This is a genomic window from Acinetobacter johnsonii, assembly GCF_048551975.1.
Taxonomy (GTDB): Bacteria; Pseudomonadota; Gammaproteobacteria; order Pseudomonadales; family Moraxellaceae; genus Acinetobacter; species Acinetobacter johnsonii_A.
The window spans coordinates 1-57,671 of sequence record NZ_JBIMCF010000010.1 but is presented as its reverse complement, the minus strand read 5'-3'; the positions used below and the strand labels follow the sequence as shown (position 1 = coordinate 57,671).

General features: G+C 40.9%; 49 protein-coding genes and 3 pseudogenes (1 of these 52 running past the window's edge). 22 read left to right on the top strand and 30 right to left on the bottom strand.

Annotated features, from left to right (window positions below; translation table 11 throughout):
* Together ACG9ZB_RS09815 and ACG9ZB_RS09810 are read right to left on the bottom strand one after the other, a co-directional pair.
* Nucleotides 1–97, bottom strand: the beginning of a protein-coding gene (locus ACG9ZB_RS09815) for a MarC family protein (RefSeq protein WP_419325550.1). 518 nt of this gene lie to the left of the window's left edge; the window shows 97 of its 615 coding nt (coding positions 1–97); it begins with the start codon at nt 95–97; its stop codon lies off the left edge, out of view.
* Nucleotides 98–109: 12 nt separating this feature from the next.
* Nucleotides 110–2,170 carry a choline transporter gene (locus tag ACG9ZB_RS09810; RefSeq protein WP_419325549.1) on the bottom strand — a complete coding sequence of 687 codons (2,061 nt, stop codon included), beginning with the start codon at nt 2,168–2,170 and terminating at the stop codon, nt 110–112.
* 547 nt (nt 2,171–2,717) lie between these two features.
* Here ACG9ZB_RS09810 and betI point away from each other — a divergent pair.
* The 6 genes from betI (at nt 2,718) to ACG9ZB_RS09780 (ending at nt 10,610) form a co-directional block, all read left to right on the top strand.
* Complete coding sequence (betI, locus tag ACG9ZB_RS09805; protein ID WP_117008160.1) at nt 2,718–3,344, top strand: transcriptional regulator BetI; 627 nt, start codon at nt 2,718–2,720, stop codon at nt 3,342–3,344.
* A complete protein-coding gene (betB, locus tag ACG9ZB_RS09800) occupies nt 3,337–4,809 on the top strand; it encodes a betaine-aldehyde dehydrogenase (protein WP_419325548.1) in 1,473 nt (490 codons plus the stop codon). Before betI ends, betB begins: the two co-directional genes overlap by 8 nt.
* A gap of 120 nt (nt 4,810–4,929) precedes the next feature.
* The gene (gene betA, locus ACG9ZB_RS09795; RefSeq protein ID WP_419325546.1) at nt 4,930–6,594 is read left to right on the top strand and encodes a choline dehydrogenase; all 1,665 of its coding nucleotides are present in this window, start codon (nt 4,930–4,932) and stop codon (nt 6,592–6,594) included.
* A 492-nt stretch (nt 6,595–7,086) separates the two neighbouring features.
* Nucleotides 7,087–8,721, top strand: a complete 1,635-nt coding sequence (mqo, locus tag ACG9ZB_RS09790) for a malate dehydrogenase (quinone) (protein ID WP_419325544.1) — start codon at nt 7,087–7,089, stop codon at nt 8,719–8,721.
* A gap of 72 nt (nt 8,722–8,793) precedes the next feature.
* A complete protein-coding gene (locus ACG9ZB_RS09785; protein WP_419325543.1) occupies nt 8,794–10,068 on the top strand; it encodes an MFS transporter in 1,275 nt (424 codons plus the stop codon).
* Nucleotides 10,069–10,124: 56 nt separating this feature from the next.
* Nucleotides 10,125–10,610, top strand: coding sequence for a hypothetical protein (locus ACG9ZB_RS09780; protein ID WP_419325542.1), 486 nt, complete (start codon nt 10,125–10,127; stop codon nt 10,608–10,610).
* Between the two features lie 82 nt (nt 10,611–10,692).
* Here the strand turns inward: ACG9ZB_RS09780 and rodA are convergent, their stop codons facing one another.
* From rodA to ACG9ZB_RS09750, 6 genes are all read right to left on the bottom strand, one after another.
* Complete coding sequence (gene rodA, locus ACG9ZB_RS09775) at nt 10,693–11,829, bottom strand: rod shape-determining protein RodA (protein ID WP_005401056.1); 1,137 nt, start codon at nt 11,827–11,829, stop codon at nt 10,693–10,695.
* Nucleotides 11,830–11,942: 113 nt separating this feature from the next.
* The gene (gene ispD / locus ACG9ZB_RS09770) at nt 11,943–12,662 is read right to left on the bottom strand and encodes a 2-C-methyl-D-erythritol 4-phosphate cytidylyltransferase (protein WP_419325540.1); all 720 of its coding nucleotides are present in this window, start codon (nt 12,660–12,662) and stop codon (nt 11,943–11,945) included.
* Nucleotides 12,622–13,023: a septum formation initiator family protein gene (locus tag ACG9ZB_RS09765; protein WP_010326966.1), complete on the bottom strand. Its 402-nt coding sequence runs from the start codon at nt 13,021–13,023 to the stop codon at nt 12,622–12,624. Before ACG9ZB_RS09765 ends, ispD begins: the two co-directional genes overlap by 41 nt.
* Nucleotides 13,024–13,030: 7 nt before the next feature.
* Entirely contained in the window at nt 13,031–14,320 is a 1,290-nt protein-coding gene (gene eno, locus ACG9ZB_RS09760; RefSeq protein ID WP_419325538.1) for a phosphopyruvate hydratase, read from the bottom strand.
* 60 nt (nt 14,321–14,380) lie between these two features.
* Complete coding sequence (gene kdsA, locus ACG9ZB_RS09755) at nt 14,381–15,238, bottom strand: 3-deoxy-8-phosphooctulonate synthase (RefSeq protein ID WP_005401052.1); 858 nt, start codon at nt 15,236–15,238, stop codon at nt 14,381–14,383.
* A gap of 31 nt (nt 15,239–15,269) precedes the next feature.
* Complete coding sequence (locus ACG9ZB_RS09750) at nt 15,270–16,910, bottom strand: CTP synthase (RefSeq protein WP_004696627.1); 1,641 nt, start codon at nt 16,908–16,910, stop codon at nt 15,270–15,272.
* A 226-nt stretch (nt 16,911–17,136) separates the two neighbouring features.
* Here ACG9ZB_RS09750 and ACG9ZB_RS09745 point away from each other — a divergent pair, with 226 nt between their 5' ends.
* On the top strand, nt 17,137–17,538 hold the full coding sequence (locus ACG9ZB_RS09745) for a hypothetical protein (RefSeq protein ID WP_004696625.1): 402 nt from the start codon (nt 17,137–17,139) through the stop codon (nt 17,536–17,538).
* 59 nt (nt 17,539–17,597) lie between these two features.
* Here the strand turns inward: ACG9ZB_RS09745 and ACG9ZB_RS09740 are convergent, their stop codons facing one another.
* Entirely contained in the window at nt 17,598–18,488 is an 891-nt protein-coding gene (locus tag ACG9ZB_RS09740; protein WP_205667942.1) for a LysR family transcriptional regulator, read from the bottom strand.
* 110 nt (nt 18,489–18,598) lie between these two features.
* Between ACG9ZB_RS09740 and dkgB the strand changes: the two genes are divergently transcribed.
* Both dkgB and ACG9ZB_RS09730 read left to right on the top strand, forming a co-directional pair.
* Nucleotides 18,599–19,405: a 2,5-didehydrogluconate reductase DkgB gene (dkgB, locus tag ACG9ZB_RS09735; RefSeq protein WP_419325536.1), complete on the top strand. Its 807-nt coding sequence runs from the start codon at nt 18,599–18,601 to the stop codon at nt 19,403–19,405.
* 8 nt (nt 19,406–19,413) lie between these two features.
* The gene (locus tag ACG9ZB_RS09730; protein WP_419325535.1) at nt 19,414–20,583 is read left to right on the top strand and encodes an MFS transporter; all 1,170 of its coding nucleotides are present in this window, start codon (nt 19,414–19,416) and stop codon (nt 20,581–20,583) included.
* Nucleotides 20,584–20,587: 4 nt separating this feature from the next.
* Here ACG9ZB_RS09730 and ACG9ZB_RS09725 read toward each other — a convergent pair whose 3' ends face one another.
* The 3 genes from ACG9ZB_RS09725 to ACG9ZB_RS09715 form a co-directional block, all read right to left on the bottom strand.
* Nucleotides 20,588–21,736, bottom strand: a complete 1,149-nt coding sequence (locus ACG9ZB_RS09725; protein WP_419325533.1) for a YheT family hydrolase — start codon at nt 21,734–21,736, stop codon at nt 20,588–20,590.
* Between the two features lie 80 nt (nt 21,737–21,816).
* Complete coding sequence (locus tag ACG9ZB_RS09720; RefSeq protein ID WP_058869811.1) at nt 21,817–22,230, bottom strand: nuclear transport factor 2 family protein; 414 nt, start codon at nt 22,228–22,230, stop codon at nt 21,817–21,819.
* Between the two features lie 195 nt (nt 22,231–22,425).
* Nucleotides 22,426–24,450, bottom strand: a complete 2,025-nt coding sequence (locus ACG9ZB_RS09715) for an FAD-dependent oxidoreductase (protein ID WP_419325531.1) — start codon at nt 24,448–24,450, stop codon at nt 22,426–22,428.
* 169 nt (nt 24,451–24,619) lie between these two features.
* On the opposite strand from ACG9ZB_RS09715, the gene ACG9ZB_RS09710 reads away from it, so the two are divergent.
* A complete protein-coding gene (locus tag ACG9ZB_RS09710; RefSeq protein ID WP_010326972.1) occupies nt 24,620–25,159 on the top strand; it encodes a PadR family transcriptional regulator in 540 nt (179 codons plus the stop codon).
* 22 nt (nt 25,160–25,181) lie between these two features.
* Nucleotides 25,182–26,093 (top strand): alpha/beta fold hydrolase, encoded by a 912-nt coding sequence (locus ACG9ZB_RS09705; RefSeq protein WP_419325529.1) that lies wholly within the window; start codon nt 25,182–25,184, stop codon nt 26,091–26,093.
* 156 nt (nt 26,094–26,249) lie between these two features.
* Here the strand turns inward: ACG9ZB_RS09705 and ACG9ZB_RS09700 are convergent, their stop codons facing one another.
* Genes ACG9ZB_RS09700 through ACG9ZB_RS09690 form a run of 3 tightly spaced genes read right to left on the bottom strand, consistent with a single transcriptional unit; the run spans nt 26,250 to nt 28,265 of the window.
* Nucleotides 26,250–27,029, bottom strand: a complete 780-nt coding sequence (locus ACG9ZB_RS09700; RefSeq protein ID WP_419325527.1) for a glutathione S-transferase N-terminal domain-containing protein — start codon at nt 27,027–27,029, stop codon at nt 26,250–26,252.
* Nucleotides 27,030–27,078: 49 nt separating this feature from the next.
* Nucleotides 27,079–27,591 carry a ribonuclease E activity regulator RraA gene (gene rraA, locus ACG9ZB_RS09695; RefSeq protein WP_419325526.1) on the bottom strand — a complete coding sequence of 171 codons (513 nt, stop codon included), beginning with the start codon at nt 27,589–27,591 and terminating at the stop codon, nt 27,079–27,081.
* A gap of 8 nt (nt 27,592–27,599) precedes the next feature.
* Nucleotides 27,600–28,265 (bottom strand): nucleoside-diphosphate sugar epimerase, encoded by a 666-nt coding sequence (locus ACG9ZB_RS09690; RefSeq protein ID WP_419325525.1) that lies wholly within the window; start codon nt 28,263–28,265, stop codon nt 27,600–27,602.
* A 213-nt stretch (nt 28,266–28,478) separates the two neighbouring features.
* Between ACG9ZB_RS09690 and rpsT the strand changes: the two genes are divergently transcribed.
* The gene (gene rpsT, locus ACG9ZB_RS09685) at nt 28,479–28,745 is read left to right on the top strand and encodes a 30S ribosomal protein S20 (protein WP_004696602.1); all 267 of its coding nucleotides are present in this window, start codon (nt 28,479–28,481) and stop codon (nt 28,743–28,745) included.
* Nucleotides 28,746–28,980: 235 nt separating this feature from the next.
* Here rpsT and ACG9ZB_RS09680 read toward each other — a convergent pair whose 3' ends face one another.
* The gene (locus ACG9ZB_RS09680; RefSeq protein ID WP_419325590.1) at nt 28,981–31,605 is read right to left on the bottom strand and encodes a M66 family metalloprotease; all 2,625 of its coding nucleotides are present in this window, start codon (nt 31,603–31,605) and stop codon (nt 28,981–28,983) included.
* Nucleotides 31,606–32,064: 459 nt separating this feature from the next.
* Between ACG9ZB_RS09680 and ACG9ZB_RS09675 the strand changes: the two genes are divergently transcribed.
* On the top strand, nt 32,065–32,430 hold the full coding sequence (locus ACG9ZB_RS09675) for a hypothetical protein (protein WP_419325524.1): 366 nt from the start codon (nt 32,065–32,067) through the stop codon (nt 32,428–32,430).
* A gap of 210 nt (nt 32,431–32,640) precedes the next feature.
* On the opposite strand, the gene ACG9ZB_RS09670 is transcribed toward ACG9ZB_RS09675, so the two are convergent.
* Nucleotides 32,641–33,372 (bottom strand): histidine phosphatase family protein, encoded by a 732-nt coding sequence (locus tag ACG9ZB_RS09670; RefSeq protein ID WP_078388778.1) that lies wholly within the window; start codon nt 33,370–33,372, stop codon nt 32,641–32,643.
* Between the two features lie 54 nt (nt 33,373–33,426).
* Nucleotides 33,427–34,281, bottom strand: a complete 855-nt coding sequence (locus tag ACG9ZB_RS09665; protein ID WP_419325523.1) for a 3'(2'),5'-bisphosphate nucleotidase CysQ family protein — start codon at nt 34,279–34,281, stop codon at nt 33,427–33,429.
* Nucleotides 34,282–34,787: 506 nt separating this feature from the next.
* Between ACG9ZB_RS09665 and ACG9ZB_RS09660 the strand changes: the two are divergent.
* Nucleotides 34,788–35,435, top strand: a pseudogene (locus ACG9ZB_RS09660) (IS1595 family transposase).
* Nucleotides 35,436–35,452: 17 nt separating this feature from the next.
* Here ACG9ZB_RS09660 and ACG9ZB_RS09655 read toward each other — a convergent pair.
* The 3 genes from ACG9ZB_RS09655 to thiE form a co-directional block, all read right to left on the bottom strand.
* Nucleotides 35,453–35,857 carry a hypothetical protein gene (locus ACG9ZB_RS09655; protein ID WP_419325521.1) on the bottom strand — a complete coding sequence of 135 codons (405 nt, stop codon included), beginning with the start codon at nt 35,855–35,857 and terminating at the stop codon, nt 35,453–35,455.
* 294 nt (nt 35,858–36,151) lie between these two features.
* Nucleotides 36,152–37,450 carry a glutamate-1-semialdehyde 2,1-aminomutase gene (gene hemL / locus ACG9ZB_RS09650; RefSeq protein WP_419325520.1) on the bottom strand — a complete coding sequence of 433 codons (1,299 nt, stop codon included), beginning with the start codon at nt 37,448–37,450 and terminating at the stop codon, nt 36,152–36,154.
* A 42-nt stretch (nt 37,451–37,492) separates the two neighbouring features.
* Nucleotides 37,493–38,113 (bottom strand): thiamine phosphate synthase, encoded by a 621-nt coding sequence (gene thiE / locus ACG9ZB_RS09645; RefSeq protein ID WP_419325519.1) that lies wholly within the window; start codon nt 38,111–38,113, stop codon nt 37,493–37,495.
* A gap of 373 nt (nt 38,114–38,486) precedes the next feature.
* Between thiE and ACG9ZB_RS09640 the strand changes: the two genes are divergently transcribed.
* Nucleotides 38,487–39,515 carry an IS701-like element ISAba11 family transposase gene (locus tag ACG9ZB_RS09640; protein ID WP_200223593.1) on the top strand — a complete coding sequence of 343 codons (1,029 nt, stop codon included), beginning with the start codon at nt 38,487–38,489 and terminating at the stop codon, nt 39,513–39,515.
* 222 nt (nt 39,516–39,737) lie between these two features.
* On the opposite strand, the gene ACG9ZB_RS09635 is transcribed toward ACG9ZB_RS09640, so the two are convergent.
* Nucleotides 39,738–40,121 (bottom strand): Mpo1-like protein, encoded by a 384-nt coding sequence (locus ACG9ZB_RS09635; protein WP_419325518.1) that lies wholly within the window; start codon nt 40,119–40,121, stop codon nt 39,738–39,740.
* Between the two features lie 285 nt (nt 40,122–40,406).
* Here ACG9ZB_RS09635 and ACG9ZB_RS09630 point away from each other — a divergent pair, with 285 nt between their 5' ends.
* Nucleotides 40,407–41,867, top strand: coding sequence for a CYTH domain-containing protein (locus tag ACG9ZB_RS09630; RefSeq protein ID WP_419325516.1), 1,461 nt, complete (start codon nt 40,407–40,409; stop codon nt 41,865–41,867).
* Between the two features lie 399 nt (nt 41,868–42,266).
* Nucleotides 42,267–43,730, top strand: a complete 1,464-nt coding sequence (locus ACG9ZB_RS09625; protein ID WP_419325515.1) for a CHAD domain-containing protein — start codon at nt 42,267–42,269, stop codon at nt 43,728–43,730.
* A gap of 68 nt (nt 43,731–43,798) precedes the next feature.
* Here the strand turns inward: ACG9ZB_RS09625 and ACG9ZB_RS09620 are convergent, their stop codons facing one another.
* Complete coding sequence (locus tag ACG9ZB_RS09620) at nt 43,799–44,431, bottom strand: hypothetical protein (RefSeq protein ID WP_419325514.1); 633 nt, start codon at nt 44,429–44,431, stop codon at nt 43,799–43,801.
* Nucleotides 44,432–44,545: 114 nt separating this feature from the next.
* On the opposite strand from ACG9ZB_RS09620, the gene ACG9ZB_RS09615 reads away from it, so the two are divergent.
* Both ACG9ZB_RS09615 and ACG9ZB_RS09610 read left to right on the top strand, forming a co-directional pair.
* Nucleotides 44,546–44,941 carry a DUF3144 domain-containing protein gene (locus ACG9ZB_RS09615; protein ID WP_004696747.1) on the top strand — a complete coding sequence of 132 codons (396 nt, stop codon included), beginning with the start codon at nt 44,546–44,548 and terminating at the stop codon, nt 44,939–44,941.
* Nucleotides 44,942–45,062: 121 nt separating this feature from the next.
* Nucleotides 45,063–46,078: pseudogene (locus ACG9ZB_RS09610) on the top strand (amidohydrolase family protein).
* A 91-nt stretch (nt 46,079–46,169) separates the two neighbouring features.
* Here ACG9ZB_RS09610 and ACG9ZB_RS09605 read toward each other — a convergent pair.
* The 3 genes from ACG9ZB_RS09605 to ACG9ZB_RS09595 form a co-directional block, all read right to left on the bottom strand.
* Nucleotides 46,170–48,947, bottom strand: a complete 2,778-nt coding sequence (locus ACG9ZB_RS09605) for a M16 family metallopeptidase (RefSeq protein ID WP_419325512.1) — start codon at nt 48,945–48,947, stop codon at nt 46,170–46,172.
* A gap of 146 nt (nt 48,948–49,093) precedes the next feature.
* The gene (locus ACG9ZB_RS09600) at nt 49,094–49,921 is read right to left on the bottom strand and encodes a PhzF family phenazine biosynthesis protein (protein WP_419325510.1); all 828 of its coding nucleotides are present in this window, start codon (nt 49,919–49,921) and stop codon (nt 49,094–49,096) included.
* Between the two features lie 152 nt (nt 49,922–50,073).
* On the bottom strand, nt 50,074–51,462 hold the full coding sequence (locus ACG9ZB_RS09595; protein ID WP_419325509.1) for an L-cystine transporter: 1,389 nt from the start codon (nt 51,460–51,462) through the stop codon (nt 50,074–50,076).
* Between the two features lie 159 nt (nt 51,463–51,621).
* On the opposite strand from ACG9ZB_RS09595, the gene ACG9ZB_RS09590 reads away from it, so the two are divergent.
* Together ACG9ZB_RS09590 and ACG9ZB_RS09585 are read left to right on the top strand one after the other, a co-directional pair.
* The gene (locus ACG9ZB_RS09590; protein WP_419325507.1) at nt 51,622–52,227 is read left to right on the top strand and encodes a flavin reductase family protein; all 606 of its coding nucleotides are present in this window, start codon (nt 51,622–51,624) and stop codon (nt 52,225–52,227) included.
* 108 nt (nt 52,228–52,335) lie between these two features.
* Nucleotides 52,336–53,538 (top strand): YbfB/YjiJ family MFS transporter, encoded by a 1,203-nt coding sequence (locus ACG9ZB_RS09585; RefSeq protein WP_419325505.1) that lies wholly within the window; start codon nt 52,336–52,338, stop codon nt 53,536–53,538.
* A 206-nt stretch (nt 53,539–53,744) separates the two neighbouring features.
* Here ACG9ZB_RS09585 and ACG9ZB_RS09580 read toward each other — a convergent pair whose 3' ends face one another.
* From ACG9ZB_RS09580 to icd, 3 genes are all read right to left on the bottom strand, one after another.
* The gene (locus ACG9ZB_RS09580) at nt 53,745–54,296 is read right to left on the bottom strand and encodes a M23 family metallopeptidase (RefSeq protein WP_419325504.1); all 552 of its coding nucleotides are present in this window, start codon (nt 54,294–54,296) and stop codon (nt 53,745–53,747) included.
* 350 nt (nt 54,297–54,646) lie between these two features.
* The gene (locus ACG9ZB_RS09575; RefSeq protein ID WP_419325502.1) at nt 54,647–54,811 is read right to left on the bottom strand and encodes a hypothetical protein; all 165 of its coding nucleotides are present in this window, start codon (nt 54,809–54,811) and stop codon (nt 54,647–54,649) included.
* Between the two features lie 284 nt (nt 54,812–55,095).
* Nucleotides 55,096–56,349: an NADP-dependent isocitrate dehydrogenase gene (icd, locus tag ACG9ZB_RS09570; RefSeq protein ID WP_419325501.1), complete on the bottom strand. Its 1,254-nt coding sequence runs from the start codon at nt 56,347–56,349 to the stop codon at nt 55,096–55,098.
* A gap of 197 nt (nt 56,350–56,546) precedes the next feature.
* On the opposite strand from icd, the gene ACG9ZB_RS09565 reads away from it, so the two are divergent.
* Nucleotides 56,547–57,335 carry a pseudouridine synthase gene (locus ACG9ZB_RS09565; RefSeq protein WP_419325499.1) on the top strand — a complete coding sequence of 263 codons (789 nt, stop codon included), beginning with the start codon at nt 56,547–56,549 and terminating at the stop codon, nt 57,333–57,335.
* A gap of 116 nt (nt 57,336–57,451) precedes the next feature.
* On the opposite strand, the pseudogene ACG9ZB_RS09560 reads toward ACG9ZB_RS09565, so the two are convergent.
* Nucleotides 57,452–57,671 (bottom strand): annotated as a pseudogene (locus ACG9ZB_RS09560) (IS701 family transposase); the annotation flags it as partial.

Below are 57,671 nucleotides of genomic sequence, written 5' to 3'. Positions count from 1 at the left end.
CGGAGTTCCGAATCATGCCAATCATATAAATACTCATTAAAAACGGATTCAGCAATGAGAAAAACAAAGCAAAAGCATGTAAATATGAGGTCAACATGGTTCCTCCTAATTATCCTTGAGGGTCTGGAAATAAGGGACGATTCCCTGGACTGATTCGATTGATATGTAAGAAGGTCATGTGGCGTTCATAACGATCCAGCACATCATTAATCACTTGTTCTTTGGTATAACCAACAAGGTCGTTGCCTTGAGAACCTTCATACAAATAAGTTTCAAGACGGTAGTAGAAGCGTTTACCTAGTTTGCCACGCTCACTAAAGGTCGGCGCGATATAACGTACTGGCCAAATTTGATAGACAAAGTTTTGTTCTTCTTCCAAATGGATCATCAAATCTAAATGATACAGATTTAGATCTTCTTCTAGCGCACTTTCTTGAACACTGATGTCGATACCCCGTTTTTGCATTTCCTCTGCAACCGCCATCACTGCGGGTCGACAAATGTCATCGAGCATACGCCGAGTATCGGTTGTTCCTGGATGATGCATGACTCGGGACAAACGCTTTTTCCAGTTGAGGATGTCGACATTACCCACCACGGGTGCGGCATTTAAACTACTACTAGCTTGTCGATAGTCTTCTAAACGCAATGACTTATACAAACCTGCCATGACCAAGAACATGACAAAACTAAACGGCAACCCCATAATGATGGTGGCATTTTGCAGCGCAGTAATCCCATTAGTCATCAACATAGCAAGGGTCAGTAAACCAATCGCTACAGCCCAAAATACGCTCAACCATCGCGGTGCATCATGATCAACATTGGTAAATTGAGTGGTGAAATTACCCAACACCAGTGCACCAGAGTCCGCCGAGGTCACATAAAAGAGTAAGCCAGTAATTGTGGCTACACCTGCAATAAATGGAAACCATGGATACTGAGCCAGCAAGTCATAAAAACCATGCGCAGGATTTGCAATCACACTCTGTGCGAGGGCTAAATTACCATCAAAAATCACACTATGTAGTGCACTATTTCCAAATATTGATAGCCACGTGAGTGTGAAAAACAGAGGAATAATGAGCGTTCCACTAACAAACTCACGAATGGTTCGACCACGTGAAATCCGTGCTAAAAACAAACCTACAAATGGTGACCAAGCCACCCACCATGCCCAAAAGAACAATGTCCAACTGTTCATCCATTCTTTCGGTTGTTGAAAGGCAAAGCTTTCCAAAGTCATACTTGGAAAACGGTTAATGTAGTCTCCAATATTTTGCACAAAAGCATTCAATAGAAATTCGGTATTGCCTAAAAACAAAATAAATAGCATCAAACCAACAGAGACATAAATATTGATCTCGGAGAGAACACGCAGTCCCTTATTCACCCCTGAAGTCACTGAAATAATGGTCATTACCACCGCAACCACAATTAATGCGGTTTGCATCCAGAGATTTTCAGGTAGATCAAACAACACATGTAAGCCATAGTTCAGCTGTACTACTCCAATCCCGCAGGTCGTCGCAATACCAAAAATAGTCCCGATGACCGCAGCAGTATCAACACTATGACCGATCGGCCCATGAATCTTATTCCCAAAGATCGGATATAAAGCAGAGCGAATAGTCAGTGGTAAGTTATAGCGATAACTAAAATAGCCCAATGCCATGCCAATCAAGGCATACATACACCATCCCGTTAGACCATAGTGAAACAGCGTCCACACCATGCCTTGACGTGCAGCCTCTAGGGTCTGCCCTTCACCCACAGGTGGATGCATATAGTGAGATAAAGGTTCCGCCACCGAGAAAAACATCAAATCGATGCCGATCCCAGCTGAGAACAGCATTGCAGACCAACTTAAAAGGCTAAATTCTGGCTTGGAATGTTTGGGACCTAATTTGATATTGCCATAGCGAGAACAGGCAATGAAAATCACAAAGACCATATACAAGGTCGCTGCGAGTAAGTAATACCAACTAAAAGTTGAACTCACCCAAGCCAAAACCATATTTAAGGTTCGGTTAGCAAAGTCATTAAACAAAATGGTGGTAACAGAAAAAATTAAAATAATGAGAGCTGAAATATAAAAGACCACACCATTTAAACGGTCTTTAGGCGCTAATGTTTGATCATCAACTGCTCTTGGATTATCTGTCGCCATACAATCCTCAAGAAAGTAAATAAAAAAAAGACAAAAGCCAATTTTTAAACTTCTCGTGGTCGAGAGCTTAAAAATCGACTAACGAAAACGACAGTATTTTTATCAGAAATAAAAACGCTATCTTCTTTAAACCCGAAGGTCTAAATCAATTATGAGGTGCATTTTCTACACATTTTTAAAATGTGAGCCACCCTTGTTCATTGATATTTTGATAGGAATCCTACACATATTTCCCCTCAAAATGACTATAAGAGCTTTCTCAACTCAAAAAAAGTATAAAACCGTTAACCTATAGCTCATCAGCTCACTTTTCTGAATGATGTTCTGCAATTAAACCCTTATGTTACATCCTTTTGATAAATAAACAGTTATGTGGAACATTCAAAGCAATTTAGCAGTACTTTGCTTTGAATTTAACCATAAGTGTACTCATTATTGATTGAACGTTCAATCAATAATGAGTATTATAAAAAAATGCTATGATGCTTTCCATGTAAGTTATTGAATCTAACACCTTTAAATTTAAGGCAAATTGTTTTGGATTGTCATGAATAAACGTAGAGTAAAACCTGAGCATGAGCGCCGTGAAGAAATCATTAATGCTGCCTATGCAGTCATTTATGAAGTGGGCTTATCCAATACCACCATTGCTCAAATTGCAAAAAAAGCACAGCTTTCTACGGGCATTGTGAGTCATTATTTTGGTGATAAACAAGGTCTCATACACAGTTGCATGCGCCAAATGCTCAATGTCTTAGCCAAGACCACGGCGAGTTATAAAGTAAAGGTGGCGCAGCCCAGTCCAGAACATTCGCTCAAAGCCATTATTGATGCCAACTTTGACATCAGTCAGGTCAACAACACTGCTATGCGGGTTTGGCTGGATTTTTGGTCTGCCAGTATGCACCTACCCGACTTAGGTCGACTGCAAAGAATTAATGACCAACGTCTTTATTCAAATTTGAAGTTTCATTTCTTGCAGCTCATGCCGAAGTCACAAGCAAGCCAAGCCGCTAAAGGGTTAGCAGCACTGATTGATGGCTTATGGTTACGTGGGAGTTTAAGTGGTCATCAAGCATTTGATCGTGATTTGGCACGTTCTATTGCATACGACTATGTCGATATGCAACTTCGCTTAATTCAACAGATACGGCAGGAACAACAAAATGAATGATGTACAGCTTCACTCGCTTTATATTCACGGACAATATTTCAATGCCACCAGTGGTCAAACCTTTGACAGTATCAATCCTGCTACAGGTCAGGTCATTGCCACTATTCAGCAAGCATCCAAAGCTGATGTCGATGCAGCAGTGCAAAGTGCTGTACAAGGGCAGCGTGAATGGGCTGCCAAAACAGCGGTCGAACGTGCCCGTATTTTACGTCGTGCAGTCGATATTTTACGCGCACGTAATGACGAGTTAGCTCGCCTTGAAACACTCGATACAGGGAAAGCGTTCAGTGAAACCTCTACTGTGGACATTGTCACTGGTGCAGACGTTTTAGAGTACTACGCAGGACTTGCAACTGCCATTCAAGGTGAACAAGTACCACTACGTGAAAGTAGTTTTTTCTACACACGCCGTGAACCTTTAGGTGTAGTGGCAGGGATTGGTGCTTGGAATTATCCAATCCAAATAGCACTTTGGAAATCAGCTCCAGCCCTCGCTGCGGGGAATGCCATGATTTTTAAACCTAGCGAAGTAACCCCTCTTACCGCCTTAAAGTTGGCAGATATCTATACTGAAGCAGGCGTACCTGCTGGTGTTTTCAACGTGGTACAAGGTTTTGGTGCTGAAGTGGGTCAATGGTTGACTGAACACCCCGACATTCAAAAAATTTCGTTCACAGGTGGTGTGGCAACGGGTAAAAAGGTCATGGCCAGTGCTGCGGCTTCTAGTCTCAAAGAAGTCACCATGGAGCTCGGTGGCAAATCACCTCTCATTATTTGTGCAGATGCCAACCTTGATCGCGCAGCCGATATTGCGGTAATGGCGAACTTCTTTAGCTCAGGTCAAGTATGTACCAATGGCACCCGTGTATTTGTACCACAAACCCTCAAGGCTGCATTTGAACAGGCTGTGATTGCACGTGTAAAACGTATCCGCATAGGTGACCCTATGCAGGCTGAAACCAACTTTGGACCTTTAGTCAGCTTTCCGCATATGGAAAAAGTCTTGTCTTATATTGAGTCAGGCAAACAACAAGGTGCGACCTTATTAATTGGTGGACAACGTGGAACTGAAGCAGCACTTGCTCAGGGTGCATATGTTTTACCGACCGTGTTCACCGACTGCCATGATGACATGCACATTGTGCAAGATGAAATCTTTGGTCCGGTCATGAGCATTTTAAGCTATGACAGTATTGAAGAAGCTATTCAACGTGCCAACAACACCAGTTATGGTTTAGCTGCGGGTGTGGTCACACAAGATATTTCCCAAGCTCATCGCATTATTCATCAGCTTGAGGCAGGCATTTGCTGGATCAATACTTGGGGCGAATCCCCTGCTGAAATGCCCGTGGGTGGTTATAAACAGTCAGGGGTCGGACGTGAAAATGGTATCACCACACTGGAACACTATACCCGCATCAAATCGGTTCAGGTTGAACTAGGTGAATACCAAAGTATTTTTTAAAGTCTGAATTTTAACTGTCTAAATCCTTACTTCCTTTTTATTTATTCTTTTTTTCATCCTCAACTCAACATGTGACCACGTTCTAATGCAACGTGGTCCTGCCATAGAAAAAGGATCATTATGCATTCTGAACACTACGATTATATTATTATTGGCGCAGGTTCAGCAGGTAACGTACTGGCTGCTCGTTTAACCGAAGACCCAGATGTTTCCGTGCTCTTACTCGAAGCGGGTGGACCTGATTATCGTCTCGACTTCCGTACCCAGATGCCTGCTGCCTTAGCCTATCCCTTGCAAGGTCGTCGTTATAACTGGGCGTATTTAACCGACCCAGAACCTCATATGAATAACCGCCGCATGGAATGTGGTCGCGGCAAAGGCTTAGGCGGTTCGTCCCTCATTAATGGCATGTGCTATATCCGTGGTAATGCCATGGACTTAGAACAATGGGCTAGCTTGAAAGGCCTTGAAAATTGGAGCTATGCCGACTGTCTGCCTTACTACAAAAAAGCAGAAACCCGTGATATTGGTGGCAATGACTATCATGGCGATGCTGGCCCTGTTTCTGTCGCCACGCCTAAAGCAGACAATAATGTTTTATTCCATGCCATGGTTGAAGCAGGTGTGCAAGCAGGCTATCCACGCACTGATGATTTAAATGGTTATCAACAAGAAGGTTTCGGCCCAATGGATCGAACCGTGACCCCCAAAGGTCGACGCTCAAGCACAGCACGTGGCTATTTAGATATGGCCAAAGGTCGAGCGAATCTAACCATTATCACCCATGCCATGACCAATCAAATTTTGTTCAATGGCAAACAAGCAATTGGTGTTGAATATATTCAAGGTGCTAATCAAAACAACTTGCTTCAGGTCTATGCCAATAAAGAAGTCCTACTCTGTGCTGGAGCGATTGCATCACCGCAAATTTTGCAACGTTCGGGTGTTGGTTCAAGTACTTTACTTCAGTCTCTCGACATTCCAGTGGTGCATGACTTACCGGGTGTCGGTGAAAACCTGCAAGACCATTTAGAAATGTACTTACAATATAAATGTAAGCAACCTGTTTCTCTCTACCCTGCTTTAAAATGGCAAAATCAACCTGCAATTGGTGCAGAGTGGTTGTTTAACGGAACAGGGATTGGAGCAAGCAACCAGTTTGAAGCAGGTGGCTTTATTCGATCCTCCAAAGAGTTTGCTTGGCCAAATCTTCAATACCACTTCTTGCCTGTTGCAATTAACTATAATGGCAGTAATGCCGTCAAAGAGCATGGCTTCCAAGCTCATGTCGGTTCGATGCGCTCACCTTCACGCGGTCGAGTACAGGTGACATCTAAAAACCCTTTCGACCATCCAAGTATTTTATTTAACTACATGTCGACCGAACAAGACTGGCAGGAATTTCGTGACGCTATCCGGATTACTCGTGAAATTATGAACCAACCTGCACTTGATCCTTATCGAGGCGAAGAAATCAGCCCTGGAAAAGATGTGAGTACCGATGCTGAATTAGATGAATTTGTGCGCAATCACGCTGAAACTGCTTATCATCCATCCTGTAGTTGTAAAATGGGCGAAGATGATATGGCGGTAGTCGATGGACAAGGTCGTGTGCATGGCATGCAAAATTTACGTGTTGTTGATGCATCGATTATGCCGCTGATTATCACAGGTAACTTAAATGCAACCACCATTATGATGGCTGAGAAAATCGCGGATCAAATACGTGGTCATCAAGCTTTACCACGTTCAACTGCTCCATTTTACCGCGCCGAAATCGCATAACTCTTAATGGTGTAAAACCTGACCTTTTGTTCAACTTTAGAATAATTAGGTCAGGCAATTATTCATATTTTCTAAAACACCATAATCACAACTTGCTTTATCTTTAGGACTTACTTTCCATGTCAACTTATACATTTAAACGTTAAAAAGATTATGCTCTTGTATAGATATTCAACGTCTGTATTTTAAATACAGAAATTATACCCAAATAAAACTCAATAAAAACAATAGCTAAAAACAAACATCATTCATATTTATAATTCAACCCGAACCATTTACAATAAAAATTACTAAGTCAATACATATTTAGTCTAAAATACCCATAAGTCAAGATGCGTGATAGCTTAAAAAGTTAAGCTTTGGCTACTTGAGATTTTAAGTATTACTTCAATTCTGCCAAGCTAATTTTTTACAAGCACCTCTATCACCATAATTGTTATTTTCTCTTCGCTATAAAGCGATCCAAAACCTGCTCCCCAAGGTCATAATCGCATGAACAAATTTTTAAAATACCTTTTGGTATTAATCGTATTGCTTATTATTGCAGTCGTAATTTTCTTATTTAGACCTATCACGTCTAAAAAAATTCAAACCACCAGCAATGAGCCTGTTGTTGACGCAGTCCTAGTTGGTGGTGGCATCATGAGCGCAACCCTAGGCACATACCTTAGTGAACTTGAGCCAAACTGGCAAATTCGCATGTATGAACGCCTAGATAAAGTTGCACAAGAAAGCTCTAATGGCTTCAACAATGCAGGCACAGGTCACTCTGGCTTTATGGAAATGAACTACACCTCTGAAAAAGATGGGAAAATGGACATTACCAAAGCTGTAAAAGTGGCTGAACAATTTGAAGTTGCAAAACAGTTCTGGTCTTATCAAGTCAAAGAAGGTGTTTTAGGGCAACCAAATAGTTTCATCAACCCTGTACCGCACATTGCTTTCGTTTGGGGCGATAACGTGAATTTCCTCGAAAAACGTTACGCTGCAATGGTTAAAAACCCAATGTTTTATGGCATGAAATTCTCTGAGAATCCTGCTGAAATTAAACAATGGGCACCATTGGTGATGAATGGCCGTGATGCTGCACAAAAAGTAGCTGCAACACGCATGGATGTAGGTTCGGATGTGAACTATGGTTCAATCACCACTCAATTGGTCGATCACCTTAAAAAACAACCTAATTTCCAGTTACAAACATCGACTGAAGTGACTGGCATTAGCCAAAACGATGATAAAACGTGGACTGTTGCATTTAAAAACCTCACTACAGGGAAAACAGATCACGTGAAAACGCGATTTGTCTTTATTGGTGCAGGCGGTGCAGCGGTTAAACTTTTACAAATGACAGGCTTACCAGAAGCGAAGCAATATGCTGGCTTCCCTGTAGGTGGCGTGTTCTTAATGACCGACAATCCAAAAGTCACTGAAGGTCATACTGCAAAAGTTTATGGTCGTGCTGAATTAGGCGCACCGCCAATGTCTGTTCCACATATTGATACACGTTATATCGACGGTAAAAAATATGTGTTGTTTGGTCCATTTGCAACTTATTTAAACAAGTTCTTAAAACAAGGTTCTCAGCTTGATTTATTGAAATCAACCACTAAGAACAACGTTTTACCAATGACCGCTGTAGGTATGGAAAATCTTGATTTGGTGAAATACTTAGTTAGCCAAGTCATGATGACCGATGAAGACCGTTTTAATGAGTTGAAAAAATACTATCCTGATGCAAAACCAGAAGACTGGCGCATGAATCAAGGTGGTCAACGTGTTCAAATCATTAAGAAAGAACCAGGCAAACCTGCAAGCTTGCAATTTGGTACCGAGATTTTTGCATCACAAGATGGTGCTGTGACTGCCCTATTAGGTGCGTCTCCTGGTGCTTCAACTTCCCCTTATATTATGTTGAGCTTGCTTGAAAAAGCATTCCCTCAGCAAGTAGCAGGTAAATGGAATCCGAAATTACATGAAATTGTAAAATCGTACCAACAAGAACTCAGCACTAATCCTGTGCTTCTTGACCAAGTTCGCCAATACACCAGCACAACCCTTGGTTTGAAATATACACCTATGGCTAAAGCTGCAAATGACGAAACTATTGCGGTAGCAAAAGCACAGTAATCTGCTTTAAACCCTAAAAAGGATGGACTTTGCGCCATCCTTTTTTAATTCATATTTGAAACTATTCTGTTTATGTCGCTTTTCCATGCCGATGCTTTTTTGGCTTTTCGTTCACGTGATTTTTCACTTCTGAGTGTCAATCAGTTGTGCTTAATTCTAACCATCATGATTCAAGAAGTCGTCATTGCCTATAGTATCTATCAACTCACTCAAAATCCACTCAGCCTTGGCATGATTGCCTTAATTGAGTTACTCCCCTTTATTTTCCTCTCCCTGATCAGTGGCGACTGGGCTGATCGCTATAACCGACAAAAAATTGTGCAGTGGAGTTTTAGCTGTAGCACTTTAATTCCATTATTATTTATTGTTCTTTTTTCTCAGTACCAACAACAGCACATTCAACAAAATACACTTTTATGCGGCATTTATAGCCTCATCTTTTGCTTAGGCATACTTAGAGGCATCTACAGCCCATCATTTAATTCATTACGCCCTTTTCTAACCCCCGAGTCAGTCTATAGCAATGCAGCCACATGGACCGCGCTCATTTGGCAAATAGGCGGCATTTTAGCGCCTTTATGCGCAGGACTTTTACTCGGCCAACTTGGGCTTGAAAAAACCCTCTTTATTGTTTTTTTCTTGTGTTGCGTGGGTAGCATCTGCTTATTCGGATTAAGTCCTCGTCAATTCCCTAGCCCCCATAAACAGCATTTAAGCAAAAGTTTGAAAGAAGCCTATTTGTTTATTTTTAAACATCCACTAATGTTTTGGAGTATGTTGCTGGATCTCGGCGCCATGCTTTTTTGTAGTGTCATTATCTTACTGCCTATTTTTGCACACGATATCCTGCATCTTGGTGTTGAAGGCTTAGGTATACTCAGAGCTGCACCAGCTATTGGCGCCTGTATCATGATGTTGATGTTGACCTGTTATTCTCCGATGCAAAATGCATGGAGAAACATGCTCTATAGTAGTTTTGCAATTGCTTTGTGTGCTTTAGCCTTTGCACTATCCTCTCATGTTTGGCTCTCAGTCTTCTTCCTTGTTTTAATCGGTGCCTTTGATAGCATCAGCATGGTCATTCGACAAACTTTATTACAGCAACTCCCCCCAAAAGCACTATTAGGGCGTGTAGCGGCTTTAAATGGCATATTAGTCACTTCAGGCAATCAGCTCGGTGCCCTACACATGAGCTTGATGACGCGCTATTTTTCTGTGGTGCCAGCAGTACTTATTGGAGGGACGCTGTGTTTAATAATCTGTGGTCTAAGCTCTACTCGTACGCGACATTTATTCAAGCCATCTCCAACACAACAAAAACATGCCACCGTCACAAGAATCGAATAGCATGTTAAGCTTCAAATCCTCTTTTAATATGATATGAGTTTTCAATAGAGCAAATTATGAAACAGATTCTCCCCTTTTCACACATTCTCTATACCAAACTCTATGCTTTCGTACTATCCGTGTTGTTGGCTTATTGCCTAATCAATGCAATCTATAGTGTGGTTATTGGTGGAAAAAGCGCATACCTTTTCAGTAGTCTGATTTTAATATTTCAAACAATTATTTTTTTTAAAGCATCTGTAAATAAGAAGATCTATAACTACATGGGATTCATTGGACTCATTCTAATTCTGATTTATCTCAATCATTGGACGTTTCTTTCTCAGCATGAAAGTATTGCCATTCTTCCCTCAGTCATACTCACCCTACTTAGCTTAGGCTATTTTTCACAGCAACATTCGCGTTTAAATCTATTGAAAACGGCTTTAATTTTTGGGCTTTTAGTACTGGCCTATACGCAATACTATGACTTGAACACTCTGCAAAACTATTATGACAGCCTACATACAGGCGAAACATGGCAACAATATGGTGCTTTATAAAGCTCAAAAAAAACATTAGAGTTTTCCTCTTATTTTAAGCACAAAAAAGCCAGCAGTATCGCTGGCTTAGTTCTTTTAGACTTTAGCGATGAGTATGAATTGACATCACGATGCCCATGCTCGCCAGCATAGTAATCACCGCGGTTCCGCCATAACTCATCAGTGGCAATGGATCACCTGTTACAGGTAAAATCCCGCTCACCATCCCCGAGTTTAACAATACAAAGAAGAAGAACGTTAAGCCCACAGCACCCGCGTATAAACGCCCAAAATTATGGAAGCTGTTCATACCAATAATCAAACAACGAATGATAATGGCCGCAAACAAACTAAACAGCAAGAACACCCCAATAAAGCCAAACTCTTCCGCATACGTTGACATAATGAAGTCGGTATGGTGCTCAGGCAAATACCCCAAATGTGACTGTGTACCTTCTGTAAAGCCCTTTCCCATTAAACCACCTGAACCAATGGCAATTTTGGATTGGATAATATTCCAACCTGCGCCTAATGCATCTGACTCTGGGTCAAATAAAGTGAGCACTCGCTTTTTTTGGTACTCTTGCAAAAAGAACATCCAAAGTAAGGGAGCGACAACAGCCAACGCACCACAGGCCAAAGCAATGAGCCGCCAAGAGATCCCGCTGAGGAAAATGACACACACACCAGGAATCAAGAGACCTAGGTTTAAGTCAGGCTGTAAAGCTGCCAATAAAAACGGCAGCATCATAATGCCCAACGAAATCACAATATGCATAAACTTAGGCGGGAATGCGCGGCCTGCAAAGTACCATGCCATCATCAAAGGCATGGCAAACTTCATAAACTCAGAAGGCTGCATGCTACCAATACCTGGTAGACTAATCCAACGTCTGGCTCCCATGCGGGTTTCGCCCACCACCAAGACCAATACCATTAAAATCACAGCGAAGATGAAAAAATAAGGACTAATGGCCTGATAGACTTTGGGTGGGATTTGCGCACAGATCATCATCACAATGAAGCCCACAGCAAAGCTCGTGGCTTGGCGAAATACCATGCCCATATCTTGTGCTGACGCACTATAAATAACCAACAATCCCAACACGGCATTTAAAATCAGAAAGCATAAAAGCCATGGATCTAAATGCAATTTAGCCCAGCGAGATGAGTCATGTTTAATGCTTCTACCGTCACGTAAAGACTGACGTAAAAAACGATACTGCTGTGATGGTATCATTTGCGTAAATTGAATGAGCTAAAGACAGGGCAAATTATAAGTTCAAAGTGTTTTAGATAACATCATTCAAACCCATATTTCTGTAGTTTTAGCTCAATAAATCTAAATAATTTTTATTGTGCCGCCAAAATCAGGCGCGCAAGCTCAAGGTCATCTGGATAGGTAATTTTAATATTATCGGAGCGCCCTTGTACGACTTGAACCTTTTCACCAACAAACTCTAAAGCACTGGCTTCATCTGTAATTAAGGCTTGTGCCTCTAGCGCATGTTCAATTGCTTTTTTCAGCACCCCCAGTTTAGCAATCTGTGGGGTTTGTGCCTGCCAAAGCTGTGAACGATCAACGGTTTCTTGAATATCTTGCGCTGAGATCACACGCTTTAAAGTATCTCTAACAGGAATAGCTAAAATCGCCCCTGTATTGGACTGAATAGCCGTACTAACCAGTTTTAATAAACAATCCTGCGTGACACATGGACGTGCTGCATCATGCACAAAGACCCAGTCGTCAGCATCAGCGATTGTAGAAAGATAATTGAGTGCACTGAGCACTGAGTCTACACGCTCAGCACCGCCTTCACAGAAATGTGCTTTTTCTATGTGAGTAAAAGGCAAACTTTGAGCAACATCATCATCTGAACCAATCGCCAAAACATAGCCCTGCAAGGGCAATTGATTAAGGCGTAAAACCGTATGTTCAAGTACGGTCTTTTGTCCAATCATTTGATATTGTTTTAGTTCAGTTTGAGAAAAGCGACTACCCGAGCCAGCAGCAGGAATAATAGCCCACAATTTATGGGGTAGCTGGAGGGGTTTCAGGCTCATCGTCTTCATTGGTTCGCAAATCAATTTGGGCGTTCGGATCAATATAAACAGGCTTATATTGAGTACTGATAGTACTCATTTGAATAAACGTTTCTCGAGGTTTGATTAAACCCAAGTCCAAGCGCGCATGCTCTTCAATGGCTTCAATACCATTCTTCAAATCATACACTTCTGCCGCCAAGACACGATTACGTTCTTTTAAGTCGTTATTAATTTCAGTTTGTTGTTGGATTTTTTGTGTGAGTTGTAAATGGTCTTGATAACCACCCTCACCAAACCAGTATAAATACTGAAACCCTGCGATCAAAATGATCGCAAGGCCTAGTAGTACTTTACTCATCAACGAGTCGAATACATTGAACATTGACATCAGTCGCTTAGTTTAAACCTTTAAACTCAGCTTTACCGCGGTAAGCAGCATTTGTCAATTCTTCAATACGAAGCAATTGGTTGTATTTCGCTACGCGGTCAGAACGGCAAAGTGAACCTGTCTTAATTTGACCAGCAGCAGTACCTACCGCAAGATCCGCAATCGTAGAATCTTCAGTTTCGCCAGAACGGTGTGAAATTACTGTAGAATAACCATTTTCTTTCGCAAGATAGATTGCATCTAAAGTTTCAGTCAACGTACCAATTTGGTTGTATTTAATTAAGATAGAGTTACCTACTTTCTCATTAATACCACGTTGAAGGATTTTCGGGTTTGTAACGAATAAGTCATCACCTACCAATTGGATTTTGTCGCCAAGGATAGATGTCAAGTAAGACCAACCTTCCCAATCCGACTCATCTAAACCGTCTTCAATCGAGATAATTGGATATTGGTTTACAAGACCCGCTAAATAGTCAGAGAACTGGTTGCTTGTGAACGCTTTGTTGCCTTCACCCGCAAGAATGTACTGACCATTTTTGTAAAATTCTGAAGATGCACAGTCAAGCGCAAGCATAATATCAGAACCTGCTTTGTAGCCAGTTTGACCAATCGCTTCAAGAATCACAGTGATTGCTTCTTCATTTGAACGCAAGTTCGGAGCAAAACCTCCCTCATCACCTACAGCAGTGTTTAAACCTTTTTTGTTTAAAACTGATTTTAGGGAATGGAAGATTTCAGCACCCGCACGTAATGCTTCAGAGAATGAGGTGAAGCCTACAGGCTCAATCATAAACTCTTGAATATCAACATTGTTGTCTGCATGCGAACCACCATTGATGATGTTCATCATTGGTACAGGCATACTCAAAGTAGTTTGACCGCGTAAGTCTGCGATGTATTGGAAAAGAGGAATTTTCTTTTCATCAGCAGCAGCACGTGCAGCAGCTAGTGATACCGCTAAAGTTGCATTTGCACCCAATTTTTCTTTGTTTTCAGTACCATCAAGCGCAATCATGGTGTTATCGATGTCTTTTTGTTCAAACACTGATTTACCCACTAGAGCATCACGGATCAAAGTGTTTACGTTATTAACCGCATTTTTAACACCCTTACCCAAATAGCGTGCTTTGTCGCCATCACGAAGTTCTAAAGCTTCACGAGAACCAGTTGAAGCACCAGATGGTGCACATGCACGGCCAACTACGCCAGATGCTAAGATTACGTCTGCTTCGATGGTTGGGTTACCACGAGAGTCCAAAATTTCACGTGCACGGATGTCAACGATTTGGCTCATGAACAATTCCTCAGTTGATTAATAACGAGATGCTTTAGATGGCATCAATGAGTTTATAATTTAGTGTGTATCTAGCTTTTTGAAACCTTTAACCAAGGTGTCTAATTCTTTTAGCTGTGCCAAGAAAGGCTCAAGTTGAGACATACGCAATGCGCATGGTCCATCACACTTGGCTTTTTCTGGGTCAGGATGCGCTTCCAAGAATAAACCTGCTAGACCTGTTGCCATTCCCGCGCGAGCAAGTGTCGTGATTTGCGCACGGCGACCGCCCGCAGAATCTGCACGACCACCCGGAGTTTGAAGCGCATGGGTCACATCAAAGAACACAGGGACATTCATTTCTTTCATGATGTCGAAACCCAACATGTCTACAACCAAATTGTTGTAACCAAATGCCGAACCACGTTCACAAATAATGAGCTTGTCATTCCCTGCCTCTAAACACTTATGCAAAATATGGCGCATTTCATGAGGTGCAAGGAATTGTGCTTTTTTGATGTTAATGATGGCATCCGTTTTGGCCATCGCTTCAACCAAATCCGTCTGACGACTTAGAAAAGCAGGAAGTTGAATAATATCCGCAACTTCTGCTACAGGTGCAGCTTGGTAAGGTTCATGTACATCAGTAATGATGGGTACATTAAAATGTTTTTTAATGTCAGCTAACCACTCAATCCCTTTTTCTAGGCCTGGCCCTCGAAACGAGTTCAAGCTTGAACGATTGGCTTTATCAAAACTGGCTTTAAATACGTAAGGAATCTCCAAACGCTTGCAGATGTCGACATAAGTCTCTGCAATTTCAAAAGCCAAATCTTTAGACTCAAGTACGTTCATGCCGCCGAATAGTACAAATGGCAAGTGGTTTGCCATTTGTATATCGCCTAAACGTACAATTTCTTGTGGTTTTAATTGTGACATTTAAACTTCCTAGTTTATTGCTTAACCCAAATTACTTCGCTTTTTTGTACTGTGCTTTCGCAGCATCAATAAAACTAGCAAATAATGGGTGTCCATCACGTGGTGAACTTGTAAATTCCGGGTGGAATTGTACAGCAATAAACCAAGGATGTTGAGGAATTTCAACTGTTTCTACTAAGTGCTGTACAGGTGAATAGCCCGAAATTTTCATGCCAGCTTCTTCAAGCGCTGGAATAAAACGGTTATTCATCTCATAGCGGTGACGGTGACGTTCAATAATATCTGCTGAACCATACACTTCACGTGTCTTAGTGCCTTCAACCAATTCTGATTTTTGAGCACCCAAACGCATCGTACCACCAAGATCAGAGTCAACATTACGCTGTTGAACTTCACCACGCTCATCTAACCATTCAGTGATTAGACCAATCAATGGAGACTTAGTCGAACGGTTGAATTCAGTCGAACTCGCATCACTAATACCCACGACATTACGTGCATATTCGATCACAGCCAACTGCATACCTAAACAGATACCCAAGAATGGAACACCGTTTTCACGTGCGAATTTAATCGCTTGCATTTTCCCTTCAGTACCACGTTCACCAAAACCGCCCGGCACCAAGATTGCATCCATATCTTTCAATACTTCATTGACATCTTGGCTTTCAAGCTCTTCAGCATTGACATAGTCAATTTGAACTTTAACGCGATTCTGAATACCTGCATGTAAAAGCGCTTCATTCACAGACTTATACGCATCCGGAAGTTCAACATACTTACCCACCATTGCAACACGTACCGTGTATTCAGGGTTTAGTAGTGCTTCTACAACATTGTCCCAATCTGTTAAATCAGCCTCAGGCAAGTCATTGAAACCAAAACGCTCACAGATCAGGTCGTCAACATTTTGTTCATAGAATGTACGCGGAATTTGGTAAATACTGCGCGCATCTTTACACACCACAACTGCACGTGCTTCAACGTTGGTAAATAATGCAATCTTACGCGTCGTATCTGCATCTACATCGTATTCTGTACGGCAGATGAGAATGTCTGGCTGAATACCAATCGACAACAATTCTTTTACCGAGTGCTGAGTTGGTTTAGTTTTCAACTCTGCCGCAGATTTGATATATGGAAGCAAAGTTAAGTGCATAAGCATAGTGCGCTTATGACCTAGTTCAACCATAAGTTGACGTACAGATTCCATGAATGGGAGAGATTCGATGTCACCTACTGTACCGCCAATTTCAACAATCGCAACGTCATAACCTTCGCCTGCGCGAAGTACACGTTCTTTGATGTTGTCTGTAATGTGTGGAATAACTTGAACAGTTCCACCAAGGTAGTCACCACGGCGTTCTTTATTTAAAACGTCTTGGTATACGCGACCAGAAGTAAAGTTATTTAACTTGGTCATTTTCGCACGACGCAAGAAACGTTCGTAATAACCCAAGTCTAAATCGGTTTCTGCACCATCCTCTGTGACAAAAACTTCACCATGTTGGAACGGGCTCATAGTCCCTGGATCGACATTAATGTATGGATCCATTTTTACCATGGTTACTTTTAATCCACGGGCTTCTAAAAGCGCAGCAACTGAAGCAGCTGAAATACCTTTACCTAGTGATGAAACTACACCACCAGTCACGAAAATAAAATGGGTCATTGGGTTTCTCGTACAATCGAGCCTAATTCGGCCTGCAATGTTGCGCAATTTTACTTTACCTTGTACCAATAAAGCAAAGTCAATCCGCATCAATTCATAGAACAATAAACAATTGGATATTCTATCAGCATTTAGCAGATAAAATTAAGCTAAGTTCATAGGATTTTCATCTTGCATTTTGCTGTTATAATGGCACGATCCTTCAAACACTCGATTTTATGTAATTATGAATAAAAAACTTTTAATTTGTGGTGCCATTGCAGCAGGCTTACTATTAACAGCATGTGTAAAGAAAGAAGCACCCAAAGAAGATGAACAAGAACAAGTTGAAGTCGTCACTACAGAGCAACAACAAACTGTTGAACTTCAACCTTTAGCGGCGTCTGAGCCTGAGATTCCAGCACAAGTTGAAGTGATTCGCGAAGAAACGCCGAATACCACCACTGAAATCCGTCGTGAAACGCCAGCACCTGCTCCAGCAGCTCAGCCTGCACCGAAAGCAGAAGCACCAAAAGCTGAAGAAAAACCAACGCAAGCACGTCCAAGTAATACAAACCCAAATACGCAAACTGAAGACGATGCGGTTGCAGCAGCCATTGCAGCAGCGACACCAGCTTTAGAAAACTAAGCATCACTATTTAGATGATTAAAAAAAACCCGATTGATATCGGGTTTTTTATTGCTGATTTATAAGTAGGCTTTTAATTTTTCTGCAAGAAAGTCAATAAATAAGCGAATACGCTTTGGCACATAATTTTGTTGATAGTAGACCGCATGTATTTTCTGCTCTTTGATCTGAATTTGGTCTTCCAACAAAGCAATAAACCGCCCATCTTGAATATCTTGCTCGACCATAAAACGTGACAAACACGCAATCCCTGCCCCTTGCAATGCCAACTGACGAACCGTTTCACCATTTGAGCATTTAATTTTGGCCTGAATAATTAAAGGCTCATCCTCCAACTGAATAGGCCACGTATTTAAATGTGCAGGCTGACTAAAACCAAGCAAAGTATGTGAGCTTAATTCTGCTGCATTTTTAGGTAGACCATGTTTTTGTGCATAAATCGGACTTGCCACAATATATAAACGACTTTTACAAAGCAACTTGGCATGTAAGCTTGAATCCGCCAACTCACCAAACCGAATCGCGACATCGGTTTTATGTTCAAGCAAGTCTATAACCTGATCATGATTGGTAATTTCTATATCAATTTTTGGATAGCGCTGCATAAACTCTTCAATCAGCGGTACTATCACATGCAGCACAAAAGGCGTTGCCGAATCAATCCGAATTAAACCAGATGCCTCAGCATCATTATTTTGCAGACTTTCTTCAGCTTCGGTCAGATCGAGTAAAATTTTACGCGCCTTTGCCAAAAACTGCTGTCCTTCATAGGTCAGCTTGAGCTTCCGTGTCGTTCGTTCCAGCAACGTCACATTCAACTTCGACTCTAAACGTTGCAAGGCACGGCTGACACCCGATGTGGTTTGACCCAACTGCTGCGCAGCTTTGACGATAGAACCACTATCAACAATGCTCACAAAAGCCATTAATTCTTCTATAGTTGATTTCATGCATAATTATTGATTAATAGTCAATAATATTTTGCAAATTACCCAGTTTTTAAGCAAGTCTTTTTTCTACAAAATAGTCTCATTCCATAAAACAAGTTATCAAGCAAAAAATGAATATCGTTCCTCAATTCGGCCTAGGTACTTTCCGTTTAACAGGTGACACTGTGATTCAGTCTGTGAAAACTGCACTAGAAGTCGGTTATCGTGCGGTCGATACTGCTCAAATCTATGGTAATGAAGCCGAAGTTGGTCAAGCCATTGAACTCAGTGGTATCAATCGTCAAGATCTGTTTCTCACCACAAAAATCTGGACGGAAAATTATTCAGCAGAAAAATTGATTCCAAGCTTAAAAGAAAGTTTGCATAAACTAAAAAACGATGCAGTGAATCTAACCTTGATCCACTGGCCTGCCCCAAGTACAGGTGTAAACATTACAGAACTCATGCAGAACTTATTGGAAGCGAAACAACAAGGTTTGACCGAACACATTGGTATTTCTAACTTTAATATTGAGCTGACTCAACAGGCGATTGAGAGTATTGGGCTAGAAAACATCGCAACCAACCAAATTGAACTCAGTCCTTACTTACAAAACCATCAACTGGTTGATTTCATGCAAGCGCAAAACATTGATGTCACTTCATATATGACACTGGCTTACGGTAAGGTTTTGAATGATCCTGTTTTAATGCACATCGCGCAGCAGCATCAGGTATCGACGGCACAAATTAGTTTGGCTTGGGCATTACAACGTGGTTTTGCAGTCATACCGTCATCAATCAAACGTGAACACTTGATGTCCAACTTAAAGGCACAAGAGATTCAACTGTCGAGTGAAGAAATGATGGAAATTACGCAATTAGACCGAAATCAACGTGAAGTTAATCCTGAAGGATTAGCACCAATTTGGGATTGAGCATCGCTATGAAAATTAATTTTCCACTTTTGGCGCTTGCGGTGGGTGCTTTTGCCATTGGAACCACCGAGTTTTCACCCATGGGCTTTTTGCCTGAAATTGCCAACGATTTATCCGTTTCAATTCCACAAGCTGGACTGCTGATTAGTGCCTATGCAGTAGGCGTCATGATTGGGGCTCCGCTCATGACCTTATGGCTGGCACGCTTTTCTAAGAAAACAGCTTTAATCCTATTGATGGCTATTTTCACGATTGGGAATGTGTTGGCAACCGTTGCACCTGATTATATGAGTCTCATGGGGGCACGTTTAATTACCAGTTTAAACCATGGTGCATTCTTTGGCTTAGGTTCGGTGGTGGCAGCCAGTGTTGTGCCTAAAGATAAACAAGCCAGTGCGGTCGCCATGATGTTTATGGGTCTCACCATTGCCAATATTGGCGGTGTACCACTTGCGACATGGCTCAGTCAAAATACCAGTTGGCGCATGGCTTTTGCTGCGATTTCAATCTTAGGCATTATAACCATGTTGGCACTATGGAAAGCACTCCCGCAAGATCACGATGTGGTTAAACCGAATGTAGCAAAAGAATTGCGCGTTTTAACACGTGCGCCTGTCGTCCTTGCTTTATTAACCACGGTCATGAGCGCGGGCGCCATGTTTGCGTTATATACCTACATTGCTCCGAGCCTACATGTATTTATGCATGCATCACCGCAAACCATTACCTTGATGTTGGTGTTAACCGGGATTGGTTTCTCCATTGGTAATCATTTGGGTGGAAAGTTTGCCGATCTATCCCTAGAGAAAACTCTGATAGGCTTCCTTGTCCTTTTGATGGTGATGATGCTTGTTTTCCCAGTATTAGCGCAAACAACTGTTGGTGCAGCGATTGGCTTAGTGATTTGGGGTGCAGCAGCATTTGCGGTAGTACCACCACTGCAAATGCGCGTCATGTCAGTCGCAGCAGATGCGCCTGGTCTTGCCTCTTCAGTCAACATTGGTGCGTTTAACTTAGGTAATGCCTTAGGTGCCTTTGCAGGTGCAACGGTACTGAGTATGCAACTCAGCTATGCAGCAGTTTCATATGCAGGTGCCGCACTCAGCTTTATGGCCTTGATCTTGGTCTTACTGCAAATGAAGTTCGGTCTTAGCAAGAAAGCCTGTGAAGCCGTTTAAGCCTTTACACTGCTGAACCAATCAAAAAAGACCCACACTGCTGTAAGTCTTTTTTTAGTGTTTTTTGATGTTCCAGTTTCAAAAAGTCCGCAATCAGCTTGGTTGCCCAAGACTCGGTATTGAGTACCCCTTCATAGAAGCCACAATGACTGCCTTTTTTGGTGGTCACTACCGCAATATTCGGCATTTGACGGATCATGTCTTTATACGGTTCAAAATTTTTAATATGACAAACGGGATCATCCTCTGCATTTAAAATCAGCAATGGAATGGTGACATTTTCAAATACATAGATTGGGTTTGTGGCTTGTTTATAACTGTCATAGTCCACATAACCCGCCATTTCATAATAACTCGACTCAAACTCAGCCAAGGTTTTAGTCATTAAAACTTGCGAGACAGACGCCGTTTCTTGCCACGTTTGCTGATAAGGAAAAATAAATTTCTTAAACAGTTTCTTGGTCATGACCTTACTGTAAAAGGGATGCACATTTACAAAACCCAACTCCGTGTTATAACCCGGACACAGGGCAAAGGCCGCCTTAAAAGGGGTTTGACTCCCTTCTTCACCCAAATAACGCACCAAAAGCCCCGTTCCCGCAGAAGAACCAACCGCATACAACGTTGAACTTGGAAATGTAATTTGAATAAAGGCAATTTGCTCACGTAAATCATCGGTTGAACCAAAAAGATTCATTTTGGGTACAGGCATTGGAAGGTCTGCATGTCCACGGCGTAAGCACAGTGCAATGCGCCAACCCGTATAGCGATTTAAATCACGCACCACCTCACGCATACTTTCAGGAGAGCCCGTAATCGTATGCATAACCACAACCGTTGGCGTCACTTCAGGCAAGTCATAACCGAACCACATAATGCCAGTGACCCCACCGTCTTGCATGTCTAATTGATCAAAATGATCGTATTCCAATTGAATCCGACGCTTTTGAATCACATCAAAATATAAAAGATGGGCATGCGTGTTGGATAACCACGGTGTTGGTCTGTACTTTTCCTGAAGCTGTGTAAGCGCCCCAACAGTCTCTTGAATTTGCCCTTGCGGGTTAACATAGAGCTTCGGTTGTTCCGCACCAGTCACTCGATCCCACGCCGTTTGGCTTAATTGGTTTAGCAAACTGAACACAGCATTCATATCAGTAACTTCTTTTTCCTATCTTTCTTGGTGATGCATCAATTTTCGTGCCTAACTATAAATAACAAGTCACACGTTTATCATCCAGCTTGAGGTGCAAAAGCTGCCATTCGCTGTCCCATTTGTATAGCTAAGGCCTCTAGCCCCGATTTAGGACGGATCATCACTTCAAAATCTACAATTTGACCTTGCTCATTAAAACGAATCATGTCAATCCCTTTGAGCTTTTTTTCGCCGACATTGGCAGAAAACTCAAGGACGACACTTAAACCATCTTCTGTAAAAAATTCACGGTGGTAAGTAAAGTTTTCAAAAACCTGAATCACATTAGTTAAAATAAAAAAAACCACCTGCTTACCTGAATAAGGATTAAATGCCACAGGTGAACGAAATACGACATCTTCTGCTAAAAGCTCATTTAGGATACTCATATCACGTGTCATGACCATATCATGCCAGCGTACCAAGGCTTGTTTTGTTGTTGCTAAACTCATTCTTATGTCCTTATGAAAGTGAATCTACTCAAATCTAATTGCAATAAAAGCACATTCTCTTGCACCATATATGATTCAAAGAAAAGGCAACACGAGGGAAAAGATAAGATTTTGGAAAATATCTCCCCCAAACCCTCTCCGTATAGGAGAGGGAGCTTGATTACAAATTTTAAGCGGATAAATGATTGTTATCGATTAAATGGTCGCAGCCAGTTCAGCGCCTTGACGAATCGCACGCTTCGCATCCAACTCACCTGCTTCTTTCGCACCACCAATCAAATGCACATTTTTACCATCGGCTTTTAACTGGTCGTACATTGCAGTATAAGACTCTTGTCCTGCACAGATAATCACGTGATCAACCTCTAAAACCGTTGGCTGCTCATTCACTGTAATGTGGAGGCCTTGATCATCAATTTTGTCGTAGCTTGCACCTGCAATCATTTTTACATCGCGATGTTTTAGCCCTGTACGGTGAATCCAACCCGTGGTTTTACCTAAGCTTGCACCGACTGCCTTCGCTTTACGCTGTAGAAGGTAAATTTCACGATCTGACTGCTCCAAGACTGGCTGTTTTAAGCCACCGACATGCGCATAGCTGGTGTCGATTCCCCACTCATCATAGAATTTTTGTGGGTTTAAACTACCACTTTCACCTTCATGGCTTAAGTATTCTGCCGTATCGAAACCAATACCACCCGCACCAATAATCGCGACTTTTTTACCGACAGGCTTACGCTCACGTAGAACTTCGATATAGCTCAACACTTTCGGATGATCAATCCCTTCAATAGTCAGCTCACGTGGAGTAACGCCTGTTGCAACCACAATGTCATCATAATTTTCAGCGCTCAGTTCCTCATAAGTTGCGGTATGATTCAGCACCAATTTGATATTGGGTTGTAATTCAATTTTACGTTTGAAATAACGCAGTGTTTCGTAAAACTCTTCTTTACCAGGAATAGTCTTCGCAATATTAAACTGACCACCAATCTGACTTGCTGCTTCAAAAATAGTCACTTGATTCCCACGGTCAGCAGCATATGTTGCAAAACTCAAACCTGCAGGCCCAGCACCAATCACCGCAATATTTTTCTTAGCCGCACTTTCTTTAAAAATCAGTTCAGTTTCATAGCATGCACGCGGGTTGACTAAACATGTCGCAATTTGCATGGAGAAAATTTGATCTAAACAGGCTTGGTTACAACCAATACAAGTATTGATTTCATCGCTACGACCTTGTTCTGCTTTCAGTACAAACTCCGCGTCTGCAAGCATTGGGCGTGCCATAGACACCATATCAGCATCACCCTGAGCCAAAACATGTTCAGCCATTTCAGGGGTATTAATACGGTTAGACGTCACCAAAGGAATTTGAACCGATCCTTTTAGCTTCTTGGTCACCCATGTAAATGCCGCACGTGGTACTTTGGTTGCAATCGTTGGAATACGTGCTTCATGCCAACCAATACCTGTGTTGATAATGGTTGCACCCGCCTTTTCAATTTCTTTGGCAAGCTGAATGACTTCTTCTAAAGTCGAACCACCTTCAACCAAATCCAACATTGAAAGACGATAAATAATAATAAAGTTTTCACCCACTTCTGCACGAGTGCGTTTTACGATTTCAATCGGGAAACGAATACGGTTTTCATAGCTTCCACCCCATTCATCATCGCGATGGTTGGTACGTGCCGCAATGAATTCATTGATTAAGTAGCCTTCTGAACCCATGATTTCAACACCATCATAGCCAGCAACTTGTGACAATTTTGCACAATTCACAAAGTCCGCAATAGTCTGATTCACTTCAGCAGAAGTCAAAGCATGAGGTTTTACAGGGTTAATCGGTGCTTGAATCGCAGAAGGTGCAACGTTTTCAGCCTGATAAGAATAACGACCTGTATGTAAAATCTGTAATGCAATTTTACCACCCGCATCATGTACGGCTTGTGTAATGACTTTATGCTTTTCCGCTTCTTCTAAAGTATCTAACTTAGAACCACCGTGAAAAGTCACACCATGATCATTCGGTGAAATACCACCTGTTACAATGAGTCCTACACCGCCAGCGGCACGCTCTGCATAAAATGCCGCCATGCGATCATAACCACCTTCAACTTCTTCAAGTCCAACGTGCATAGATCCCATTAATACGCGGTTTTTTAATGTGGTAAAGCCTAAATCTAAAGGCGCAAGTAAATGCGGATAATTAGACATGTGTACTCCTTGGCGTGCTTTCGCTGGCTGGTATTTTAAATACAAGGTTAGATCAAATTATTTAATGCAACAAGTTGCACAATGTTTATCTTTATAATCGAGATTTGTTTTTTATGCAACATGTTGCATAATGACTCTACGTCCATTTTAATTGCGAAATATTACCGAAATGTCATTAGCTCATGTTTTATTGACCAGTTTGATTGAAAAACCAAGCACAGGTATTGAGTTAGCGCGTCGTTTTGACCGTTCAATGGGCTTCTTTTGGAATGCAACACATCAACAGATATATAGAGAACTCAGCGCTATGCAGAGCAAAGGCTGGATTTCAACGATAGAAGATGATGGTGCAACCTCGCGTAAAAAAACCTATCAGGCAGAACAGCTCGGACGTACAGAACTTGCCGACTGGCTGGTAAAACAAAGCCCACCTGCCCAGCTCCGTGAAGAACTAATGGTGAGACTGCGTGTTGAGGCTCAGCTTGGCGGCAATACGGTTTTACCTGAACTGGAACGACATCTCATCCTACACAAAGAAAAACTACAAATTTACCAAAGCATTTTTGCCAAAGACTTTGGTCATGCTGAAGAAAATGATCGCACCTTATATATTCATAGAATGATTTTACAACTTGGAATTAATTTAGAATGTGGTTGGATTGAGTGGCTAGAGACCATGATTCCAGCACTTAAAAACTTCGAAAAATAATAAGCCACGCAAAGGATTGACCATGCCACATTATTTAATGCCAGATGGCGAAAAACTCTATGTTCGAGAATTTGGACAAGGTGCACCTGTACTGGTCTTATCTGGTTTAGGAATGCAAAGTTGGCAATGGCTGCCTTTTTTATATCAACACCGTAAAAAGTACCACTTTTACATTCCTGACTGGCGGGGTTTTGGTGGTTCAGCACAGTGCAAAATTCCCGCACTGGATGCAATTTCCAGCCACTGGCAAGATTTAAACTGCTTTCTAAATCAATATGCTGATACAGCATTCCATGTGATTGCCTACTCTATGGGCGCCACGACAGCCATGCATGCTATGCAATATGGTCGCTTTCAAGACCATATCAGTAGCTATTTACACATTGACCAAACCCCCAAAATTAGCGTCGACGCAGACTGGCCACATGGTTTATTTGCTGAAAAGCATGCTGACTTCAAAGTCATCCTACAAAACATTGCAGACCTATTGGCCCAAAATGCACAGTACCGTTTGGTCTCAGACTTAACAGCGTCTATGCGTACAGAACTGGTTAAGCAATGGTTGGCTTTTATTCAACTGCAAGCCAAACCCTCTCGAACTGCGGCTTTATTTCAAAAAGCATTTCACCAGCCATACTTGCAAAAATTCATGCTCCCAATCCAGCGATTAGACTATATGGCTTGGTATATTCAAAATTATCTTGATCATCAAGAAGATTATCGCAGTGTCCTCCGTCAGCTTGACCGACCGGCTACATTTTTTATTGGTGAAGACTCAAAACTTTATCCTGCCCAAGGACAAAAGCTGATTGCCTCAAGCGTACCGCATGCAAAAATGGTAATCTTTAAAAAATCTGGGCATACGCCTTTAATGAGTGAACCGCGCAAATTTTCCCAAGAAATTACGCGTTTCCTCAATGCTACGGATGTTTGAATGTGTGTCGTATTATCAATCAAATAATGAATATTTTTATAAAAACTAAATACATATCCAATTAATCATTACATTGTAATGACAAAAACAGAGCAACCCGATAAAAACATCAATGCTTGGGAATTAAAAAAGGCATCTCTTAGAGATGCCTTTTTCTTATGCTGCATAGGTCTGCTTGAGATAAGCAACAATATCTGCCGACTCAAACAAAGCTGTTTCAGTATTCGGATCAACCAAATATGGCACTTGAATATCACGCCCCATCACCTGCATGACTTGCTCACGCTTTCCACCTGCCAAAGGTACATATTTGCCCGGCTTTAAACGCAGTACTGCTGGGCCTTGATCTTGCCAACGTTCTTTAGCCACATTATGAAACTTAAAAGGGAGCTCCAACTCGGTAAGTAAACCACGGACAATCCGAGTATAAGGACTGGCTTCAAATCCCCAAAGTTGTAACAGCTGTTCTGGCGCTGCACGATCTTTAATGCTCTTGTTGATCCACACCCCACTCGCACCATTTACCAATGTCCCGACATAAGCAACATAAGGCGTTTTGGGATAATGTGCATACTTTTTCGGTGTTTTACCACTGCGACCATATTGTTCAAACAAGTAGTGAATAATATCTTCAGACTCGTACAGCTTGGTGTCTGTATTTTCATCGAGTAAAAAAGGAAATTGGGTTTTCCCACCCAACTGTTTCACCAAAGGACGATATTTAGTTCCACCCTTAGGACATGGATACACTTCATAATCTAAGTTCAACAAAGTCAATACTTCACGCACACGACGACAATATGGCGAGCCTTCAAACTCATAGAGCTTTAAAGGTTGCTCAGGTTGTTTAGGATGTGGCGTTCCATTTACACCACGCCCACCTTGTGCAAGCGCCGAAAAAAGAGCCTGAATCACTTTAATTTGATGCTTCACCATATTACACGTCCATATCTTTTGTTTATGTTGTTATGAGTCTGGTTGGTGTTTATTCATCGACCAGTTTTTCTTTTGCAATGACAATGCCGTTATTATCCGCATAGAGATAATCACCTGATTGAATGGTGACACCACCAAAATGCAAGCTGATATCAACTTCCCCTACACCCTTACGGTTACTTTTTTGTGGAATAGCGGCTAAAGCATGCACCCCTAAATCTAGTTCAGCAATGGCATCTACATCACGGACACAGCCATAAATCACCACACCATTCCAGTGATTTTTGACTGCTGACTCCGCAATTAAGTCTCCCATCAAGGCACAGCGCATTGAAGCGCCACCATCCACAACCAATACTTTACCCGTACCATCTGTTGCTAATAGCTCTTTCACTCGTGAGTTATCTTCAAAGCATTTAACCGTAACCACCTCACCACCAAAGGTTTTACGCGCACCATAGCTCCTAAAGAACTTACCATCCATCGATGGGCTGACCACTTGTAAATCAAGTTCAGGATGATCATCCAATAAATCGCATGTCACAAATGCTGTCGTCACCACACTTCCCCTCATTTTGTCTTTTGTATACGTAAATTATCATATATTTCAAATTTCTCGGTCTGCGTTTGGGCAGCCTCGACCATAGTATGAGCCACTTGTTCTGCTGTCACTGGCTTATATTTAAAATGCTTTGGTATAAAATGCGATAGTTTGGTATAAGCCTTTTGGAATATATCTTCCAACACGCGACCTTCATTACGCTGTCCGATCAGTAAGGATGGCTGCATAATACTGACCTTATATAAATCGAGCCCGCGAATAGCCTCTTCAAGCTCACCTTTGACGCGATTATAGAAAATTTTTGAATTGGCTTGCGCACCCAAGGCACTGATCAACACATAATGGGTTTTGGTCAAAACAAACAACTCCGCAAAATGCGCATTCACCACATAGTCGATGGCATAAAACTGCTCTTTTGAGCCAGCTTTCTTTAAAGTCGTCCCCAAACAACTAAAAGCATGACTGTAGCCCTGAACATCTTCATGGTTGAGTAATAAAAAATCATCCAGCTCCAGTTGCTGAACTTTATCATAGTGATCGAGCTGCACATTATGCTTTCTGACCACAGCCAGTATTTTGCTACAACTTGGCAGTTGTTGTAATTGTTGAATCAGGTTTAAGCCCACCAAACCCGTTGCTCCAATCACAATCGCTTGTTCTATATTTTGTGTCATTTTTATACAAACTCCCATGCAGATGGCTAATCTTACCTTTTCTTTAGAATTTTTATGTATCTTAAATATAGTCAAAGCATGTCAAGACTTGACTTCACTGCGTATATTAATCAAAATATGCCACTTGTTTACGGGCTGGTGATTGTTCTTCTGATGTGGTTTTCAGTTTGAATTTCAGCCCGCCCAGACCAATCTATTTCAAGGAGTGCACGAGTGGCAAACTCTGCTCAAGCTAAAAAACGTGCTCGTCAAAACGTTAAAGCACGCAAACACAACGCAAGCTTACGTTCTATGGTTCGTACTTACATCAAACGTACAGTAGCTGCTATCGCTGCTGGTGATTACGCAGTTGCTTCTGAAGCGTACAAAACTGCTGTACCAGTAATCGACCGTATGGCTGATAAAGGCATCATCCATAAGAACAAAGCTGCTCGTCATAAGAGCCGTTTAAATGCACAAGTTAAAGCTTTAGCTAACTAATTTATGCATTAAAAAAAGCCCTTTTTAAAGGGCTTTTTTTTGTATCTATTTTTTGAATTTTCACACTACGCACACTTTTTTCAGTACATCTGTTCCTTAACAATACAGCTTAAAACCCAAATAAAATCCATCAGCCCTCTCTAGCACCCACAAAAACATCTACTTGCAAAAAAAAGCCCCTACTAGGGAGCTCTTTTCATTTAATTTTCAATAATTTAACCATATGAGCAGTGGTTTAATTCAAAGATTGAGTTTTCAGGTTTTTCACTAAAATATCAATATTTCTTGATGTTACCCCAGCTAAAATCAAGCTTGTATTTTGGTTCAGCATTGTCCATCTTTGATTATTATTTCCAGAGCAACTATATCGAATTGCAATTTGACGGTTATTTACCAAATTACCCGAGTTTAGATCTAAGCACTGTCCTGATTGTTTAATAGCAGACGTCGTGGCATCCATTGACCACACTTGTGCTGCATTATTCATCATACAGTCAGTCAAGGTAACTTTAGCACTTCCCCCATTACCCGTTAGACACTGCCCCATAGCCGCCTTGCTATGGATACGCCCTAAACTGTCATAAACCCACTGCTCGGTCTCATCAGCAGTACAAGCCGATGGGCCACTAATGTAAACATCCATTTTTTGATTTGCAGTTAACTCCGTTTTTAAACAATTTTTGTTGTTTTTTAACAAAGTACTTTGTGCAAGTGGATCAGCTTGTTGTAAACCTAGCTGCTTGATAAAAGCATTGAGTGCATCAATCGCAGCAGGTAGATCTTTGGCCAAATCATCATAATAAACATTTACCCAACGATTTAAACGCATCCACCTAGTTTCTTGCTCTTCATAACGCTCAAGTACCTGCTGTGCAGCTAAACTCATCTCATTTTTATATGACTTATAAGACTGATAAAGCATTGAACCATTTGGTGACAAAACAATAAGATTGTTCGCCGCTTGATTCAGTAGCTCTTGCTCAAGTAGAGGCAACTCCACATCGCGTAAGGCTTTATAACCCTGTGCTTTACCAATTTTAACTGCAGGTGTAATAGCCGTAGCATATTGGGGAATCACTGTCGTCGATAATAATTTGGCAGCAGCATTGGCCTGCTTACAATATAAATCAACTTTCTGAGGGTGATCTGCAAGCGCTAAATTGACATGTAATTTATTGGCATTACTACCTAATCGTGTCGGAGCCAGCGCAATATTGGTTACTGTATTTGGATACTGTACATTTAACCAACATGCATCCTGATTTACCGCAGTATTTGCAGCAGGTAAATCATAGGCATTGCCCCAGTTTGAACGTGCCGCAGGATATAGTAACCCAACCTTTGCCACAGGGTCATATCCACCCAAAATGGTCACTACAGGCTCACCAAAAACACGTGGGCGTAAATAGTTTTGCTTTGGTTGATACCAAACAGGTGCAGCAGAATCTGGCATATTAGGCTGAATCACCTCCATCTGCCGTGTGACTTCATTCCATTTTTTATAGCCCGTTGGTGAAGTCTTATCCCACACATAGCGGTTAAAGTGCGGTTGAATTTTTAAATAAGTGCTATAGCCCGTATAGTGAGTATAACGTGAAACTGAGCTTGATGCATAACCACCAGACATTGCATCTCGGCTATGTGGATATAAAGCTAAAAAATTTGCAATTCCTGTAGAAGAAGCCCATAAATCCTTATTATTCCAAATCAAATTTCCCCGCATCATATTGCGATACGGAATATAACCCCAACCACTATCCGCATGATGTGAAGTCCAAAACTGGTTATCACCTTCCTGCCCAGGATAATGCCCCAGTCCATAGTGGTGTCCAATTTCATGACTAAACTCGTTTCCAACCGAATCATACAACGTCAGCATGCCGTTACCACCACTTAAGCCATGATTACTTTCGCCATTGGCATATTTTCCACGGCTATGGTGTGCAACAACGGTTTGGGTTAATTGTGGTTGATTTTGACTTGCCATCGAAGCACTGGTAATGCCCCAGTTTGCTAGGTTAATGCCCACGCTAAATGTCGACTTACCTACGTTTTCACGCATGTCACCCTCATAAACCCCGCCTTGGCTAGCACTTGCAGTATCGTAAATCGTCCCGTCGGCAATCATGACGCGATCCAACTGAATATCATCATATTTTGCAACGGTCATTTCAGCAGCAGGAATCGTTTGAAAGTAATCTGAACCTGCCCGAACAGGATCATTCAGCATATAGTGACCATTAGAGACAGGAGGAGCCGTTAACATACCGATACGAATATTGTTTAAGACCAACTCTCCTGGAGAGCCAAAATCAATTTTGTCTTCCGAAATTTGTCCCTGACGTCCATGAGAATCTTTGAGCTGAATACGCAAACCTGGACGTATTTCATCCCAATTGAGTCGAGCACTCCACGCACGTTTACTATATTGCACACGCGCACGCTCATCGGTATTAGTTTGATCAGACTGAGGAATCTTAGTTGGATCGTTAAATGTAACTGTGCGGAGCAACTGATTATTCATGTAAATATCAGCACTCAGACCATCAATTTTCCCCATGCTATCAGTTGGCGTAACTAACAATAGCGCTTCTTTTTCCATCGTCAGACGCGGCATTTTTTTACTTTCATTACCATTTGGATCAACCACATGACTCTGACCAAATTGCAGCATTGCTTCGAAGTTACCAGTTAAGTCATTTCGTATCACACGTGTTCTTGAGTTTGCATCGTAATCAAAATAACCCAATGTATTTCCATCAGCCACATCCTGTGTAGGTTCAGCATAGGTTTTCACTACAGGCGTTGTAGAGTTTTCGGTTCCACTTTCTCCACCACCTCCACCACACGCAACTAACATCAGTGTTACAATGCAAAGACTTAGCTTGCAATACAAGAACTCATTCACACTTTTCACATCTTCCCCCAAAATAGTCACAAATAAAAATTAAAAACCATTAATAATTCATATAAATCAAAAGCTTAATTATTTAACACTATTTTCTATACATATTCAATTTACATAATTTGTCACTTCAGGACATATTTTTTATCGGTCTTGAAACTAATGCCCGAAAAATAAAAGTTCTGTGACAGGGCTTGAACTTATGAAAAATAATGATGAGTTATACATTTAAATTTGCACCAATATAGTGCCAATATTTGTCAGTTTTTTTTAAATATATTTCAATTAATTTTCTTTGTAAGCATGTAGCTTATTTTAATTTCTAGATCCAAAATGACTAAAATCCCATAAATAAATTATGGTATTTTGTTTTCTTATAATGAAACCACATAGAATGTTCTACTTGGGAATAGCATGATTAATAAATTTCTTCCAACACTTGAAAAATTCCAACTGACAGAACAACAATATATTGAGTATTTTCATGCCAAAGGTGAAAAAGACATACTCGCCAAAGTCATCTCAAATATGCGTGGAACCGCAGAAATTCAGGCCTCTCAGGGCGTTGACGCGTGGTTAGGTTATGGCGTCTATTTACCTGCAATTGAACGTATTTTTGCACTACACCAAGGAGAAACGGAAGCTGAGTTTTATGACCGCACTCAATATCCAGCTGATGTTGTCAATGCTTATACCCTTTCGAATCATGAGATTGCCACGCTCATTGCTGCAGATAAATACAATCGTATTCATCAGCACAGCGTAGCGGTGAATACCTGATTATGGCCTTTAAATGATGAAGGCCTAAGTATCGACTTGCTCGATTTTCCCAATCGACTCAAAGCAAAAATTTAAACTGATGCGATATAGCATTTAATAAGGTTGACGAATGATCGATCTATAAATCTCGTATATTCTTTTTCTCGTTCAAATGACTGCTTAAATGAAGCAACGAGATTTATAGCTGATTTTTATTATTAAACAAAGCACTTACAGATTTTGAAACTCATGAATATTCAGTTCATTCATTTCTCCGCGCCAAATCCATTTCAATTTTGATTCCAAAAACACATCTCCCTCAAACCACACAAAGAGACCTTCCATCATTTTCGGCCAGTCTTCTTTGGTCACAATCGTGCGCCCTGAAATAACCGCCAAAATCGCAGCTAAAATCGTATCATGACTGACCGCAAGGCTCAAACCATAAGGGTTGTTCGGATGCGTGTTATATATAAGCTCCAATACATCTACGACACCGTGAATCGGATGCTTCATACCAGGTAAGGCATTATTAACAAAGCTATTAATAAATCCTAAAGCGCCTTGACGCTGAAAATAAGGCCCAGCTTGCTTAATATCTAAAACAAAACTACCTGGCTCAACCAATAAACCTTGTTCGATAATTTCAATGCGGTGGGTATTCGGCTCAAGGGTTTGTCCATCTGCCCCTTGAATCATTAATGCAGCGGTATCAATACAACGTTGAATTGGGCTAGAAATACAGTGTTGTATCACTCGATCTGTATTATCGATCAGATAGGAACCCCACGCCTGAGCCAAATCGCGCCCTTGATGCGTCAACTGTAAATCATAGCCTGCAAGCCCCTGACCCGTAACAACTTCACGAATGGAATGACGTGTAAATAACGTCACTGGCGTTTTTGCATCTGGCAATAAATCGATTGCCTTCAACATACTAGGCGGGAGTAACTCTAAGGCCATAATCACTAGCAACTCAATAATTCAAAAAACACTATAGCACGCTCAATTTTTAGCTCAAGCCGACGAAGGCATTAGTTCAAGTGCTTGTAATGCCAGTTTTTTCATATCGTTATTTCGATATGCAATAAAACCACCATTCAATAAACTCAATCTTTGGTTATATACGAATGGTCGTCCCTGAAAATCAACCAAACCACCACCGATTCGCTCCAATAAACACTGTCCAGCACTGGTATCCCACTCACTCGTTGGATGAAAGCGCGGGTAAATATCGACTCGGTCTTCTAACACCATACAGAACTTATATGCACTCCCTGCGCGATACTCTTGAATAGGCGTAAGTTTTTCCAACTGCTCTAAATACACTTGATACTGCGGCTTACTCTGACTACTTTGACTTAAGCCGACTTGAACAGCACTGTGGTTTTCAACTGGAATATATTCAGACCATACCTCTTTTTCCATATTGTATTTTAAAGGCTGACCTTGTAGTGGACAGAAGTAAACTTGCTGTTCACAAGGAATAGCCAACGCCGCAAAAGTTGTATGTGAACCCTCAATAAGACTGAGATTAATGGTGAATTCAGGACGTTGATGTAAAAATTCTTTGGTGCCATCTAAAGGATCAAGCATCCAAAAAGACTGCCACTGCTGTCTATGCACATGCTGCCCTTCTTCAGAAAGCACAGGCAAATGAGGAAAGGCTTTGTTTAAAGCATCGGTAATAACTTGATTGACACGATAGTCCGCTTGCGTAACTGGTGAATGATCGGATTTTCGTTCAACTGTAAAATCACCACCTGCAACATAGGCGTGATACTCTGCTCGCAATATCTCGCATGCTTGAGTCACAATCGGTACAAGTTGCAATATCAGCGCATCTTGAGGTGCAGTTGTGGGCTTAAACATGAGATCGCCTTTTTATTCATTAAGTTATAGATTGAGAAGTTCATCTATTGGGATAGCAGCATGCTGATCACCTCGTATTCAACGGTATACAGTCACCTCAGAGTGAGAACAGGCGAACACTTTTTCAACACTGCCTTAAACATATTATACGCCTAAGACACTCAGGAAATATCACTCAATTCTAATTCTTCTTTTGACTTTGGGTTGAGTAGCCCAATCAACCTGACTTTACCTTTACCCACACCTTAAATATTGAGACTAGAGAAAGCCACAGGCTGACCGTTTCTAATTTGTGTGATTGATAGAGATCGTTTCAATTTAGCGATCTCTAAATCCATCTTGTAATTGGCGTGTTAAAACCATAATTTGATACATGACTATTTAATTCACACGCCGTAGTGCCATCAGGATATGAATCACATGCAATGACCCCACTAATGCCTTTAACGTTTTCTTCTTGCCAGTAAGGCTCTAGACTAGCAGAATAGATATTTTAGTCTAGAATAATGATAGAAAACAGCAAATTAAGTAACTATAAGATTAAAAAAATTATTCAGTGCTTTTGCATTGATATTCCTGCTTCTAAAACAGCCTTATTGCTTAACTTGAACCGTAATACCATCAACTATTGGTACATGCTTTTTAGAGAAGCAATCTACGATTATCAAACAGATTTAAGAGCAAAGTTTGTAGGTTCTATTGAAGTTGATGAGAGCTATTTTGGAGCAAAAAGACAACGTGGTTTTCATGGGAAGTTGAAGCGAGGTCGAGGTACTTTAAAACAACCTGTATTTGGAATATTTGAAAGGAATGTTCGAGTTTATACAGAAATAGTCCCTGATTGTAAAAAGACTACATTACAACAAGTTATCTTAGGTAAAGTTGCACTTGAAAGTGTAATTTATAGTGATGGTTGGCGTGGATACAATGGTTTGGTAGATGTTGGTTACTCAAAGCATTTTAGAGTAAATCATGGAGCGAATGAATTTGCCAGAGGACAATGTCATATAAATGGAATAGAAGCATTATGAAGCTTTTGTAAAAGAAGGCTAGCAAAGTTCAACTGTATATCAAAAGAGTATTTTGATTATCATCTTAAAGAAACAGAATGGCGTTGGATGAGGGAGCCTAATGAGCTAGCAACAGAGTTGTGAGAACTCATTAGGTAAAACTAAGTGCAAATCTGCTGGTCTAGAGCCAAATTCTTCTCTAAGTTAATCTCACTTATACTCATATCTTTTCGAGCACCCATTCGTTCACTTAAATAATTTTTCAATAGAGGCGTATAATCAAAAAACGTTTTGTCGTCGCCCCACTCATCCTTCCAAATACTACGTTGTGTTAAAGTAAAGGCGATGTCACTGTGTTGATTTGAGAAAAGCCTAAAACCTTCTGAAGGATGCATTTCTGGCGATTTCACAAGAAATGTGGCGTTACCGATTTGATCATTACAATCTTTGGTATTATGCAACTCTCTATAGCCTTTCTCCCAGTAACTGACATATTGATATTCAACTCTTGCAAAAATAAATATCGTCGATCTATACGCATTTTCTGATCGCCAAAACTTCCGCACTCATAAGGTTTTTCTTTTAAGCTCGGTACATCACTTGGTTTTAATACACTAACAATAACGCTCAAAATGACGATAATCATTGGTGACAATAGTATAAAGATCAAAAAATGTTTTAGCTGAATAGGCTTTCTAAGAAAATCTAAAATCATAAGTCATCTTATTTAATTATTCATTTTTTTCATGTACTCCTAAAATTAACACAAAGTATTTGAGATATAGTATTTTTTATTCAAAACACCCATCATATAAAAAAACCCATCAAATGAGATGGGCTTTTTTAGCAAGGACAAATACTTACTTCATACTTGCAAAAACTTCTTTCGCTGCTTGCAGGGTAAATTCAATATCTTCATCAGAATGAGCAGCTGAAATAAAGCCAGCCTCAAATGCAGATGGTGCAAGGTTTACACCACGGTATAACATGCCATGAAAGAACTTACGGAATGCATCGATATCACACTTCAGCATCGAGTCGAAGCTGGTAATGTCTTCTTGATCGGTAAAGTACAAACCAAACATACCGCCCACTTGTTGTGTTTTAAAAGCAATACCCGCTTCATCAGCTGCAGCTTGTAAACCCACAAGCAGTTTTTCTAGCTGCGCTGTCAATTTTTCATAAAAACCATCTTGGCGCAGGTGTTTAAACATCTCAATCCCTGCACGCATTGCAAGTGGATTCCCCGACAGTGTTCCAGCTTGGTAAACTTTACCCAGTGGAGCAATACACTCCATCACTTCTCGTTTCCCACCAAAAGCACCAACGGGTAAGCCTGCACCAATAATTTTACCCAATGTGGTTAAATCAGGAGTCACACCATAGTGAGCTTGCGCACCACCCAATCCAACACGGAAACCAGTCATCACTTCATCAATGATAAAAACAGCACCATGTTCATCACATACATCACGAATCGCTTGTAAGAAGCCTTCGATTGGTTTGACTAGGTTCATATTCCCTGCCACAGGCTCCACAATCACCCCTGCAATCTCTGAACCAAACTTAGCAAAGCACTCTTTTAAAGTAGCAATATCGTTATATGGAAGAGTAAGCGTGTGTTTAGCAAAGTCGGCAGGAACACCTGCCGAAGTTGCTTCACCTTCGCCGCTGGTTAACAAACCTGAACCTGCTTTTACTAGCAGTGAGTCTGAATGACCGTGGTAACAGCCTTCAAATTTTACAATCTTGTCGCGACCTGTATAACCACGTGCAAGACGAATGGCGGTCATGGTTGCTTCAGTGCCTGAGTTGGTCATACGAACCAGCTCAATTGACGGCATAATTTCACAAATAATGTCGGCTAAAGTCGTTTCATGCACGGTAGGTGCACCGAAGCTTAAACCATCCACTGCAGCATTTTGAACGGCTTTAATAATTTCAGGATGAGCATGACCTAAAATCATTGGTCCCCATGAGCCCACATAGTCTACATAGCGCTTACCATCCACATCGTACAAGTATGCACCTTGCGCCTTTTCAATAAAGATAGGCGTTCCACCTACGCTATTAAATGCACGTACAGGTGAGTTCACACCACCCGGAATATGTTTGCTTGCTTGTTTAAACAATTGTTCTTGCTTTGGAGATAAGCTCATGAAGTTACTCAACTCAAAAAATAAAAAAACATCTAAAAACTCTTAAGCTTTAGATGCAAATAAATCAGCCCACTGTTCTATACGATCAGGAATCGCAGACATTGATAGCCCTAATATATCACTAATCACCGCACAAAGGTCGGCACCAGCATCGATCACTTCACCTGAATTTTCAACTGTTAAGCCACCAATAGCACAAATCGGCACATTCAATTGGGCTTTGGCTTCCTTTAACGTCTCCAAACCGATATTGCCTGCTTCTGGCTTGGTCTCAGTTGCGTAAATTGCACCAAAAGCAACGTATGTTGCACCTTCAGCAATCGCCTTTTCAGCCAGCTGAATCGAGTTCAAACACGTACGACCAATTACAACATCTTTTGGCAAGCGTGCAACCGCTTCGGCAACTTCGCCATCACCTTGCCCTAAATGCACACCAACGCCATATTTAACGGCCATTTCTAAGTCATCGTTGATCACAAAAGGAACACAATACTCAGCGCACATCGCTTTCATATACTCGACTTCGTAAGCCTGTTCTTCTTTGGGTACTTTTTTACGGCGATACTGCAAAATGGCAACTTCACGTGTTGCCATTGCACCTTCTAATTTAGCCAAAAGTAGCTCTAAAGGATCATCATTTGTAATTAAATATAAACCACGCATTTAACTCTACCTTTGGGTTATCTCATTCTATTATAAAGCTAAAGGCGACTGATGCTTTAATGAATTGGAACTGAAAATGCATTGCTTTGCACAAAAATCCCGCGACCAAGCCCAAGCTATATAAAAATACCTATTTTCAGTGATAGTCGCCCCACCGCTTTCGCAGTTTAATGGATACAGAAAGCAACAAGAATAAAATAAAAACAACAACTTTATAACAAGAATAAGAGACACTCAGCGATCTGATACGGCTTTTTAGCTTTTTAAACCAGTGGTGTTTGAACAACATCATAAAAGCTAAAAAGCCGCATATTTTATAGGACTTACGCATTGACGGATTCAAAAAAGTATTAAAATACTTTATAAAGTATCTGTGATCAGACGAATTAAAAATGCTTCTACAGCAACTTGTACTCTACCCATTTATATGGGCTTTCTCATGACAGAACCGAACTCTATTAGCTGCACACAACTTGCCGAGACTTATAATATCTCGCATGATAGTGTAAATCGCTTTCTAGAGCGTGAAGACTACACACCTCACGACCTATATCAAGAAGCAATTCAACATATTGATAATAATAAACTTATAGTCAGTATTGATGATACTGTTTTAGATAAACCATATAGTCAACATATGGACTTAGTTAGCTATTTTTGGTCAGGCAAACACCACCGATCCGTCAAGGGTATTAATCTCATTACCTTGTATGCGACAGATCAAAATGGTCAAAATATTCCAATTAATTTCCGAATTTATGACAAATCTGAAAGTAAAACCAAGAATGATTACTTTATGGATATGTTAAGTGAAGTACTCAGTTGGGGTGCAAAGATTCAATTTATTACAGGTGATAGTTGGTATTCATCGACTGGAAATCTAAAAACCATAAGAAAATATGGTATTCGATTTATGTTTGGTATCGACTGTAACCGTAAGGTTTCCCCAGAAAAAGGACAATGGTTTCAACTGCGTTTATTGCCAGATTTCCATCAGGGTCAAGTGGTCTGGCTCAAAGATTTTGGCTTTGTACAATTATTTAAGACTCAGTTAAAAGAACAGCAGAGGTTTTATATTGTGCATCAAGATGAAGATGATTTATTGTCCTTTGAGGGTTTTCATGAATTACATTCAAGTCATTGGAAAATAGAACAATATCACCGAGTGATTAAACAGGTTTGTCATATTGAAAAGTTTCAAGTAAGACGATCTAAACTGATTTTGAATCATATTTTTTCAGCCTTGATGGCCTACGTCGAGATACAAAAGAACCAGTTTGAGGGGATCTTTGAAAATGTATATCGTTGGCAGAAGAAATTATTTAGACCAATCATCAAAGACTTCATTGATGACTTTATTCTCGATAAAAATCATCTGCTACCACAGAGAATCTATAAATGATAGTGCGTAAGTCCTATTTTATTTAAAATCCACATAAAAAAAGCCTAGAGAAGGTCGCTCTAGGCTTGGAAAACTAAAAGCACTTTAAAGTTCAAAGCACTTATATATTATTTGATGAAAATATAATCAACGACCTCATTATTAGAACATTAACTCATACTTTGCAACTGTTAATTTCAAGCTTTTCATAAAACTTTCATGAGGAAGTCACAAAGTGCTTCACTAACTTGGAATTTTATCCAAGGCACGATCTTGTAAGCTTAAATTTCCACTTAAAACATCGCAAAACATGCGCCAGTCAGAAATAAAACTATACAAAGGCTGTTTAAAACTGGCCGGCTTATTTTTTTCAAAAACAAAATGACCTACCCACGCACAGGCATAGCCAGAGACTAAGCCGTATATAAAATAACGCGGCTTGCGTTTAAGTATGGCTTTAGAGAAAAAGTACAGCCCAATCGAACTGCCCGCGACATGTAGCCGACGACTCATGATGTTGCGGTGTTCTGTTAGATAAAAACGATAAAACTGGTGATAGTCCTTAATCGGCAATTGAAAATTAGGTTCAGCGTCGTGTTCCTGTTTCGGTTCAACCTGAGCATTCATCTGTCATCATCCTGATGGTTTTTTACCAACATAGCTGAAAATTTGCAATCTGCAAAGTGCAATCGCCTCTGGGCGCGTGTCTACTAAAAACAGAATTGTTTTTGATCAATCTCATGCTGCAACTTTGTTTTATTGTGTCGTCAAGTCTTACATACTGTCTCTTTTTCGCTACAATCCAGTGGTCGATTGGTGTGCCTTTAGCGCACATAAAAACAAACTACAGATCATGCATCTAAATACATAAAGGCTTGGCACTGACCTAGCCCCTCAAATTAGGAATTTTTCATGGTTGAAATTGAATTAAAATTTCAGATTAGCGAAGCACGACGTACCGCCCTTCTTAAAGCTTTAGATCCTAAAAAATCTGAAACGATTCAACTTCAAGCCAAGTATTTTGACACGACTGATCGCCTCTTGGCCCAACACGGCGCTGCTTTGCGTCAGCGTCTTGAAGGTACTTGCTGGATTCAAACACTCAAAGCCGCAGGTAAAAGTCATTTACATCGTTTTGAACATAATCACAATTTGGGTGAGTTAGAATCATCTCCTGAACTGGACTTAAGCATTTATAAAGCTATTCCAGAGGCTCAACAGATTTTAACCCAAGCTTTAGGCTCAGATGCAGCTGCGTTAAAGCTCACCTTTGAAACGGACATCCAACGTACCTATCGCGTCATTGAGTTTGAAGATGCTGAAATTGAAGTCTGTTTAGATGATGGTGTAGTTCGTGCATCTGGTCGAGAACAGACCATCCATGAGGTAGAGTTTGAACTCAAATCCGGCTCTGTTCAGTCGCTTTTGGCCTTTAGTTTTGAATGGGTGAAGAAGTATCAACTGTGGTTAGATGTCCGCAGCAAAGCCGAAATGGGTAATCTACTGGCACTTGAGCAAACCGTAAGTCCAGCACGTTTTGAAAAAGAGTTCGTCTTATCGAAAAAAGAAAGTGCAGCACATAACCTGAGTTTACTGATTGGTCAGCAAATGCAGAATTTACTGCCGAATATTGCTGCAATTTCAGCAGGTGTTGCTGAGCAAAGCCATATTGATCAAGCACAAACCGCTTTAGAGCACTTACAACTAACCTTGGCTTTGTTTAAGGACTGGAATAGCAATATTTCTGATAAATGGGCAATGCAAATTGCCGCATTTAAGCATCAGTTTGATCATTTACAACATTTGCAGCATATGCAAAGAACCCTAGGCGCTTTTCTTCAGAATCCAACTACCACTGAAAATCTTGCCAAAGACATTTTATATGCTCAAGAAAAGCTTGGAAATTTAGTTAAATCGACGCAGAACGTACATCATTATCTTGAATTATTGACCTTTAGTTTAAGCTCACATGATCAAGTGCAAAAGCAAGATTTAAAAACCTATGCACACAACACCCTACAAAACCAATATCGACAGCTACAAGAAAGCTTAAATGCTGCCGATATTAGCCACTTTGAAAGTTTAGATGTTGTGGCGCAGAAAATTAAGGAACTGAAGTTTAGCTTTCCTATTTTAACGTCAATTTATGATGTGAAAAATTTGCAGAAATACAGTAAAGCGTTAAACGATGCACAACAAGCCGCACATGAATATCAAATCTTAGCGACTTCTGCTGCGTACATTCAACAAACAGAGTTAGAAGCCAGTGATTGGTTTGTTTTGGGCTGGCTTACAGCAAAACTTGAAGTCTATGCCGATAAACTTTTAGAAGCGACAAAACAGTTCTTAGTTAGCCGAAAATTCTTAAAATAACGCTCTGTATAGCATAAGCAGTCGTGTTAAATACATGACTGCTATCATCCCCCACAAAGCCTGACAAGCCGCAAAACTGCGATAGAAGATCGTGATTGGTATCTCCAAACCACTAATTTATCTGTGACAAAACGGCCTATTATCAAAACAATACAGGCTTCATATTCATTTTTATTCTTAAAAAGTAAGCCTATACATGCCTACTCAATGTAAATTTATTATCACTTCGATGTAACCATCTGTACTTATTAACTCTGCATATTTCTAACCACTATCTTCATTTTAAAAGTGAAATCTAGGTCACTATTTCTGCGCTTTTAGCTTATACACATTTAAAATTTGTCTTTTTTTTATTCAATTTAGCATATAGTAAAACGTAGGTTGTCATGAGTCAGGGCTATGCAAGAGATTGAGTTTAAGTTTCAAGTTCCAGTTAAGAAGCGTAAGGCATTACAAAAAGCTTTTACACTGCTCAAGGCTGAGCCGATTCATTTAGCAGCCCAATACTTTGATACAGCGGATCAAACACTTGCTAAGCATTGCATCGCGATTCGACGTCGTCAGGAAAATGGTGAATTTAAACAAACCTTCAAAGCAGTGAATACCGCAAAAGCATTGAGTCGCTTTGAACTTGAATTTGATATAGAGCCACCTGAGACGACTACACTCGACTTAGATAACTATAAAAAAGATTATTCCGCTATCTACAAAAAATTAAAACGCGCTTTGGGGCTTCCACTTCCACCCCTTGAATTGCTCTTTGAAACCAAGATCCAACGTTTACGCGTTTTGCAAAATATTGGAAGTAGTACAGTTGAAATTGCTATCGATATTGGCAAAATTTTTAAAGAACAAAGCAGTGTGGATATTTTCGAAATCGAATTTGAATTAAAACAAGGATCAATAGAAGATTTGATCGCATTTATACAACCTTGGATTCAAAAATACCAACTAAGTCTCGACACACATAGCAAGTCAGACTATGGACTTCAGGCCGTTCGTCAGCAAAGTTACTTTCCTGCACAGTATCAAACACCTCTTGTACTGAACAGAAGCTTAAGCGAAGTTGAGGCTCTACAAAGCATAATAGCCAATTGCCTACAGCATTTACTTCCCAATGCCAGTTCAATTGCTCGACAGCAGTACTCCAGTGAGCATACACACCAAGCCCGAGTGGCAATCCGCCGCTTACGTACCGCACTGAAAAGTTTTGCTGCATGGTCGGACGCCATTCAACCACACTGGAAAGCGGAACTCACCACTATTTTTCAAGCCTTAGGTGGAACACGTGATATCGATGCGCTGAACGAAGACTTACTCCCTCAACTGATTGAGGCAGGTTATCCATTAGATCATCTTGCGCCAAGTACAGAAGTCATCACTGATATCTCCGCCCTATTTCAACGACCCGAAACGACGCAACTTTGGCTTGAATTGATTTTATTTACAGAGCAAAAACTAGATTCGCCTTCAAAAGCCAAACTGAAAAAGCATGCACTCAAAGTGATACATGCTTTACACCATAACATATGCGCACATGCCGAGCACTTTAGCCAGCTTGAAGATGAGGAAAAACACCGCGTTCGTAAGCAAGTCAAACAACTGCGTTATAGCATTGAGTTTGTGGCGTCTTTACTCGATGCAAAAGCGTTAAAAACCTATTTAAAAAAACTCAAAGCAGTGCAAGAAAGCTTGGGACACTATAACGATTTGGTGGTTGCAGACGCCTTATTTCAACAAGCTACAGAACCGAATGCTGCCTATGGTTTTGCTGCAGGCTGGATCGCCGCGGAAAAAAATAGAATGCTGAAATTAGTTGAACAACAGGTGATGCAGTTCAGTCAAACCAAAAAGTTGAAATAGACGTTTAAATCAGAACACACATCAGCAGTGAAAGGCTCTTTTATAAGTGAATTCTGCCAGCACCTAAGTTAACGATACTTGCCGTATACTTTCCACGTGTTGTTATCTGCGAGTGGATCATTATAACTATCGCTACGCTGTTTACGTGGTTTGTCTCGCGCATCGACCAACTCAAAGTGTGCTTCGGTACTTAACACGATACCATTTACATAAAATCGGGTACGGGTATATTCACTCTGTCCATGCTGAAACACATAGGTTCTGAGGTCAATAAACTCACGATGAGCAACCAAGGCGGCATTATCATCGCTGTCCAACCAAGCGCGCATAGCCTGTACCTGTTCTGGTTCAAATTGTCCACATTTTTCGATTAAGCTCGCAATACCACGAAAACTTTTAGACTCTTTGGCACGGGTTTTATTAATCCGAATCCGATCGACGTGAAAATAAAACAGCGGTAAGTTCAAATGGCTGGGCAAATGAATTGCATCCAACACCTCATCTTCCATAAAGGGTTGAAACAAGTCTTGCGCCCGCTCAATCAAACCCGTCCACTGACGGTAGTAGTCCTCGACCTCTGCTTTCTTCCCGTAATAGATCGGTAAGCCTTCGACATTCGCTAAATTTTGTGGCGGCCAAATATTTTGACGCAATAAGGCAATATCACTTTTTAAACTTTGTACCGCAATCGCATCTTGCATGGATATTCTCTATTTTATTGCTTAGGCTATTTTTAGATTAAGGCAAAGGTTTAGTTTCTGCAAGGCTTTGCCTATAATGCAGTCTGAGTTATTTATGTATTTTAGGACAAGTTCATGGTTCAGAAGATTGAAGCAACAGATGTAACCGAAGAAGAAGCGTTGAATGCTGCTTTTTTTGAACGTGCAGATGAATTTATTAAGCAAGCAAACGATTTTTGTCGCACTGAAAAAGGTTCACAAGTGAAACCTGCTGAAATACGTGGCCAAGTGAGTGCTGCGATGTTGTTTGGTACAGCCCGTTTTAACACGTGGGTGGCAGCCAACAACTTTAAAGATGGCGATGAAATGCGTGATGCCAAAGAACAAGTGATGTCTTATATTTTGCAGCAGTTTCAAATGATGCTTGAAGACAACTATGACGAATATTGTGAACAGTTTGAAAACTACCTTCGTTTCCGTCATAACGAAGAATTTCATGCCAACAAGCACGACCACAAACACGATCACTGATCAATCAAAGCCTGTTTCGTGCAGGCTTTTTTCATTTCGTCATATTTGAAACGAAATACAATGTTGCAACACCTCAATTTACAGTATGGTAATCGCTAAGGAATATGACTTAGGGAAGAACATGCAGCATTTGGACTTTGCACTCATCGATCCACACATCCATCAGTGGGATCCCTATAACACGCCACATGCAGCGGCTTTGGCAGTTAAATTATTGGGCAAGCATCCTAAGCTTTTGGACAAAATGGTTCGTTTGGTGAAACCTAAAGATCTGATTGAAACCATCGGTCTAACCCGTCATATTACACGTCCGTATTTGCCCCAAGACTATAAACTCGATACTGGCCCATACACAGTCGAACAAGTGGTACATGTCGAAGCCAGTTGGCATCACAGCAAAGGCAAAGGTGTGGTTGAGGAAACTCAGTTTATCGAGTCTTTAGCTTTTGGGGTAGATACGGTCAAATTGGGTGGCATCGTCGCAACAGCTGACCCACGTGATCGTAACTTTAAAAAGATCCTAAAATTACACCATAAAGCAAAGCAATCCATGCATGGACAGATGAGCCACACTTATATCGCAATAAAAAATTTCTCAAAGGCTTCGAAGTACTGTCCCAATACAACTTGAGTTTTGATGCTTGGGTTTATTCAACACAGCTTGAAGATGTGATTTATCTGGCCAAGCAGTTCCCTGAAACTTCCATTGTGCTAGACCATTTGGGTACACCCGCGGGTTTATTTGGCCCAATTGGCGCAAATACAGGCATGACACAGACGGCACGGGAAAATATTTTCTTCCGTTGGAAAGACGACTTAGCTGAGCTTGCAAGCTGTCCAAACGTCTATACCAAAATGTCGGTACTCTTCATGCCGGTATTAGGACATCGCTTTCATAAAGAAGGTCGACTGGCTTCCAAACAAGAAGTCTTTGACCTTGCACATCCCATGATTACACATGCCCTCGCCTGTTTTGGAACCTATCGGGTGATGTTTGCCTCTAACTTTCCGATGGATTCAGTCAGTACATCGTTGGTGAATATTATCGATGCCTTTAGCGATGTCGTCGCAGCCTATGCCCCTGATGCTTTAAAACGCGTATTCCATCACAATGCCAAACAATTTTATCGGCTTTAATTAAAAAAAATAAGAAAACTATTTTATAAAACCTATGATACAAAGAACCCCTCAATTTTGAGGGGTTCTTTTTAAATGAAAACTGAAATCTTTAATTTTTCAGCGCTGGTTGCGCTTTGCCATATTGGTCAGCCATCACTTCAACCAACTGATCCAGCTTAATATACTTCTGAATCACCGCATCAACATCGGCTTTACTAATTTTTGCCAATGCTAAATCACGCTGTTCGCGATCCAGTAAAGTACGATTACGCTTCATTTGAGGAATCAACATGCGATGGATATTGCGACTATCTTCAAGTGCAGTCACACGCTTTTTCAAAATATCAGCCTTGGCAGCTTCCACTTCTTGTTCAGTAACGCCTTTTGCCAGTAACTCATTCAACACTTTATACACGGCTTGAGACACTTGAGCCGATTTGCCCGCGCTATAGTTTGCATCAATCGTTAGCGCTCCTGACTCCGTCCAGTCATCCAACGAAATGCTGCTGCCGAAACCATAGACCAAGGCATTTTTTTCACGTAACTCTTGTGCCAAACGAGAAGATAACTGCGACTCACCTAAAATGTGCTCGAGTACCTGTAAAGCAGGTGCATCTGGGTGGGATGTACCCACAGGGAACGTCATAATGCTCTGATAGCTACCAAACTCACGCTGCTCTGACAGTGCATGTACACGCTGCGCTTTATATGCAGTAAAGTCAGAAGTAATCCGCTGATAAGGCGCTGCCGAATTCCAGTTTGCAAAAGCCTGATTTAAAGTCTTTTTCATCTTTTTCGTATCAATCACACCCGTTACCGAAATTTGTGCATGATTCATCGCAAAAAATTGCTGATACAGTTGTTTAACCTGTGCTTGTGTTGCAGCCTGATACTGCTTCTTGGCATATTCAGGCTCGAAGTGATGGCGAATATCCCCAATTGGATAAGTTTCAAGTAAACGCGCAATGGTTAAAGCTGCTACAGTTTCAGGCTCAGTATACGGTCGATCTAGACTTGCTAAGCTTTGTGACTTAATTAAATCAAACTGGCTTTGTTCAAAAGTTGGATTTTTAAGGACATCTACAACAAAGTTAAAAAACTCATCAAACTTTTCTTTCTTCGCCACGATTGAAATATTGATGCCGTTACCATTACTTGCTGCACTTGCACCACCGCCCGCATCAATAGAATGATCAGCAATGTCTTGCAAACTATATTGAGTTGACGCTCTGAGCAGTAAATAAGAAGTCAGGTCTAATAGCTCGGCCTTATTAAACAAACTTTCTGCCGTACCAAAGTCAATCGAAATGGTGGCATAAGTCTTATCGTCACGCGTAATACTTGGGTACAGCGCATATTGCATGCCATTTTTCAACTTGCCACGCTGAATTTGTTTTTCAGCACTTTCTAAATATTGCTTTGAACTTTTTACATACTCAGCAACTTCCGCTTTATACACACTTGCATCTTTCAATGGCTCTTCAGCCACAGCTTGCTGATCTAAAGTTTTTGCTGGGGTCGCTCCTGCCGCTTGTTCAAGTGCTTTTTTCTGATCTTCTGGGGTCGGTAAAATAGTGCCTGAAATACGATGTTCGGGTACTAAAAAGTCATCTAAGCGTTGGTTCACATCCGTAACACTGAGCTGTTGTAACTGTTGCTGATCTTTAAAGTATTGTGTCCAATCACCATTGGCAGAAACCACGTAGTCACTGAGCATACCACCAACTGCCGTTGCACTACTAAACATGCTTTCTTGTGCATTTTTAATCATGCTCTTCACACGGTTGAGCTCAACCTCGTTGAAGCTTGGTGTTTTTTCTACCCCAGCAACCAAAGCCGACTCAACTTTTTTCACATCATGGTTGGGTGCATAAACTGCGCCCATAAACACCATATTGAAATCTTGGTCTAACCATGTGGTTGACTGAACAGCTGTCGCCGTTCCCGTTTCTACAATGCTTTGGTACAAATGTCCACTGGGTTGCATGGTGTATAAATACGGTGACACCGCCAGAGCAGTCTTAATGTTCTCGTTTTTACCATTCAGGTAAATATTATATTTGGCTAAGTTACTGCCTTTTTTCACCACAAACTGGCGATCTTTAATCTTACTGGCATCTAAGACAGGTACTTTGACTTTCGCAGGCACAGCACGCGCTTTAATCGCACTAAACTTTTCATCTATCTGCTTCAGTACAGCAGCTTGGTCAAACTTGCCCGAAATGACAAACACCGCATTATTCGGTGCATACCAGTCACGATAAAACTTATTCAGTTCAGCCATTTTGATTGACTGTAACTCATTTAAATCACCAATCGGTAAACGCCCTAAATATTGATTGCCATAAGCAGACTTCCACATCTGATCCATGAGTACCGAAAATGGCTGATCCATACGGACTTCACGCTCGCGTTTTACAATCGCGATTTCAGACGGTACATATTTTTCTTGGAGCACCAAGCCGTCCATACGCTCAGCTTCAAGATTAATCAGCTCATTAATCGCATTTTGTTCAGGACGAACTACATTAATATATTTGGTTGAATAATAGTCCGTGCTGGCATTATTCATTAAACCGTATTGATCTAAACGGCGCTGAAACTCGTCCCCTGGCACATTTTTAGTCCCCTTAAACGCTAAATGTTCCAGTAGGTGTGCCAAACCGCCTTTACCTTTGGGATCGTTCAATGAACCGGTCAAATAGACCATATTCATATACACTTTATTTTCTTTATCGTTTGGCGCAAGAATAATACGTAAACCGTTATCTAATTTATATTCTTCAATTTTCTGTTCCGATTTTACCAATACGGGTTGTGCCCATACTGTGCCCCCAAAGCCAAGTAGCAATACCGATAAACTCAATGTTTTAAAACGCATTAACATTATTTTTCCAAATAATTCGACAAAATATGAATGATTCTCAACATCATAGAGGAAAGTGAAATTATTTTTATAGTAATTTGGTGAAAAATAGCATTTTAATCAATGCTTATTTTTCACCAGTAGTTTTAATTTAAAAGAATTACAACTTAATCTAAGTAAAGTTCAGCCGTCATATATAACTTGGCATAGCCAGAAATTTGGATCCGTGTTTCAGACTGAATATCACAGTACAGTAATCCACCACGGCTCGATGCCTGATAGGCAATCAATGAGGCTTTACCCAACTTCTCCGCCCACAGTGGTGCAAGACCTGTATGCATGGAGCCTGTCACAGGGTCTTCATTGATGCCTTTATGCGGTGCGAAATAACGCGCGATATAATCATAGTCTTGAGACGTTGAAGTCAGGGTAACATCCAAGTTTTCAGCAGTAATCGCAGTACTGACTTTATGTTTTTCTGCCAGTTGACGAATTTTATCTAAGTTCGGTTTGGCATCCTTAACAGCCTGCTCGGACTCACACACTAAAATATAAGCCTGTGGGTTTAAATAGACTTCTTTAATTTCACAATCGACCAATTCATGAATTTCCGTAGGATAGTCTTCTAACTTTTGCGGTGCACGAATTGGAAAATTCATATGAATCTTGCCATCAGAATCTTGATCAATGATAAAAATACCCAAGTCTTTTACATGAAACTGGATACGTTTAGCATCGGTATAGTCACGAAATAGGACGAAACTACTAGCTAAAGTCGCGTGCCCACAAAAGTCCACTTCAACCTGAGGGGTGAACCAACGAATTTCATAGTTTTCAGCATCAACCACTTTCACAAAAGCCGTTTCTGCCAAATTATTTTCCAAGGCAATATTCTGCATCAAATCTACTGCTAACCATTCATCACGCACAATCACAGCGGCAGGATTACCTTTGAATAATTCAGTTGTAAAGGCATCGACTTGATACATTTTCATCGTTTTTCTCCTAAATTGAAGCTTTATTTTGCAAAAAACTGAGTAAAAAAGTAGATACAGTTTTTAGTCATTTATGGATACACGCCCAATAAAAAGAAGCCTAATCATGAAGATAGGCTTCTTTTCAGTTCATAAGCTATATATTTCTCAGCTCAGACTTCTTTTAAGTCCACATTGTCTTGCTCAAAAATACGCTTATCCGTTTGACCTAAGACTTGACTGGTCACGACACCTGCTGTCATAGAACCATTCACATTCAAAGCCGTACGCCCCATATCAATTAAAGGCTCAATTGAAATAAGCAGTGCAACCAAAGTCACAGGCAAGCCCAGCATCGGCAGGACAATCAGTGCTGCAAATGTTGCTCCACCACCTACACCCGCCACCCCAATCGAGCTCAAGGTCACGACACAAACTAAAGTCAAAATCCAAATTGGATCGAGCGGATTAATACCCACTGTCGGTGCAACCATAACAGCCAACATCGCAGGATACAGCCCCGCACAGCCATTTTGCCCAATGGTCGTACCAAATGATGCTGAAAAGCTGGCAATCGATTCAGGTACGCCCAGACGTCGTGTTTGCGCTTCAATATTTAAAGGAATACTGGCAGCACTTGAACGGCTGGTAAACGCAAAGGTCAGCACAGGCCAAACCTTTTTAAAGAACTGAATTGGGTTCACGCCTGTGAGCACCAAAATCACGGCTTGCACGATAAACATAATCGCCAAACCGATATAAGACGCAACCAAGAAGCCACCTAAGTTTAAGATGTCCGCCATTTTAGAGTTGGCCACAATATTGGTCATGAGTGCGAACACACCATAAGGCGTGAGCATCATAATTAGACGCACCAACTTCATGACCCACGCTTGCAAGATATCTATTGCAGACAACAGCTTTTGCCCTTTCTCAGCATCCGCTTTCATGAGGTTCAAGCCTGCAATGCCTAAAAACACTGCAAAAATGACTACACTAATAATGGAGGTTGGATGTGCCCCTGTCAGCTCGGCAAAAGGATTGCTCGGAATAAATGACAGAAATAAATCAGGCACTTGCAAGTCAGCCACTTGCCCGACATAGTCAGTTTGAATTGTATTTAAACGTTCAGTTTCTTGTGTCCCTTGCACTAAACCTGCCGCAGTTAAGCCGAACAGATTGGTCACCACCACACCGACAAATGCAGCAATCGCTGTGGTAAATAACAAAGTCCCAATACTGATAAAACTAATTTTACCCAATGAACCCGCATCGTGCAGCTTAATCACAGCACCTAAAATGGAAACAAATACCAAAGGCATCACCACCATTTGTAGTAGTTTGACATAGCCTTTACCGACCAAATTAAACCACTGTACCGACTCTTGCAGTAGAGGCGAATTCGTACCATAAAACCCATGTAAAGCGAGACCAAAAACAATACCGAGACAGAGACCTGCCAGTACTTTCTTCGCTAAACTCCAATCGCTTTTACGGGTTTGGCCCAGTAAAAAAAGCAATGCAATAAAAATGATGACATTGACGATTAAAGGGATATTCATACTGTTTCCCTAAATGATGCTGTCATAATTATAAATCAAAATTTAAACGGGCTTACTGTTTTGCGCCATATTCCACGCTGAATGTACAAATTTAGACTAAATTGGCAGTTTTAGAATGTGGTATAAAGCATTTAAACGGCTGTTAAGGTGTTCTTTTATATGAATCAATCTTTGCTTAATCCTCACATTCTACCCGTCCCTTTAGAAAAAGCATATCGGCTACTCAACCACGGCCCAACCGTGCTGGTTTCCAGTCAAGATGATGAAAGCACCGATGTCATGACTGCAGCTTGGGCATGCGCCCTAGAGTTTAGCCCAGCCAAAGTGACGGTCGTACTCGATAAATCGACAAAAACCCGCAGTATTATTGAAAAATCGGGTTTGTTTGCGCTGCAAGTACCCACATTTAAACAACTAAAAATGGTCTACGCACTGGGCATGATCAGTCAATATGATGCCCCTGAAAAGTTACCTCAGTGTGGGGTCGAACTTTTTCAGTTTGGTCACAGCCCAATTCCAGTGGTTGAAGGCTGTAGCGCTTGGATTCTGTGTGAACTCATTCCTGAACCACATAATCAGCAACAGCATGACTTATTTATTGGCAAAGTCATTGCCGCTTATGCTGATGATCGGGTTTTTAGAGATGGACATTGGTACTACCATGAAGCCGCAGATGAATGGAAAAGTATCCATCATGTTGCAGGCGGACATTTTTATACCATTGGTGATGCGGTGGATATCAATCAACTCAAAGATACTGATTAAATTGACTGCGCCTTTACTCCGCTCGACTAAAGGCGGACATCACCCGATTGTTTTATTGTAAATTTCATCTTATAGTTCAAGTGTATTTTTTAAACAAATAGTCAAATTATGATGAACAGGACGTTCTCAAGCACCGTACAACTGAGTCTCTTTCTCTGCCTGAGTATGTGCTTGGGAATTGGCATTTTACGTTTTTCTTATACCGCTCTACTGCCGTCCACTCGCGAAGCCTATGAATGGTCACACAATTTCGCCAGCCTACTCGGTAGTGCCAATCTGCTAGGTTATCTGATCGGCGCGTTCTGGGCGATGAAGTTGCCACAAAATGCAAAAATGCCGATCTATATCATTTTTGCTGCGCTCTTTGGTTCAATCAGCCTGTTTGCCTGTGCATTTGCGTATCTTAATGAAGTTTGGTATTTGGTGTGGCGCATCATTTCAGGTATCGGCGGTGGTTTACTGATGATTCTATCGCCCAGTATTGTGGCACAGTGCAGTGAGTTACAGCACCGTTTTAAAATTAATCTAATTGGATTTAGCGGAATAGGAATTGGCGTATTGGCAGCCACGCTGTTTATGTCGTATTTAGACCGTATTTCAATCAGTAGCGCATGGTTCATTCTCTGTGGCTTTGCATTTGTCATTACGTGCTTATTATGGATACTGGTTCGCCCTTTCCAAAAGCAACTACACAGTATCCCTACAAGCCAGCCCCAGACTCATACAGTGAATAAAATTTACTATAGTTTACTCATTGTTTATGCCTGCAGCGCCTTTGCCTATATTCCCCATTCTTTGTTTTGGATTGATTATTTAAGCCATGTATTAACGCTAAATTTATATTGGATCAATTTTAACTGGATTTTATATGGCTTAGGCAGCGCTTTGGGTGCAGCGACAGCTTATGCTTTAGCGCGTAAATTTGGCAACTTTCTGGCTTTAAAGATTTTATACAGTGTCTATATTGCGGCAGTTTTTATTGCGGTTCTGAGTTTTTCACCTGTATTTACGCTCATGTCCTCATTCCTCACAGGCCTACTGAACCCTGCGGTGGTCTTTCTCACCTCCTACACCATCTTACAACTCTACGGCTTGGCCTATAAAAAACTGTGGAGTATGGCGACACTCAGCTTTGCAACGGTACAGCTGGTTGGTGGCTTAAGTTTTAGTACCTTGCAGCATTTGAGTTGGTCATATCACTTTCAGTTTATACTTGCTGCGGGTGTCCTCGGTTTAGGAACACTACAACTATTTTACTTTACCCGTACGACATCCAGATCCAATTCAACAACTAAAAAAGAGTCCTTATAATTCATATAAAAGATAGTCAAAAATAAACTACTTGCGTTAGTAAGTTACCCTTCTAGAGGGTCATTTGCTCAATGAGTAGTGATCTTTTTACTCGCATCTAAATATTACAAATGAACGATGTAAGTGTAAGAAGAAAAATTGATGAACCATCTATGAGCAAAAAAAAGAATGGATTCAATCTTTTATAGCTATAGACTAAAGCTTGGTTATTTCAATGCATTTAAAGTTAAATATGGATAAGGATTCACAGCTCCTTTTCCAGTCCTATAAATTCCATAGTGCAAATGTGGTGGCGTATTCTTGGCATTGCCCGTGTTCCCAACATAGCCCAATACTTCTCCCACTTCAACCCAATCACCCGTTTGAATATTAGGCGCATAAGCATCTAAATGTGCATAGTAGTGACGGCTTAAGTTTGGGCCCATTACCCATACTACTTGTCCACCTAGACTATTGAGGCCGACATCCAAGACAATGCCTGATGTAGCGCTTAAGACAGGTGTTCCACGTTTAGCGAAGATATCAATACCTTGATGTTTTCGTCCCTGACCACGTGCTGCCCCCCAAGTATCTTGTATCTGCTTATGGCTTACACTTTGTACAGGCACATTTAAGTTTTTCTCTAAAGGCGTTTTATATAACTGCCAATATAAATATGGATAACTCAAACCTGCTGCTTCACCCGAAGCCGGTGGCTGACATCCACTCATCAGCAGACTTATACTTAAAATAGCTCCACTCAGAACTAAACGAGGCATGATTCAACTACTCCGGTAATTTTTAGATATTAAAATAAGATAAAGTTACCTTTTCATACTAAATGCCTCATATATTGAAAGATATCCTATATATGTAACGGCAAAGCCCTCATATAAAATGAGGGCTTTGCTTCAAATAAACCACGTAAAACTACTTACGCTTCTTCAGTTTTTTCTCCAAGGCTTTCAGCTTAGACTGATGCTTAGAGATCTTTTTTAAACGTGCTTTGATCTTCTGTTTTAATGTTTTCACAACATTATTTGACATAGGGTCCTCCTTTGGTTCAACTCCCTTTGATCGATTCTTCCTTGAAATACCTTTAACATTCGTTCATGAAATAGCAATACGCCTAGCGTTGTTGCTGATCTGGGTTCGGTTGGTTTTGATTCGGCTGTTTTTGCTGACCTTGATTTGGTTTGGGTTGTTGTTGCTGATCTGGTTGTTCTTGCGGTTGATTCTGTTGTTGTTGACGTTGCTGCTGATTGTTCTGCTGTTGATTTTGTTGATTAGCCACGAGACTACTCCTTTATCATCTGCCGTAACATTCGACAAAGACCACCATACATCACTCAGCTAAAAACCCAAGCTATAAGCTGTATCAAAGTACTTCATTGTAATTACATATATAAATTATGATTAAAAATCAACTCTTCTTTTTATTGGACCTTACCTATACTCACTGAAAGTAAGAACCCTTTAACCTAGTTTTACATTGCAAACATATTTCCAAAGCTATTTTTCAATACAACAAAAGAAAACCCGCAGCATGTGCGGGTTTCTACCAATTCAGCTTAAAGCTTATTCCATATTCCCAATAATAGCCTCACCAAACTCTGAACAACGCAATAAGGTTGCATTCGGCATTAATCGCTCAAAATCATAAGTGACTGTTTTCGCCTCAATTGCCCCTGAAATCCCCTTAATGATCAAATCTGCCGCCTCTACCCAGCCCATATCTCGTAGCATCATTTCAGCAGAAAGAATAATGGAGCCTGGGTTGACTTTATCTTGACCGGCATATTTTGGCGCTGTTCCGTGCGTGGCTTCATAAACAGAAATCGCCCCGCCAATATTCGCACCCGGCGCAATACCAATCCCTCCAACTTCTGCAGCCAGTGCATCAGAAATATAGTCACCATTCAGATTTAAAGTCGCAATCACTGAATAGTCCGCAGGACGCATTAAAATCTGCTGCAAGAATGCATCGGCAATCACATCTTTAATGATGATGTCTTTACCATTTTTTGGATTTTTAATTTTTACCCATGGCCCGCCATCAATGAGCTCACCACCGAAACGGTCCATCGCAAGTTCATAGCCCCACTCTTTAAACGCTCCTTCGGTATATTTCATGATGTTGCCTTTATGAACCAAGGTCACACTCGGCTTATCATTATCAATCGCAAATTGAATCGCTTTACGCACAAGACGCTGCGTTCCCTCTTTCGATACGGGCTTAATCCCAATACCACAGTTATCTTCAAATCGGATTTTAGTCACGCCCATTTCTTCTTTGAGAAACTTAATCACTTTCTTCGCTTCAGGAGAGTCGGCTTTCCACTCGATTCCGGCATAAATATCTTCTGAGTTCTCACGGAAAATAACCATATCCGTCAGTTCAGGATGCTGAACAGGTGATGGTACCCCTTCAAACCAACGTACAGGACGTACACAGACGTACAAATCTAATTCTTGGCGTAGCGCCACGTTTAAAGAACGAATGCCCCCACCCACGGGTGTAGTTAAAGGGCCTTTAATTGAAACCACAAACTCGCGTAGCGCATCAAAAGTTTCTTCTGGCATATAAGAGCCATAAATTTTATTGGCTTTTTCACCACAATAGACTTCCATCCACTCAATCGAGCGTTTACCACCATATGCTTTTTGTACTGCAGCATCTACTACAGTTTTCATGGCTGGTGTAATGTCGACACCAATACCATCGCCTTCAATAAAAGGAATAATCGGTTGATTTGGAACATTTAATGATAAATCTGCGTTTACGGTAATTTTACTACCATCCGCAGGAACGATGATCTTCTGATAACCCATTTTGCAGGTGCTCCCTTTTATTATAATTAGCAAATTAAAAAAATAATTGCCGATAGACAATACTTTCCACTCTTCTTATCGCATAATAGCTTAATCGAATTCCGCTGTTTTTAAGATTTATACGAGAAATAACTACATTTCTCTATTAAATAAATCTTGATATTTCTTATTTTATGTAATTACAGAAGTTATTGACTATGAAAATCGTCATCCTGAATAAGCCCTATGACGTCCTCTCCCAGTTCCGTAAAGATGAAGCACATATGACGATGTCTGACTTTGTCAGCGACTCTACTTTGCGCTTGGCTGGTCGTTTGGATATGGACTCTGAAGGCTTGGTATTTTTAACCGACCATGGTGGTTTGAACCAATACATCACCAACCCTGCCAATAAAAAATTTAAAACATATTTGGTTCAGGTCGATGGTGATGTCACTGAGGAAGCCCTTGAGCAGTTGCGTAAAGGTGTAGAATTAAAAGATGGTATGACTTTACCTGCTAAAGCATCTAAAGTTGAACAACCTGAGTGGTTATGGGAGCGTGATCCTCCTGTACGTTTCCGTGCGTCTGTGCCGACTTCTTGGGTCGAAATTTCAATTTGTGAAGGCCGTAACCGTCAAGTACGTCGCATGACTGCTGCTGTAGGTTTTCCTACTTTACGTTTAATCCGTACTAAAATTGGTGCAATTGATTTGGTTCAAATGGGTTTACAACCAGGCGAAACTAAAGAAATCGAACCACTTTTATATCCTGACTTTCAAAATATTCCTGCGGAAGAACCTTACCGTTCTCGCTCTTATGTGAAAAAACCGGGTGGTACAGGTGGTAAGCCTATGGTTCGTAAGAACAAAGATGGTTCTGTGAAAAAGTCAGGTACAAAGCGTATTTGGCAAATGGATGATAGTGAGAAACCAAAGCGTAAAACCAATGGTACTACTCGTCCAAATACGAAAGCACCACGTGGTCGCGGACGTAATGGTCGTTAAAAATTAAGTATTTTAAAGCCCACGAAAGTGGGCTTTTTTTTTTGCTCAACTCAGAAACGCTTTAAATATAAATAAATGTTTTTCTATATTTATAGGACTTACGCATTGACGGATTCAAAATCCTTGAGCCAGACCACTTGACCCTGATGGAAATTCGGCAATAAACGCAGTTGAAACCATTGTCCTTTTTCTGGGGAAACCTTACGGTTACAGTCGATACCAAACATAAATCGAATACTATATTTTCTTATGGTTTTTAGATTTCCAGTCGATGAATACCAACTATCACCTGTAATAAATTGAATCTTTGCACCCCAACTGAGTACTTCACTTAAC

Coding starts and splice junctions, on each gene's coding strand:
- ACG9ZB_RS09780 (WP_419325542.1), top strand. CDS start 10,125: ATGAAACAGATTCTCCCCTTTTCACACATTCTCTATACCAAACTCTAT.
- ACG9ZB_RS09680 (WP_419325590.1), bottom strand. CDS start 31,605: ATGTTAGTTGCGTGTGGTGGAGGTGGTGGAGAAAGTGGAACCGAAAAC.
- ACG9ZB_RS09750 (WP_004696627.1), bottom strand. CDS start 16,910: ATGACCCATTTTATTTTCGTGACTGGTGGTGTAGTTTCATCACTAGGT.
- betA (WP_419325546.1), top strand. CDS start 4,930: ATGCATTCTGAACACTACGATTATATTATTATTGGCGCAGGTTCAGCA.
- dkgB (WP_419325536.1), top strand. CDS start 18,599: ATGAATATCGTTCCTCAATTCGGCCTAGGTACTTTCCGTTTAACAGGT.
- ACG9ZB_RS09675 (WP_419325524.1), top strand. CDS start 32,065: ATGATTAATAAATTTCTTCCAACACTTGAAAAATTCCAACTGACAGAA.
- ACG9ZB_RS09740 (WP_205667942.1), bottom strand. CDS start 18,488: ATGAAATCAACTATAGAAGAATTAATGGCTTTTGTGAGCATTGTTGAT.
- icd (WP_419325501.1), bottom strand. CDS start 56,349: ATGGGTTATCAGAAGATCATCGTTCCTGCGGATGGTAGTAAAATTACC.
- ACG9ZB_RS09745 (WP_004696625.1), top strand. CDS start 17,137: ATGAATAAAAAACTTTTAATTTGTGGTGCCATTGCAGCAGGCTTACTA.
- ACG9ZB_RS09595 (WP_419325509.1), bottom strand. CDS start 51,462: ATGAATATCCCTTTAATCGTCAATGTCATCATTTTTATTGCATTGCTT.
- betB (WP_419325548.1), top strand. CDS start 3,337: ATGAATGATGTACAGCTTCACTCGCTTTATATTCACGGACAATATTTC.
- ACG9ZB_RS09605 (WP_419325512.1), bottom strand. CDS start 48,947: ATGTTAATGCGTTTTAAAACATTGAGTTTATCGGTATTGCTACTTGGC.
- ACG9ZB_RS09700 (WP_419325527.1), bottom strand. CDS start 27,029: ATGGTGAAGCATCAAATTAAAGTGATTCAGGCTCTTTTTTCGGCGCTT.
- ACG9ZB_RS09705 (WP_419325529.1), top strand. CDS start 25,182: ATGCCACATTATTTAATGCCAGATGGCGAAAAACTCTATGTTCGAGAA.
- ACG9ZB_RS09810 (WP_419325549.1), bottom strand. CDS start 2,170: ATGGCGACAGATAATCCAAGAGCAGTTGATGATCAAACATTAGCGCCT.
- ACG9ZB_RS09625 (WP_419325515.1), top strand. CDS start 42,267: ATGCAAGAGATTGAGTTTAAGTTTCAAGTTCCAGTTAAGAAGCGTAAG.
- ACG9ZB_RS09725 (WP_419325533.1), bottom strand. CDS start 21,736: ATGAATGCTGTGTTCAGTTTGCTAAACCAATTAAGCCAAACGGCGTGG.
- ACG9ZB_RS09765 (WP_010326966.1), bottom strand. CDS start 13,023: ATGTCAATGTTCAATGTATTCGACTCGTTGATGAGTAAAGTACTACTA.
- ACG9ZB_RS09580 (WP_419325504.1), bottom strand. CDS start 54,296: ATGCCTCGTTTAGTTCTGAGTGGAGCTATTTTAAGTATAAGTCTGCTG.
- ACG9ZB_RS09590 (WP_419325507.1), top strand. CDS start 51,622: ATGAATCAATCTTTGCTTAATCCTCACATTCTACCCGTCCCTTTAGAA.
- ACG9ZB_RS09665 (WP_419325523.1), bottom strand. CDS start 34,281: ATGTTTAAGCCCACAACTGCACCTCAAGATGCGCTGATATTGCAACTT.
- ACG9ZB_RS09620 (WP_419325514.1), bottom strand. CDS start 44,431: ATGCAAGATGCGATTGCGGTACAAAGTTTAAAAAGTGATATTGCCTTA.
- ACG9ZB_RS09635 (WP_419325518.1), bottom strand. CDS start 40,121: ATGAATGCTCAGGTTGAACCGAAACAGGAACACGACGCTGAACCTAAT.
- kdsA (WP_005401052.1), bottom strand. CDS start 15,238: ATGTCACAATTAAAACCACAAGAAATTGTACGTTTAGGCGATATACAA.
- ACG9ZB_RS09720 (WP_058869811.1), bottom strand. CDS start 22,230: ATGAGTTTAGCAACAACAAAACAAGCCTTGGTACGCTGGCATGATATG.
- ACG9ZB_RS09715 (WP_419325531.1), bottom strand. CDS start 24,450: ATGTCTAATTATCCGCATTTACTTGCGCCTTTAGATTTAGGCTTTACC.
- ACG9ZB_RS09690 (WP_419325525.1), bottom strand. CDS start 28,265: ATGACACAAAATATAGAACAAGCGATTGTGATTGGAGCAACGGGTTTG.
- ACG9ZB_RS09670 (WP_078388778.1), bottom strand. CDS start 33,372: ATGGCCTTAGAGTTACTCCCGCCTAGTATGTTGAAGGCAATCGATTTA.
- thiE (WP_419325519.1), bottom strand. CDS start 38,113: ATGCGTGGTTTATATTTAATTACAAATGATGATCCTTTAGAGCTACTT.
- ACG9ZB_RS09730 (WP_419325535.1), top strand. CDS start 19,414: ATGAAAATTAATTTTCCACTTTTGGCGCTTGCGGTGGGTGCTTTTGCC.
- mqo (WP_419325544.1), top strand. CDS start 7,087: ATGAACAAATTTTTAAAATACCTTTTGGTATTAATCGTATTGCTTATT.
- rodA (WP_005401056.1), bottom strand. CDS start 11,829: ATGATACCATCACAGCAGTATCGTTTTTTACGTCAGTCTTTACGTGAC.
- eno (WP_419325538.1), bottom strand. CDS start 14,320: ATGAGCCAAATCGTTGACATCCGTGCACGTGAAATTTTGGACTCTCGT.
- ACG9ZB_RS09585 (WP_419325505.1), top strand. CDS start 52,336: ATGATGAACAGGACGTTCTCAAGCACCGTACAACTGAGTCTCTTTCTC.
- ispD (WP_419325540.1), bottom strand. CDS start 12,662: ATGAAGACGATGAGCCTGAAACCCCTCCAGCTACCCCATAAATTGTGG.
- hemL (WP_419325520.1), bottom strand. CDS start 37,450: ATGAGCTTATCTCCAAAGCAAGAACAATTGTTTAAACAAGCAAGCAAA.
- ACG9ZB_RS09565 (WP_419325499.1), top strand. CDS start 56,547: ATGAAAATCGTCATCCTGAATAAGCCCTATGACGTCCTCTCCCAGTTC.
- ACG9ZB_RS09600 (WP_419325510.1), bottom strand. CDS start 49,921: ATGAAAATGTATCAAGTCGATGCCTTTACAACTGAATTATTCAAAGGT.
- ACG9ZB_RS09630 (WP_419325516.1), top strand. CDS start 40,407: ATGGTTGAAATTGAATTAAAATTTCAGATTAGCGAAGCACGACGTACC.
- ACG9ZB_RS09710 (WP_010326972.1), top strand. CDS start 24,620: ATGTCATTAGCTCATGTTTTATTGACCAGTTTGATTGAAAAACCAAGC.
- ACG9ZB_RS09615 (WP_004696747.1), top strand. CDS start 44,546: ATGGTTCAGAAGATTGAAGCAACAGATGTAACCGAAGAAGAAGCGTTG.
- ACG9ZB_RS09785 (WP_419325543.1), top strand. CDS start 8,794: ATGTCGCTTTTCCATGCCGATGCTTTTTTGGCTTTTCGTTCACGTGAT.
- betI (WP_117008160.1), top strand. CDS start 2,718: ATGAATAAACGTAGAGTAAAACCTGAGCATGAGCGCCGTGAAGAAATC.